The sequence below is a fragment of the Chitinophaga solisilvae genome, assembly GCF_009928525.1.
In the GTDB taxonomy this organism is placed as follows: Bacteria; Bacteroidota; Bacteroidia; order Chitinophagales; family Chitinophagaceae; genus Chitinophaga; species Chitinophaga solisilvae.
In genome coordinates, this window is sequence record NZ_JAABOK010000022.1 from 1 (window position 1) to 57,671 (window position 57,671).

Consider the following 57,671-nt stretch of genomic DNA (forward strand, 5'->3'; position numbering starts at 1 on the left):
CGCTCTTCCGATCTGCTAAACGTAGATTAAAGGTGATATACAATAGTTATCTCTTTTAATCTACGTTTAGCTCTTCGCTTCTACATTCGTAATTCGCAATTCGTAATTCGTAATTTAATTTTATAATTTCCTCTTAATGTTGCATCCCAGGCTATTCGAACTCACCACTCCCACCTGTTTTCCTGCCAGCAGTTCATTCATGGCATTTTGCAGCCAGCGTACTTTGGCGGCTTCGGGGTTGCCCGGGCTGTCGTCTATAGCGCCTTTGTAGGCTAGGAGGCTTTTTTTATCAAAGAGGTAGCATTCCGGTGTGTGGTTGGCATCGAAGGCAATTGCCATTTCCGCATTTTTATCGAGTACGTAATAGCAGTTGAAGGATTGCGCGCCGGCATACGCTTTCATGGCACTGTAGGAGTCTTCTTCGCTGCGGTTGGCTTCATTGGAGTTGATCATGATGACGCCAATGCTGTTGCTGCGTGCGAAGGAACATATGGAACGCAGCCTGTCCTGGTTGCGGAGCATATAAGGACATTTGTTGCCGGCAAATATTACCAGCAGGCCATTTGCACCTTTGGCCATGTTCAGGGATATTTCCTTTCCGGAGATATCCAGCATTTTCACTTCAGGTTTAGGAACAGGTGCGCCAGGTTCCAGCGGTTGCTCGCTTCCGGGATGGAAAGAGCTGAACAGCAGTGCACAGGTAAGGTAGAGAGCGGACTTCATCATAGTTGGTGGATTTCTTGTCCAATATAAATATAACAAATGCGACAGTATTCTGCCTACAGGCAGTCATTAAAAGAAAGATATGATAAAAAATGATAAAATAAAAATATTTAAAACCTGTCAGATCTGTTGAGGCTGCGGTCTGGCAGCAGGAAGAGGGCTGATACGGGCATCGCTGAGGGCGCGGATGCTGGCATTAAGTTCAAAACCTACCAGCAGGATAAAGGAATTGAAGAATATCCACAGCATCAGGATGAGGATAGTACCGATAGAGCCGTAGATTTTATTGTAGTTACCGAAATTATTGACAAACCAGGAGAAGCCGATAGTAACTAGAATCATGCAGGTAGTAGCTACTGCTGCACCGGCAGTAATGAATTTCCATTTTTTGGTGGTAGCAGCGCCGATGCGGTATAATACCGCGTTGATGGAATAGAACAGCATAACAATCAGCGCCCATCGTGCAATATCGATGACATTACGCAACCATTCGCTTTTGATACCGGTGACATTGAACAGCCAGCGCAGCGTGGCGCCCTGGGCTATAATCAGCGCAACCGTGATAAGCAGTAACAATACCAGGATAGCAGTGAGTTGCAGCGCTATCAATCTGTTCTGCCACCACTTCCTTTTGCGGAAGCCCGCATTTTCAATTTTGCTGAACGAACGCAGAATACCCATCACCCCGTTGGAGGAATAGAAAAAACCCATGAGGAAAGCGACGGACAGCAATCCGTTCCGGTGTGTGTACAGGAAGTCATGAATCATTTCCCGCACAATCATATAGGTGTTATAGTTAGGTGTAAGATCCTGCGCCAGGTCATATAAGGTAGGCTCAATATTTTTCACCGGTACATAGGGCACCAATGTAAACAGAAAGATGAAAAAGGGCGGTATCGCCAGCAGGAAATTGAAAGAAATGGCCCTGGCCCTGTCTCCCAGCCCACGGCTTTTGGTTTCCTGCCCGAAGTATTTCATTACATCATACAGCGGCAGCCCTTCGAAGCCGGGTAATATCAGGGTTTTACTCCTGTTAACCAGCCACCGGTAAGGGCGTGAACGAAAGATGATGTTTTCAGGTTTGAAAGCCACAAAAAGAGATTTATTTATTTTATTATTTTTTTATTTTATTATTTAGGTGGATACCTTCGGGTTACATCATGAAAAACTGTTTTGAAACTTACGTTTTAAAGGAGGCATCATGATTTTTTTCCTTCTCTTAAAATCAGATGATAAATGAAAATGAAAAACATGGATCAAATCTCAACATCAAAAGCAACAATAAAAAACACCAATCAAATGATGTAAAAAAACACCAATCAATCTTAACTATCAAATGATGCAATGAAAAAACATTGGTCAAATCTCAAATAACCAAATAATAAAATAACAACATAATCAGAAGCCTCTTTTGTTTAGTTCCGCCTGGTATTTTCTGGCGTTTTCCAGGTGTTCTGCATAGGTGGCTGCAAAAGCATGATAGCCTGAAAAGTCTGCCCTGGCGCAAAAATACAAATAATCTGTTTCAGGCGTGTTCAGTACGGCTTTCAGTGTTTTTTCAGAGGGTGTGCAGATCGGACCGGGGGGAAGCCCGGCATAACGGTAAGTGTTATACGGAGAATCGAATTGTGTGTGTCCTTCCCGGATTCTTTTCAGGGCAAAGTCCTGCAGCGCAAACTTTACCGTAGGGTCAGCCTGCAGCCGCATGCCTTTACGGAAGCGGTTGAGATATACGCTGGCGATGATGGGTTTCTCATCCAGTTTATTGCTTTCTTCGTCTACGATAGAGGCCAGGATGGTCACCTGTACAGGGGTAAGTCCCAGTGCTGCTGCTTTTTGTTTACGTTCATCAGTCCAGAATTCTTCCCTTTCCCTGTTAAGTTTTTTGAAGACATTTTCCGCGCTGGTATTCCAGTAGAATTCGTAGGTGTCGGGCACTACTACGCACATGACGGTGCTGGTATCCAGGCCGAACTGGCGGAGATAAACCGGGTCGCGCATCATGGCGCGGAGAGTAACGGAATCGGCTTCCAGGTTCAGGCTTATTTTCCGGACAAAGTCCTCTTTGGTGCGTAACTTGGTGATAACCAGCTCTACGGGCGACTGTTTACCGGAGCGCAGCAGCTTCACGATATCGAAGTTGCTCATGCCGTGGGTAATCTTATAACGACCGGCCTTTACACGGGAGGGATAGTCCAGTTCTTTGGCTACCCAGTTGAAGCTGTTACGGTTACGTACGATGCCTTGTTCTTCCAGGCCGTCCAGTACATTGGCATAGGTGCTGCCGGTGCGGACATAAAAGTACCTGGAATCGCCGAAGGCTTTGGTGTTGGGGCCAAATACCCGGTAGGATATATAGACGAGCGCGCCTGCGGCCAGGCAGCCGGCAATGACGAGGCTGCGTTTGAGCCAGATAGACGTAGGTTTTCGTTTTTTTGCCATTCGTAACCTGTAGTTATTAAAAAAACCTCGCTTTTAACGGCGAGGTTTCAGGAAATATTATTCAGGAAAATTTATTTACCAGGAGTTGCCGGAGCCGGAGCTGGCGTAGTGTTTGGCATTTGCTGTGCAGGAGCAGGAGCAGGGAGTGCTTGTCCGCCGCCGGCTCTTTCAACAGCAGTAGGAGTACCAACGTTGGTTTTGCTGGATTTACCGATGAAGAATGGAGCGGTCAGGCATAAAACAGCGATCACTACAGCGAGGATCCAGGTGCCTTTTTCCAAAACGTCAGTAGTCTGACGTACCCCGATCACCTGATTGCCAATACCACCGAAAGAACCGGACAGGCCGCCTCCTTTAGGGTTTTGGATCAGCACAAAGAAGCCTAACAACACACAGGCTAATATGATCAGGACACCGAAAATGATTAACATAAATATTATTGTTTGTTTTTATCTATTAAAGATTTTAGTTCTTGTATCTTCTGCGCAAAATAAGCGTTTTTGTCGGGATTAAGCAAACTTAATTTTTGATATATCCTGATCGCATGCTGATATTGATGCTGCTTTACCCAGATTTCTGCCAATGTTTCAGAAACAATGTCATTATTGAAGGTAATGGAGTTCATCGCCATCTTTTCTACCGTAGCGGAGATTTCCGGTTCTTCGTCTTCTTCATAGATGCGGTGCAGCTGCTGGTGGTACCAGTCTTTGCTGGTGCGTCCGGCAAAGTTATCCTTGATTTGCCGCAGCCACGAAGTAAAGCTTTTCATTTCTGCCATACCCTGTTCATTTAATTCATCCGCTTCGCCGGGCTCTTTGAGTCTTTTGTAGGCGAAGTAGTCGTCGGTGTATAAAGGTTGAAAGGTAAGGGTCGTTTCTGTTTCTTCCAGCTCTTCCAGTTTCAGCGGGAATATCTTAATCGGAGCGGAGGTTTCGTTTTCCGGTGGCGGTATAACGGCATTCACCTCTTTATCTGCCGCTTCCGGGGCGATAGTTTCCTGTCCGTTGAAGGCGCTGGTATTATGGCGGGCCAGCATTTCCAGGTCTTCCGCGGACAGCGCTTCCGTGTCAGCCGGCTGAGGAATGTCAGCGGGAGCAATGGCAGGTGTGGCTACCGTTGTTATAGCTTCCGGGGTGATTTCCCGTGTGGCCTCTTCCGTTGCTGTAGCTGTCATTACTATTTCATCTGCAACTGCTGTTTCGTCTTTACTCACTGTCTCTGCTGTTATATCTTCTTGTAAGGCTTCTTCATTAATGATGGCATCGTGTACGGCGATGGTTTCTTCCGGAATAACGGGAGCCATGCGGTTTGCTGCTTCCTGGAGTACCGGTTCGTGTGTAACAAACTGGTAGAAATGGTGCTGATGGCTGGTATACAACATGGCTTTTTTGATCAGCGGATGATGCAGATCGGGCGTATGTTCATACACTTTTTTTGCCAGCAGTAAATGCGCAGCAGGAAAATAGGGATGCTCCGTTGCCAGCCGTTCCATAGTGGCCATATCCACCTGTTGCAGGCTGGATTGAAGAAACACATGTGCAATTATCCTGTTTGCGATCATAGTCCGCTAATGTAAATGGAATTTACGGATTTTGAAATCAAAAATCTCCGGCAGCCGTTTTACCAGTTGGCAAAGGCCCTGTTGAAAATATCGTCTGTAATACCCGGAATAATCTGCTCTTCCAGCAATTTGTTGTCTACAGAGCTGGGAAGCTGAGTGGCAGGGAAATCCGCGGAACGGGTAAAGCTCTGCGTAAAGCCTTTTTTATCGCCGATACGTTTGATAAAGATGATATTGATGGTCACATTCAAACGGGAGGTGGCTGCTTTATCCACATCTGTTACAGCGGCGTTGGAAAATGAATAGCCGGTGATGGCGCCTTTGATTTCGTAATCAGCCCTGGTTTCGTTTTCGTTCACCTGGGTGAGGCGGGTCTGTGATGTGATTTTATCGCGCAGCTTCTGCGTGATCCGCTGACTTAAAGTAGGGTTGTTGATGGGCGCCCTGTTTTCAATGAAACGAACATTCACGGTTTCTGCTCCCTGGTCAATACTGGCGCCTGTAGTAGAGTAATGCACGCTGCATCCTGCTGTCAGGGCAATAAAAGCCATAGCGATAAATATTCTGATAGTAGTGGTCATTGTGGTGAAGATATTAAAATTCGTTTATTCGGCGATGTTATACTCCTTCAGTTTGCGATAAAGGGTTCTTTCAGAGATGCCCAGATCGAGCGCGGCATCTTTGCGTTTGCCTTTATGTTTTTTGAGTGCCTTTACAATCAGTTCTTTTTCCTTGTCGGCGATAGAGAGTGTTTCCTCTACTTCTTCATGGTGATCTATTTTGTTGTCCGCCAGGATGATAGGCTGTGCATTGCTGACAGCAGGGGCGGGCACGGTCATTTCGTTGCCGGAAGGGTAGCTGTGAATCACATGGTTATCAGGATGATAATCGTGTGCTGCATGCGCCATATTGGGATTCTGCAGGATATCGAAAAACATTTTTTTCACTTCTGTCACATCTTTTTTCATGTCGAAGAAAAGCTTGTACAGGATATCCCTTTCGCTGGCAAAGTCGCCGCCTGACTGCTGCTGAGGCGCCGCCAGCATCGGCAGGCGGTTTACTTCCGGTACTTCGGGCAGGAAACGTTTCAGGTCATTGGCAGTCACCAGTTTATCGGTAGATAATACAGAAATCTGCTCTGCAATGTTTTTCAGCTCACGTACGTTACCGCGCCAGGTGTAGTTCACCAGCATATTGCGGGCTTCTTCATCCAGCTGTATAGACGGTGTTTTATATTTTTCGGAGAAGTCTACCGAGAATTTGCGGAACAGCAGCGGAATATCTTCTTTCCTGTCACGCAGGGCCGGTACGCGGATAGGTACGGTATTAAGACGGTAATAGAGATCTTCCCGGAATTTGCCCTGTTGGGTGCGTTCCAGCAGATCGCGGTTGGTAGCGGCTATTACGCGTACATCTGTTTTCTGTACTTTGGAAGAACCTACGCGGATATATTCACCGGTTTCAAGTACGCGCAGCAGGCGGGCCTGTGTGCCGAGCGGCATTTCACCGATTTCGTCCAGGAAAATGGTGCCGCCGTTTACCGTTTCAAAATAGCCTTTACGGCTGTCTACCGCACCGGTGAAGGAGCCTTTTTCATGGCCGAAGAGTTCAGAGTCGATGGTACCTTCCGGAATAGCTCCGCAGTTCACCGCAATGAAAGGATTATGTTTCCGGGCGCTGAGCGCGTGGATGATCTGTGAAAATACTTCTTTACCAACGCCACTTTCCCCGTTAATCAGTACTGTCAGATCCGTATTGGCCACCTGTGCGGCCACCTGCAGTGCGTAATTCAGCGCGGGGCTGTTTCCGATAATGCCAAATCTGTTTTTAATAGCCTGTATGTCCATAAGCGGTAACCCGTTTATTAAATAGTTTACAATTGGGTATAGCAGCTGCTATACCACTTTTCCGATAAGCGTTCCGGCGGTACAGCTTTCTACTTTAACCATAACATATTCTCCCTTGCTGTAGTTTTCACGGGGGAATACAATGACTTTATTCTGATCGTTACGACCGAAGAGCTGTTCCTGGGAGCGTTTGGAGGTGCCTTCTATCAATACCCGGAAGGTTTTGCCCACCTCTTTTTTCATGCCTGCTTCTGAGTGCCTGCGATGCAGGGCTACGATTTCCGCCAGCCTTTTTTTCTTTATCTCTTCCGGAATATCGTCCTGGTAGCGGCGTTCCGCAAGGGTGCCGGGACGTTCGGAGTAGAAATACATATAGGCCAGTTCGTATTGTACATACCGCATGATGTCCATCGTTTCCTGATGGTCTTCCTCTGTTTCCGTACAGAAGCCCGCGATAATGTCGGTAGACAGGCCACAGTCGGGCAGTATCTCCCGGATGCGGTCTACCTTTTTCATATACCATTCGCGGGTATAAGTACGGTTCATCAGCTGAAGAATGCGGTTGCTGCCGCTTTGTACGGGCAGGTGTATATAATTGCAGATGTTATCATATTTCGCCATGACGAACAATACATCATCTGTAATATCTTTCGGGTGAGAGGTGCTGAAGCGCACGCGCAGCAGTGGATGAACGAGTGCTACCTTTTCCAGTAGCTGAGCAAAGGTGACGGTTTCTTCGCCGTTGCTGCTGGTCCAGTAGTAGGAGTCTACGTTCTGGCCCAGGAGGGTCACTTCGCGGTAGCCGTTGTCAAACAGCTCGGCGGCTTCACGTACCACAGAGTAGGCGTCCCGGCTGCGTTCACGGCCGCGCGTAAAGGGCACCACGCAGAAGGTACACATATTGTTGCAGCCTCTCATGATAGATACGAAAGAGGTAACCCCGTTGTTGTCCAGTCGTACCGGACTGATATCTCCGTAAGTTTCCTCCCTGCTGAGCAGCACATTCACGGACTTCATCCCGGTACCGGCTTCGGCGATCAGGGCAGGCAGACTGCGATAGGCATCAGGTCCTACTACGAGATCCACCAGCTTCTCTTCTTCCAGCAGCTTTCCTTTGATACGTTCCGCCATACAGCCCAATATGCCCACCAGGAGGCCGGGTGTACTTCTCTTTATCTGCCGGAACTCCGTCAGCCGCTTACGCACGGTCTGCTCCGCCTTCTCCCTGATAGAGCAGGTATTGAGCAGAATCAGGCTGGCTTCTTCCACATTACGTGTTGCGCCATACCCCTCCTTATTGAGGATAGACGCAACAATTTCGCTATCGTTGAAATTCATCGCACAACCATAGCTTTCTATATAAAATTTTTTACTATATGTCTGAGCATCAGCCATCTGCGGAGCAAATGCTTCTCCCTGGCGGCTTTCATCATGCACTTTGGTAACCTGATCCAGCATTTCCTTATCTAAAATTTTGGATGGCAAAAATAAGCAAATAAAACTAAAAAAATGACAGAATGACAGGGGGGATGGAGTTAAGTAGGGCCACTTCTCAAATAATTACGAATTACAAATTGCGAATTACGAATGAAGAGCGAAGATCTAAGCGGATAAAGAATTTACTTTTTCGCTTAGATCTTCGCTCTTCATTCGTAATTCGCAATTCGTAATTCGCAATTATTGAGCTGGTGTTTTCACCAGCTTAGCCGCCAACCAGCTGTCTTTCAGCGGAATCAGCCATTGGCTGTCCAGTTCCGCTCTGGTGAGGACGGTATTGTTGAGATAAAGGGTGTTTTCGTCGATAAAGCCTTTTTCCAGGGCATAAGGCAGCTGGGCCATAGGGAGGAGCTGTACTTTATCTTTCACGATAAAGCCTAGCAGCAGGCGGTCGAACATATTCACATTGTATTGTCTTTCAATACTTTTGATCACTCTCACGGAGCTGTCGGTGCTGCAGCCGCTTACAGTGGTCTGGGTTTCATCGGCGATCAGCACGATGACCTGGTTCAGTACCAGTGCGCCCCAGCCTTTTACGGGATCGCCATGGGCGTTCCACTGGGCTGTAAACTGGTGCAGCTGTTCATTGATTTCTATTGTCTCCTGGTCATTGAATGGCCTGTTGCTCTGATATATCCAAACCCTGGAGGCCGGAGAAAAGCCGGAAGGGAGATTTATATTGTTCATCATGGTACAAAATTACGGGTTATTTGATTATTTGAGATTTGGTCATTTGAGATTTGTTGCTGATAGCGGTTGCATCATTACTTCAGCAATAGCTAATGATGTGTGGCAAATGACCCAATCTCAAATGACCAAATCTCAAATAAATCTATTTCATGTTGGCCGCTATCATCTCTGCTATATCCAGCACTTTTACCTCGTCTTCCCTGCCGGTTTCCTTGACGCCGTCGGTGAGCATGGTCATGCAGAACGGGCAGTTGGAGGCGATGACGGAGGCGCCGGTAGCTACGGCTTCGTGGCCTCTTTCTATGTTGATGCGGGTAGTACCCTTTTCTTCTTCCTTAAACATCTGGGCGCCGCCGGCGCCGCAACACAGTCCGTTGCTGCGGCAGCGTTTCATTTCTACCAGTTCGGCATCCAGCAGTTCCAGCACTTTGCGGGGCGCTTCATAGATGTTGTTGGCGCGGCCCAGGTAGCAGGAATCGTGATAGGTGATCTTTTTGCCTTTGAAAGTGCCGCCTTCCTGCATGGTGATTTTGCCCTGATCGATGAGGGACTGCAGGAAAGTGGTATGGTGAATGACTTCGTAGTTGCCTCCCAGTGCGGGATATTCGTTTTTCAGTGTATTAAAGCAGTGAGGGCAGGCGGTCACAATTTTTTTGACGCCGTACATATTGAGCACCTGTATATTGTTCTGCGCCATCATCTGAAAGATGAATTCATTGCCGGCCCTGCGGGCAGGATCTCCGGTACAGGTTTCTTCCTTTCCTAAAATCGCAAACTGTACGCCCACTTTTTCCAGAATGGTGGCGAAAGCCCGGGTGATCTTTTGTGCGCGCTGGTCAAAGCTGCCTGCACAGCCAACCCAGAAAAGCACTTCAGGGGTTTCTCCGTTTGCGGCATATTCTGCCATCGTCTTTATCATAGCTTGTAGCTTTAGGTCCTTTAGATTGTTGTTGTATGCTTACATGTTTTCTGTCCACTTGTCACGGTCGTCCATGCTGAACTTCCAGGGAGCCATATTATTTTCTATGTTGCTGAACATCCCTGTCCATTCTGCCGGCGCGCTGGATTCTTCCATTACCAGGTGGCGGCGCAGCTGTAATATAATATCGAGGGGGCTGATGCTCACCGGGCATTCCTGTACGCAGGCGTTGCAGGTGGTGCAGGCGCGCAGCTCTTCTTCAGAGATATAGTCGCGGAGCAGCGTTTTGCCGTCGTCCGTGAAAGTCTTGTTGGCATTGATGTTACGGCCTACCTCTTCCAGGCGGTCGCGGGTATCCATCATAATTTTGCGCGGCGATAACAGTTTGCCGGTGATATTGGCCGGGCAGGCAGCGCTGCAGCGGCCGCATTCTGTGCAGCTGTAGGCGTCGAGCAGGTTTTTCCAGGTGAGATCAAATACATCCTTTGCGCCGAATTTAGGCATCGTATCGGAAGCTGGTGCGGAGGCAGCCAGTTCCGGTTGCAGCATCAGCTGTACTTCATGCTGTACGGCCGGCATATTTTCCATTTCACCGGCAGGCTCCAGGCTTGCATAGTAAGCGTTCGGGAACGCCAGTACAATATGCAGGTGCTTGGAGTAGGGGAGATAGTTCAGGAAGGCAAGTATACCCAGGATGTGCAGCCACCAGCAGGCACGCTCTACAGCCATCACGCTGCTGTCTGACATGCCATGGAATAAGGAAGTGAACATACCGGAGATCCAGAAGTGGCCGGTAGCAATGTAATGCTCCGAACCGCGGGACTGCATCTCCTGATCGGCGGCATTCATCGTCAGGAATAACAGCATCAGCACAATTTCCGTGATAAGGATATAATTGGCGTCTGAACGCGGCCACCCGTTCAGATCTTTGCTGAGAAAGCGTTTCAGCTTCAGGATGTTTCTGCGTACGAGAAAGATGGCGCATCCGGAAAGTACCAGCACCGCCAGTACTTCAAATAAACTGATTAATACGGGGTAAAGGCTCCCTAATACGGGAACGAATAAACGATGTGTGCCCAGGATACCATCCAGGATGATTTCAAGGATTTCCAGGTTGATAATCAGGAAGCCGGCGTACACAAAGAAGTGCAGTACAGCTACCAGCGGGTTACGAAACATTTTTTTCTGACCGAAGGCCAGCAGTAACAGATTTTTCCAACGCAGATCGGGGTGGTCATTGAGGTCCTTATCGCGCCCCAGCAGGATGTTACGCCTGATCTGGCGTACCTTCGTGGAAAACAGGAACACCGCCATCCCAAAGGCGATAATAAATAACAACTCTTGTACAATTCGCATTATATCTTAGATTTGACTCCCTAATTTAGGGCTTTTTTAGCTTCCACCTTTTAGCGGCAACATTTAGTTTTTCTTTATCTTAATGTTACAGGCTGAAAGCTAAATCTTATTTTTGCTGATATGGAAAGCAGGAACATTATACTGACACAGGATATTATTCAGAAAAAAATAGAACGCATTGCGTACGAAATATACGAGCATAACAGCGATGGCAGCGAGATCATACTGGCCGGCATCTGGGACAGGGGCGTGATCATTGCACACAAGATTGCTGCCATACTCCGGCAGATCTCCCCGCTGACGATCCGTATTATTGAACTGCGGCTGGATAAGCAGCATCCGGGTGAGGTAACTGTTTCCGAACAAATTGATTTCAATGATAAAGTAGTAGTAGTGGTAGATGATGTGGCCAACTCCGGCCGTACCATGCTGTATGCCCTGAAACCCCTGCTGGCATACCTGCCTCAGAAAATCCAGACAGCAGTGCTGGTAGACAGAAGGCATAAGTCCTTCCCGTTGTCCGTGGACTTTGTAGGCTATTCCCTTGCCACTACCCTGCAGGATATGGTACTGGTGGAAATGAACGGGGAAGAAATTGTGGCTGCCTACTTCGAATAACCTTCTCAGAAATAAATGGCGTGCAGGCGCATCTCGCCCTGCGTATTGATTTCCAGGGCCGGTGCCGGAAATTTCAGCATATTCAATACCTGGAACAGCACTTTCACTCCTTTTTTGCGGGTGGGTATCCTTGTAAAATCCACATCGGGCGACAGATAAAACTGCCTGATGCGGCGCGTCTGGCTGTAATCCTGTGCCCCGCCGCGTTTATCTTTCCAGGTGTTATCCGTACCACCGTACATACCGTCAGCACCATAGCCTACGGCAATATTGAGCCACTTCGGCAGCCAGGTGTTTTTGTGGAAGGAATAGGGATTTACGGAAAGCCAGTAGGTCTGGCCGTTGTAGTCCTTGAGTGTTCTCTCCCAGAAGGTATGTCCGAATAGCTGGTCTGCCTTTTCCTGGAGTACGGGGCCTTCATATTTTTTGGGGTGTGCGGAAAATTTCAGTTGTATGCGTTGCTCGTTCCATAGCAGCTCCTGGCTGATGAGCAGAGCGGAGCCTGCTGCATTGGCGGCCATATCGCTCCAGGAAAAGCCCCATTCCGCGGAGTAGCCGTCGAGCGCTTCAATGACGGATTGATACGCGAACCCGCTCATTCCGCCGATCCATATCTGTTGTTTGCGTGGTAATCCGCTCCAGCGCCACATTTCACGGCTGTACTTCCCTTCAAAGTATGCGGCAAAAATATGTCCGGCTTTGTCCATCTGGTTCCATTCATCAGCATCATTGAAAAAGTGGAAGGAGGATCTGGGGTAATCCCGGTACCAGGTGTGGTTAAGCACCAGCAGGCCGCCGGCATATACGGCAGCGGTAACAGCGCCCAGTTCCCATACCCTGCTGTTTATGGTGGAGTCGGGGAGCGCAAAGAGGGGTACCTTTTTCTGTGCGGGTACGGATATGGTCAGTAAGAGGAGCAGTATAGCTGCTACCATGGCCCTCCCCGCCGGGGGGAGGGTTACCAGGGCAGTATGCTCTTTGTTATGGCAGATAAAATAAAATTTTATTACTTCAGATGAAGATCACTGATGATGCCATCAATTTTTTTATCCAGTTCGGCTGTTACTTTATCGAAGTTTTCAACGCTGTCCAGCGGGGCGTTAACGCTGAAATAGAATTTAATTTTAGGTTCTGTTCCGGAAGGGCGGGCAGATATTTTATCGCCGCTGGCCAGCACGAACTGCAGTACATTGGATTTGGGCAGGTCGAGGGCTTTGATTTCGCCGGTACGGATATCTTTCACCTGCTGCAGCTGGTAATCGTACAGCGTGACCACTGCTGATCCGTTGATGGATGCTGGCGGGTTTTCGCGGTATCCGCGCATCATTTCAGCGATTTCTTCCGCACCGCGCATACCTTTCTTGGTGATCGATATCAGGTGTTCCTTGTAATATCCGTAACGGAGGTATATATTGATCAGCAGTTCAAACAGGGATTTGCCCTGGCTGCGGGCAAAGGCGGCCATTTCGCAGATCATGGCTACGGAGGAAACGGCGTCTTTATCCCGGATGTTGTTACCGATCATATAGCCGTAAGATTCTTCCCCGCCGCATATAAATCTTTCCTGTGGCTCTTTACGGCGGATCAGGTCAGCGATCCATTTGAAGCCGGTGAGCGTATTATAGCAGCTGATATTATTTTTCGCCGCGAAAACGTCTATCAGGTCGGAGGTCACCACTGTTTTGGCGATGAAATCGTTCGGCTGCTGCAAGCCTTTCTGCTTGCGGCCTTCCACGATGTAGTTGAACAGCAGTACGCCGGTCTGGTTACCATTGAGCAGTACCCAGTTACCTTTCAGGTCTTTAACGGCGATGCCTACACGATCAGCATCCGGGTCAGTACCCAGGAGTATGTCTGCATCCAGTTCCTTGGCCTTTTTGAGGCCCAGGCTCATGGCTTCGGACTCTTCCGGGTTAGGATACACTACGGTAGGGAAGTTGCCGTTGGGAGTGGCCTGTTCTTCCACGATGGTTACGTTGGTAAAGCCGAAACGCTTCAGTATTTCGGGCACCATGGTGATACCTGTGCCATGGATGGGCGTATATACTATTTTCAGGTCGTGCTGCTCTCTGTTGATCTCAGGGTTGATAGACAGGCTTTGCAGTTCGCTGAGGTAGGCTTCGTCTATCTCTTTACCGATGAGGGTGATATTGGATTCGCCGCCGCTCCACTTTACCTCATCCGGAGAGGAGATGTTTTCCACCTCGCGGATCACGTTTTTATCATGCGGGGGCACCAGCTGGGCGCCGTCGTTCCAGTAGGCTTTGTAGCCGTTGTATTCCTTCGGGTTGTGGGAGGCGGTCAGCACCACACCGCCGTGGCAGTGCAGGTGGCGGATCGTGAAAGACAGCTCCGGCGTAGGGCGCAGGCTTTCGAACAGAAATACCTTGATGCCGTTGGCTGCGAACACATTGGCAGCTGTTTCTGCAAAGAAGCGGGAATTGTTGCGGCTGTCGTGTGCCAGCGCCACTTTTATCTCTTCCTTGGGGAAAGCCTGTTTAAGATAATTGGCAAAGCCCTGTGTGGCCATGCCTACAGTATATTTATTCATGCGGTTGGTACCCACACCCATAATACCTCTCAGACCTCCGGTACCAAATTCAAGGTTACGGTAAAAAGCGTCGTTCAGCTCATCGGGGTTACCTTCCTGCAGTTTCCTGACCGCGGCAATGGTGTCGGCGTCATAGTTACCGTTGAGCCACTGCGCTACTTTGTTTTGAATAGTAGTATCCATATTTGGTGTACATTTTTGTGAGCACTGCCGCTCAAATGGATTGTAAAGTAAAAATAAAAAAACGAATGTGGGAAATTCCACCAGTTCAAATTCATTGAAAATCGTCCGTAATGGTTAATTTTGCAATATGAGGCGGTATGAAGATACTTATAAACAAAAAGGATTACGCAGACAGCTAGTTGATAGTATCCGTCAGAAAGGCATTACAGATGAAAACGTACTGGCGGCCATCAACAACATCCCCCGGCATTTTTTCCTGGATACAGCTTTTGAAAGTATAGCCTACGACGACCGGGCATTCCCTATCGGGGAAGGCCAAACGATTTCGCAGCCATACACGGTAGCTTATCAGACCCAGTTACTGGAAGTAAAACCCTACGAGAAAGTACTGGAAATAGGTACCGGCAGTGCCTATCAGGCCTGCGTGCTGGCAGAGCTGAAAGCTAACGTATTCACCATCGAAAGGCAGAAACGGCTTTTCGACCAGGTAAAGCTGTTCCCTTTCAAGAGCAAATATCCCAATCTGCGCTTCTTCTACGGCGATGGCTATGAAGGGTTATCTTCCTATGCTCCCTTCGATAAGGTGCTGGTCACTGCCGCAGCGCCGCATATCCCCGAAAAGCTTCTCCAGCAGATGAAAATCGGCGGAAAAATGGTCATCCCCGTAGGTGGCCAGGAAGTACAACGTATGTTGCGCATCACCAAAGTCAGCGATACGGAAACAGACCAGGAGCTGTTTGATAATTTTTCGTTTGTGCCGATGCTGGCAGGGAAAAAATAAATTAATTACGAATTACGAATTGCGAATTACGAATGAGGAGCGAAGATTTAAGCGGATACACATTTAATCTTCGCTTTTCATTCGTAATTCGCAATTCGTAATTCGTAATTTCTCACAACCTTCCTCTTTCCTTCGGCTTCTCTTCCTCTTCTCCTTCTTCTTCCCCGTGTTTTTTCTTTTTAAACAGGTTAGGATCCATCTTGCCGAAGCGGTAGCGTATATTGATACGAACGAAGCGGGTAGGCCGTTTACGGTCGTAGTCCTGTATGAATACGGGTGTTTCGTAGTGGGAGCTGAACTGCTGGGTGTTCAGCAGGTCGGAAACGTTGAGGGCAATGACCAGGGCTTTATTTTTCAGCAGTTCCTTACGCAGGCCGAGGTCCATGCCGTTCATGGCGCGGAAGGTGCCCTGCGGCTGGATGCGCGGGGAGCGGTAATGGCCGCTCAGCTCTATACTGAACCTGGCGGGCAGGCGGAACTGGGTGTTGGCGTTGATACCGTAGCTGAAGTTTTCATTGCTGACGGCTATGCTGGTCAGCTTATTATATTCCAGGTTCAGGTTGGCATTGGCCTTCCACCACTTGAAGAGATGAATGCTGTAGGAGATGTTACCGCCCATATTCTGCTGGGTGGCCAGGTTCATTGGTCTGGTGGTGGTGACGCCGGTAATGGTGTCCAGGGTGCTGATGCGGTCAATGTTGTCATTGGTTTGCGCATAGTAGGTGCTGGTGCTGAAATAGTTATTGGTTTTAGGGTAATATACGGAATAGCTGACCTCAAACTTATGGGAGAGGGCGGGCTGCAGCTCCGGATTGCCGGTGCGGATATTCTGCGGATCAGCATTGTTGACGTAAGGTAGCAGCTGATCAAAGTTAGGACGGTCTATACGGGTGGAATAGTTGAATACCAGGCTCTGGTGCTGGTTTTTAGGCATGTTGTATTTCAGGAATACACTGGGAAAAAGGTTGAAAAAGCGGTTGTCCACGGTAGTATCACGGGAGAAGGAATAGCCCTTCAGAAAGGATTGTTCCGCCCGGACGCCCACCTGGTAGCCCAGATTGCCGATGGCGCCGGCATAGTTGATATAGCCGGCGTGAATATCTTCTTCATAATCGTATTTGTTGGACAGCTGCGGGCTTTTCTCAAACTGCTGCAGGTCTGCACGGAAGAGCATGGCCGTATAGTCGTTGCCGATATGCCGGAAGGTACTCTTGACGCCCGCCTCCAGTTTGGATTTGCGGCCCAGCGGAGTGGTGTAGTCTGACTGCAGGTTCCAGAACCGGTTGCGGTTATCGCCGGTGTTCTGCTGCCAGGTGGAATCTGACGGAGCGGCCAGTTTGCGGTACCGGGTGCGGTAATCGCTGTTGCTGTTGCTCCGGTTGCCGCTGTAGCTGATGTAGGCAGTCAGTTCCTCGTTGGGCTTTTTGAAGGTATGCTTGTAGTTCAGGCTGGTATTGTTGTTGACGCTGCTGCCATGGCTGGTATTATAGCGGTTGCCGTCGCGGATGGTTTCCCGCGCGGCATTCTGATAATGAAGGAAGATATGATCGTCATTATCATTATTGTTGCGGTTGACGCCCTGAGCGATGGTAAAGGTGTTGTGATCATCCAGGAAGTAATCGAATCCGAAACGTCCGCCATGATTGCCGTTGCTGTTATTATTGCTGCTGGTCTGGGAGAAGTAGGAGGTCTGCCCGCTGTCGGGGATCAGGTTCTGACGGTTGCTGAAGCCGCTGCCGCCGAGCGATTCATAGCGGCCCTGGTAGTTGCCGAAGAAGTTAAACCGGCGTAGCCGCAGGCTGGCATTGGCGCTGCCGTTTACCTGTCCGAGGGTGGCTGCGCCGGCATTGAACATGACGTTATACCCGATGGCTTTATCTTTTTTGAGTACGATATTGATGATACCGCCGCCGCCCTGGGCTTCAAATTTGGCGGAAGGGTTATTGATAACTTCCACGCGCTCTATGCTTTCTGCGGGAATCATCTGCAGCGCTGTTTTGGCGTCTCCGAAGGGAGAGGGCTTGCCGTCTACATAAATGGTCACACTTTTCCCGCGCAGCGTTATATTATCATCGATGTCTACATCCACGCTGGGGATGTTTTTCAGTATATCCGTTCCCGTACCGCCTTCAGCGTTAATCATGCTGCCGGCATCAAATACCTGGCGGTCTATCTGCATGGAAAACCCGGGTTTCTCTGCCTTGATTTCCACTGCGTTCAGCACTTTGCCGGCTGTCTGCAGGCGGAGGGTGCCTGCCAGCGTATTTTTTCCGGCTATTACCCTGACGGCTTTCTCCAGTTTGTCATATCCCATGAAGGTGATACGCAGCACGTAGATGCCGGGTGTTACCCTGTCAAAACTGAACATACCGGCCGGCGTGGTGTACATGCCGGATACCATGGAGGAATCGGACTGCTGCAGCAATACCACAGAAGCGTATTCCACAGGTCTGGAGGTGGCCGCATCCACAATTTTACCGGAAATTTTCCAGGTGGTAGTCAATGGCGTTTGTGCGTTAACGTTAGATACGGCAATGAATAGCAACAACAATAATAGCAGATGTGTTCGCATGCTTGATTCTGGAAGATAGATAGTACGAGTTACGTTATAAAAGTAACAGGCAGGCGTTTAAACGTTGACTAATTATGATGAATGGTACATTAAAAAAGATAGCCGGCAGTGCGCATCAGCGCTGACTCTGCCGGCTTCTTGGGTTGCATTCACCTTCTTCTGATGTTAAAAGCTCTGCATCTGGTCGCCCATCTGCATATCATTGCCTTGTGATCTTTTCTTTTTAAAGAGGGAGGCGTCGAATTTTCCGAAACGGTAGCTGAAGTTCAGCTTCAGTATGCGGGATTCGCGCTTCCGGATGTAATCCTGTGCAAAGGCCGGTGTGAGCTGGTTCAGCTCATACTGCCGCGTATTGAAAACATCTGAGAGGGAGAGGGTTACCGAAGCTGCCTTACTTTTCAGGAAATCCTTTCTGATGGCCAGGTCTACGGTACTAAAGCCTTTGATGGTGCCCTGCGAAGAGGTTGGGATCATCATGAAGCCTCCACCGCCACCGCCGCGTCCGCCACCACCGCCGGAAGAAGGCAGTGCAATGGCCGGCGCCTGGTAGGTAGCGCTCACCTGCACGGTGAAATTGGCCGGCAATTTTGTTTCGGAGTTAATTTTTGCCAGCCAGCTGAATCCGCTGTTGGTGAAGTGCTGATCGCCGGTATTCACCTGCATATCTGTCTGGTACAGGTTCACATTACTGGTTACATCCCAGCCTTTGAGCACCTGGTTTTTCATAGTGATCTCTGCTCCGTAGGAATTACTCCTGTTGGCGTTGATAAATTGCGTGAGCAGTGTATCTGCACCAATGGGCGTACTGATGGTGGAAATCATGTTGTTGGTATTCCTGAAGTAAATACTTCCAATCAGGTTGCTGTTCTTCCAGTTTTTTGCATACGAGAATTCCAGGCTGTTGGTGAATTCTGGTTTCAGGTTTGGATTACCTTCCCGCTGGTTCTGCGGATCGGTGTAATCCCGGTAGGGTATCAGCTGGAAGAAGTTAGGCCGGTTTACCCGGCGGGAATAATTCAGCTGCAGTTCCTGGTCATGTTTGAACTTCTGAGAGAGGTATACGCTGGGAAAGAAGCCCGGCACAGCTTTGGTGGGTTTGTATTTGGTGCCCTGATTCTCGCCGGCATATACATACTGCTCTACGCGTAATCCTGCCTGATAACCGAAATTGCCGATGGTGCTGGAAAAATTCGCGTATCCTGCATATATTTCCTCGTTGTATTTGTAGCTGGTAGACAACTGCGCATTCGGCAGCATATGACCGGTAAGCGTATCTTTATCGAATACATTGTAGGCGCTGGAATAGTCTCTGAGTGTGACTTTAGCGCCTGCTTCCAGTTTTCCGTTCTTGCCTACAGGGTTGACATAATCTGTTTGTATGGTGATGAAGGTAGTTTTGCCGGCGGAGTTGTTGGTCTGGAATAATGACTGTCCAAGTGGCTGCCCCAGGGGATTCCTGGCCTGTGTAACATATTCTCCGTTACGGTCATTATTGCTTTTGTTGAAGTTCAGATCAGCGGACCATTCCTTGTTGGGTTTAGCGTAGGTATGCTTGAAACCCAGCGCTGTAGTATAGTTGCGGAAACTGAATTCATTGTTGTTGAGCCGGTCACTGATACCGGTAATGATATGGTTCCTGTCAGCAAAAGTGCTGATAAGGTCTTCATTATTTTTGAAATTTCCTGCAACAATATTCTGTGATAGGGAGATGGTGTTGCGGTTGTCGATGGCATAATCTGCACCGAAGCGGCCAAACTGGAACAACGGTTTACTGTTGCTGTTACTGTTCTGGAGCAGGTAATTGGTATCGGCGCCTTTATTGCTGAAATTGGTGCGGCTGGTGGTTCCGTCGCCCCAGCTCTGGTTGGCGTTGATATTGTAATTGGCGAACACATTGAATTTCCCCTGACGTATATTGATATTGCCGCCGCCGTTGTATTTGTTGCCGGTGCCTATACCTGCGTTGACAGAGCCGTTGAAGCCGGCCTTCCTGTTTTTCTTCAGTACTATGTTGAGAATGCCGGACATCCCTTCTGCATCATAACGTGCAGATGGATTGGTGACCAGTTCTACGCTTTCAATAGCATCGGCAGGAATCTGATCGAGGGTGAGTGTGGATGGTTTGCCGTCTACAAAAATATTCGGCGCCGCATTGCGGACCGTTACATTCCCGTCCAGGTCTACGTTTACGGAAGGTACATTTTTCAGTACATCCGTGGCTGTACCTCCGACGCTGGTGAGGTTCCTGTCTACATTAAAGACCTTTTTATCGATGCCCATGGTGAAGGCGCTCTTCTGTCCGGTCACTTCCACGCCCTGAAGGGTTTTCACGTTTGCCTGCATTTTGATATTGCCGAGATCCTGTTCAGTGGCCTGCGGGGTAATCATCACTTTTTTCTGCAGACCGGTATAGCCCATGAAGTTGATCCTGATAATGAAAGGTCCGAACGGCAGGTTTTCCAGGTTGAACTCACCGTTTGGTTTGGTGAGCATACCGGTAACCACGGACGAGTCCCGCTGGCGTAAAAGGGCTACAGACGCGTATGGTATCGGTTTGCCGTTGCCGGCATCGAGCAGTTTGCCGTAAAGCCTGCCGATCTGCGGCATGTCAGGACGCCCTGTGCCTCCGGGCCGCTGCTGTGCAGCGGGCTTGCCGGGAGCGGCGGAAGGCGTCTGCGCCAGGGCATGTATCTGCCACATTAATATTCCTGCGATGACTGCGTAACACTTTTTCATCCTTATGATTTTTATCCGGACTGCTTGTCAGATGACAACAAAAATATCCGGCCACCGGGGCGGATGGTCAGATATTGTGATGAACGGATAGAATACCGCAGGAAACCGGCAAAAGCAGCGCTAAAAGGTCTTAACAGTAGTTAACAAAGACCTTGTCTTAACACTAGTTAACACTGGTGTTTACAGGAAATAATGAAAGAGGAGAGCTGCCGTACCGCTGATAAAACCGGTGAGTGCGCCCAGCCATTTAAAGCTGCGTAGTTCACGGTGCAGCAGTTGCGTGGTAGTGGCTTCCAGCTGGGTGGCTGAAATGCCGGCTATCTTATCTGACACAATTTTTTTCAGGTCCAGTTCCTGTTCAATATTATCGAGGTATTGACTGATCATCACCGGGAACAATGTGTCCAGTTCTGCTACCAGCAAGGTTTTGATCTGGTTCACAATACTGTCGCCGATAAACATGGAAAGTACGGGCATGGCTTTCGGGAGTTTCTCCCGGAGGAAGGTATCCAGGTGAGCTTCCACCACCGGAATAATAGCTTTTACTTTTTCAGGGTCTGTGAGTTTTGTTCTGATGGCCGCGAAAGAGAATAGCTGCTCTCCGGCAAAAGTACCAATCTGTTGGGCGAGGGCCTGTTGTCTTTTAGGGAATACGCCCTGCAGGGTTATGAATCCCAGTTTTACCGGTTGTACCGGACGGAAAAGCATTTTAACCGCCAGACTGTTCAGGAGCCAACCGATACATGCAGTAATAACAGGAAGAAGATATATCATGAAAAGTGATCGTTAATAGTGAAATAGCACAAGCGCAAAACTAAGATAAATAATTAAACACAGTAGTTACGGCTGAACCGGTTCTGTAGTTGAACTGATACGGGGTACCCAAAACAACGGATTATTTTCTGCTGTGCAAAACAATTAAGTATAGGCGTTACCGTTATTAGTATGCGGATGCATATATTATCTGTGAAAAAAAATGAAAACCGGAGAAAAACAACCGGAAAGGAGAGAGGAGAAATACAGAGAAAAGGGCTTCCTCTGCAATAATAAAAAAAGCCCGGAATCTAATGACTCCGGGCTTTTCAGGGTGACTGAGGGGTCTCGAACCCCCGACCCTCAGAACCACAATCTGATGCTCTAACCAACTGAGCTACAGCCACCGTTTTTGTCCCTTCAGCGTGTGTTATTCCGTTGTTGGGAGTGCAAAGATAACACAAACCATTTTTAATTTCCAAATACTTTCTGAAAATTTTTTTCAAAATCTTACATATAGTAATAAGTTGTTGGCGGCGAAAGGCAATAGGGACTTATGCTTGAGGTATTTTTATAATTGGAAAAATTAATCAGAATTACGAATTACGAATTACGAATTGCGAATGAGGAGCGAAGATGAAAGCGAAGAAGTATATTCTTTATCCGCTTTCATCTTCGCTCCTCATTCGCAATTCGTAATTCGTAATTCGTAATTCAATTCCACATATCTTGTATATCCCCTCAAAATCCGTATCTTTGCGCACTTCCCATTACAATTCCCATTTTAATAAGTTATTGAGAATCAGCAGGATGTTAGTGTGCTGGCATCAGAAAGAACCTCATTGGAGGCTTTTTTTGACCCAGGGGGCGTGATATGTTATCCCGGATAAGAAAAAAATGACAATCCCCTTAATATGCCAGACTTTTATAAAGTGATTAATTATTAATTGTATATATATTATGGATCAGCTTAAACTGAAGTTACAGGAGTACTATCAGCGTTACCAGCAATTGGATCAACGGGTGAAACCTGGAAAAGAGGAGCCTGGGAGTGAGGACGTGCTGGACCTGGAGAATGATATTCTCACACAGTTTGGATTACCTACATCACGCCGCTTTGTGCAGATTCTGCATGATTTTGTGCATCATAGTCATGTAAGTGACCAGCTGCTGGATTATGTTAGTAAAAAACTTCGGTCGGCCGCCCGGAAGTATCTGTTAGCCCCTGTCATGTCTGATATAGACCTGCTGGAACAGGCACGTGAACAAAAGCGCAGCCCTTACGATGTACTGCCGGAACTGGGCTATCCCCCACAGGATTATGCCCTGTTCCTGGTAGGAGAATTGTATTACCGCCGTAATATGGCTGCCACAGATATCCTGGAAGAACTGAAGAAGATGCAGCATTTTCACAGCTGGGATGACCTCTCGCTGCTGAGCAAAATTAATAACTATTCTACGCATGAATTATATGTGAAACTCAAAAAGCACGAGCTGCGTTTTATAGATGATTATATACAGCACAGCCGCCGCCAGGAAACATCCAGACTGGTGAACAAACGCGCTACACCGGCAGAAATCGGCTATAAACCGGATTATAAAACCATCACGAAAGTGCAGGTAGAAGATATCATCTTCGATGAACAAACAGCCCCCAGCCTGTTCGGCAAAATCAGAAGCGGCCGGGGATACAGCCGTATCACCATCAGCCTGGAATTTTCTGAGCTGAACCAGATACTGATGAGCAGCGATGAACTCGGCGTGGAAATCAGCAACCATATTAAGAAGCGCCTGGCTAACCCGTCTGCAGAAAAACCAACGGTGATAGATATACGCGCGGAATTCGGAGATGTACTGAAACTGGATAACTGTTACCTGGAAGTGTATAAGCCACAGCATCGCGAAGGTAACAAGTGGGTGGAAGACAAGGATAACTTCTACTTCGTGGATAAGATCCTTACTAAAAAGGAATTTGAAAAACGCAGCAAGGAAGCGGAAGTACAGCGCAAAATACAGGAATGCCTGGAACTGATCGGAGGCTCTTACGTATACTACCAGCGGCTTCGCCGCCTCGGTATTACAGACGATGAAGCCAAACTCCGTGCAGGATTGCAGGACGAGCTGTTATTCAAGCTGTCTTTCTTTCTGAATAAAGTTAAAATGTAGTTTGTTTTAGTGTGTAAATGTTAAGCAGCCACGCCTTGCGCGTGGCTGCTTTTTTTATGCCAGCTTCTGTGTGAAGTGATGGGCTGAAATATAAAATCCCTGCTGATGATACAGCTTGTGCGCCGGCCATAACGCATGCCCGGAATCCAGCTGCAGGATGGTCAGTCCTTCGGCCAGCGTCAGTTCACGGATATGCTGCAGCAGGAGGGAGGCGTATCCTTTTCCGCGGTATTCCGGCAAGGTGGCCAGGTCGTCTATATAAATAAACTTCCCGCTGTGCAGGGTTTGCTTTTGTCTGAAGCCTGCGAAGGCAACTGCTTTTGAAGGATCTTCGTCGGCGGTAAGGTATACCAGCCGGTATCCGGATGCCTGCATTTCCTTCACCTGCGGCAGCACATCTTCCGGAAGAATATGAGGCCGCAGGGTGCGGATAACGTCGGTGCAGGCCAGTATAGCAGCGTCGCTGACAGCGTTTAATACGGTACGCATAGGTGATATTTTTTAGTGATGTTGACCTGGTATTCTACGGGAGGAAATACCGATACGGTTCCACGCATTGATGGTAACAACCGCCATAATCAGCTGCGTGGTAGTTTCCTGCCCGAACTGCGCCAGCGCTTTTGCATAGGTGCCATCTGTCAGCCCTGCTTTACTGATATGCGTAATTTCTTCTACCATCGTGAGTATGATTCTTTCTGCTTCGCTGAACTGTGGTGACTCTTTCCATACCGGCAACAGATAAAGCCGCTGCGCTGTTTCTCCTGCAGTGAGCGCATCCTGCGAATGCTTGTCCAGGCAATAGGCGCAGCCATTCAGCTGAGAAGCCCGTACCCGTATCATTTCCATATGTAAGGGAGATATATCTGTCGCAGCCAGGTATTCCTCCAGTGCCAGCATCGCTTTGAATGCTGCGGGTTGTACCTGTTTGAGTAGAAATCTTTCTTCCATCCGTTTATTTTTTGTAAAAGTATTCCTCTACTGGACTATCTTAGTAGTCCACATTTAAATTGACAGATAGTCCAGATGCTGCCTTACGAAACATTGATACAGATTGATAAAACACTGCGCCTGCCGGTGTATCAGCAGATTGCTAACCGCTTTGTTGCCCTGATACAGGAAGGCATCCTGAAGCCCGGGCTGGTGCTACCCGGCAGCCGTGTGCTGGCGGAGCAATTGCAGCTGCACCGCAGAACCGTGGTGGCGGCTTATGAAGAGCTGATCAGCCAGGACTGGATCGTTTCGATGCCGCGCAAAGGCGTGATGGTAGCCACTAATCTGCCGGTTATCAGACCGCGTTCTTTTCAGGCGCAGGCCTCTCCGTACCAGCAGGGGCCGGGATTTTCCTTTGCTGCCGTGCCTTCGCTGCCCATGTATCCCGGCCCGGGACCCAAAGCAGGTACTATCATTGTCAATGACGGGTTCCCGGATGTGCGGGAAGCGCCGCTGGAAGCCTGGATAAAGGAGTGCAGATCGGTGGTGCAAAGTCCGCGGTACGGCAGAATGCTTACTCACGGCGGGCCGGAAGGTAGCCTGACTTTACGGTCGGAGATGGTGAAATACCTCGGTGGCACCCGTGGCCTTTCTATCAGTACTGGTAATGTGATGATTACCCGCGGCGCGCAGATGGCGATATATCTGGCCGCGGCCATGCTGATAAAAAAAGGAGACTACGTGATTGTAGGCAAACCGGATTATTTTTTTGCAGACATGTGTTTTGAACAGCTGGGAGCCCGACTGCTGCACGTGCCTGTAGATCAGGATGGTATTGATATTGACGCCGTAGAAACGCTGTGCCGCACCAGAAAAATACGTATGCTGTATGTTATCTCCCATCATCATCATCCGACAACGGTTACCCTGAGTGCGGAACGCCGCATGAAACTACTGAAGATCATCCGGCAATACCGCCTGGCGGTAATAGAAGATGATTATGATTACGACTTCCACTACAACTCTTCTCCCATTGTACCGCTGGCGAGTGCGGACCATGGCGGAAATGTGATCTACATCGGCTCTTTCACCAAATCGCTGGGCCTGTCTGTACGCATAGGCTTTATGGTAGCGCCGCCGGCTTTTATCCATGGCGCCGGCGCCTTGCGGCGGCTGATGGATCTGCGGGGTGATAACCTTACGGAAGAAGCACTGGCCCGCCTGCTGGCGGATGGCACAATAGAAAGACATCTGAAGAAGTCCAACAAGCTGTATCATGAGCGGCGTGATCTGCTGAGCGATCTGCTGACAACAGAGCTGAGTCATGCAGCCAGCTTTGCCGTGCCTTCCGGTGGAATGGCCATCTGGCTGAAGTTTGCGAAGAAGTATCCGTTGCCTGCATTGTCTGAAAAGGCAGCGCGGCTGGGATTGCGCATTACATCAGGTGAGCAGTATGCCTATGGCAGCAAGCCGCTGAATGCGCTGCGCTTTGGCTTTGCCTCGCTGAACAAAAAAGAACTGACACAGGCAGTAGCTATCCTGAAGCAGCTTACCGGGAAATAAATTTTATTAAGTTTGAAGAAAAAACCAACACATGGAAGAACTGACACTAGGCACCGGATCAAGGGTACAGCATGCGCATTACGGCCCAGGCGTGATTGTAGGCGTTAAGTACGCACAGTACCGGGTTACCTTTATGGATCATGGTATCAAGATGATTGATAAAACAGACCCGCTCTTTGAAGTGCTGGTAGCGGAGAATGCTACGCCGGAAGTAGAAACGGCTTCCGATATGGAAACTTCCCTGCTGAAAATATTACGGCTCTGGGGGGGTATTACAGAAGTGGTGCCGCTGGGCGACCGCTGGCGCAATGGCACACTGGTACTGCAACCCGCCGATGCTTCCATGAAAGCCAAGGAAGTGCCTATAGAAACCTTCTTCCATAAAATAGTTATGCTGCGCGACCGCCTGCGGGTGCTGGAACAAAATATCAACAGCCATAAAGTACTTACAGATGAAGAGAAGGTGAACATGCAGCAGTATATTACGCGTATATACGGATCACTGACTACTTTCAACGTATTGTTCCGAGATAAGGAACATTGGTTCACCGGAGAAAAGGGGAGTAACGACTAATGGCTGATGCTCTTCGGGTAGATCTTCTCCAGTGCCCACCTGTAGGCTGTGAGAGAATGGTGCACGAAGATATTTTTACCATCAAAGGGAAACGCTTCATCATAGCCGGTAACCGGATAGAGAATTACCGGAGCGCCTGCCGGCGTGTAGTGGTGGCTGTTGATGAACGGCGGCCTGCTATACGCCGGCAGTAGTTTTTTTACACGGGAGTAGGCGATTTTACCAAGTACGCGTTGCAGGCGCCGGCTGCTTCGTTTCATCGGGCGGCTGAGGCGGCCGTAGGTATAGCTCAGCGCCAGGTTCACGGGAAACTTTTGTTTGCGGATGGTTTTCCTGATATTCATAAAGGGGTTAACCGGAGAGAAGTCATGCGGCGTCTGTACAGAAAAAGGCGTTTCCGGTACCCAGTCACGGCCGTTGACCACGCGTAATCCCCATCCGTCGCGGGTGATGAAATCATAATCATAGGCGTAGGCCTGGTTGCCCGGTTTAGGTGCTGCGCTGCAGTAGGTTTTAAGTACCAGGTCTTTGGGAAGATCTTCGCGGTAATAGAGACAGGACCTTACCAGGAAAGCGATGGCGCCGCCCTGGCTATGGCCGGCAATAATAAATTCGTGTATGCCCTGCCGGTAGTATTCCAGTATGTGTTCCACCATATCCGGGACCATGGCAGCTGTTGCCAGCATCCAGCCGGCATGAACGCCCGCCTGCGGATCGGCGGCAACCTGGTAGTTAAAGCGGGTACTGTTATTCAGCTGAAGAACGCCTTTCGCCGGAATCATGCCCGCATAGAGGTTTTCCAGCCAGGAGGCAGCTGTGCCGTTGGTACCCCTGATCGCAATAACTCCTGTGCCCTTCTTTGTATTCAGCCAGAAATCCCAGCGGTTTACCAGCCCTGTTTCGGGGGAGCGGTAAGTCATTTCATAGTCTGCCGGCGCTTTCTGCCGCAGGCTTTCCGCCGAAGTATCCCGTTGCAGGGAAAACATCTTCAGCAGATCGCTGTATTCTTCCGGATCAAAATATGGGTGTAAATGTTGGGCAAATGCGATTTCTCTTCCAAAAAATAAAAATAGAAAACTGATCAGTGAAAGACGGAACATCATTGGAAATTACGAATTACGAATTGAGAATGGCGAACAAAATTACAATGAATGTAAAAATCTTTGGATGAAACTACAACAATTACCGGGATCAGGTTGTTCTAAAAGCTATTAACTTCCGGCCCTAAATTAAAATTGTATGTCTAAGAGAATAGAGCATGATTTTCTGGGGGAGAAAGAAATACCGCAAGATGTGTATTATGGCATCCAGACCCTCCGCGCACTGGAGAATTTTCATATCACGGGCATCCCGCTGAAGGTGGAACCGCTCTTTGTGCAGAGCCTGGGGTATGTGAAGAAAGCCGCAGCTATGGCTAACCGTGACCTGGGGGTGCTGGACAAAAACATTGCGGAGTACATTATCAAGGCGAGCGACAGGGTGATAAAAGGAGAATTCAATGATCAGTTTCTTAGTGATCTGATCCAGGGAGGCGCCGGTACTTCTGTTAATATGAATGCCAATGAAGTGATTGCCAATGTTGCGCTGGAGATGATGGGTAAGGAAAAAGGGCAGTATGAATTCTGCCATCCGAACAATCACGTCAACTGTTCACAGTCTACCAACGACGCATATCCTACTGCTTTTCGTATAGCTCTTATTCTGAAGCTGGCTGTGTATAAGGATATACTGGGCAAGCTGGCAGATGCTTTTGATACTAAGGGAGATGAATTCCAGAATGTGCTGAAGATGGGCCGTACACAACTGCAGGATGCGGTGCCGATGAGCCTCGGCGATGAGTTCAAGGCTTTTGCCACCAACCTGAAAGAAGAGTTGTCCCGCATAGAAGACAGCAAGCGGCTGATCGCTGAAATCAATATGGGGGCTACTGCCATCGGTACGCGCGTGAATGCGCCGGATGGTTATGCGGAGCTGGTGACCCGCTACCTGTGCGAGGTAACCGGTCTGGAACTGAAGCTGGCAGAAAACCTGATAGAAGCTACCAACGATACCGGCGCTTACGTACAGCTGTCCGGCGTATTGAAACGTACTGCTGTAAAAGTTTCAAAAATATGCAATGACCTCCGTTTGTTATCATCCGGACCACGGGCAGGGCTAAACGAAATTAACCTGCCGCCGATGCAGCCGGGATCTTCCATTATGCCGGGTAAGGTCAATCCTGTTATTCCGGAGGTGGTGAATCAGACAGCCTACTATGTGATCGGGGCAGACCTGACGGTAACGATGGCCGCAGAAGCAGGACAGTTGCAGCTCAACGTAATGGAGCCGGTTATTTCCTTTGCGTTGTTTACTGCCATCACCTATATGGGTAATGCATGCCGTACGCTGCGTGAGAAATGTGTACTGGGCATTACTGCCAATGCAGAACACACCAAACAGATGGTGATGAACAGCATCGGTATCGTAACGCAGCTCAACCCTATCCTGGGTTATGAGAAATCTGCGGGTATTGCCAGGGAGGCCCTGGAAACAGGTAAATCTGTACATGATATTGTTGTTAAAGAGAAGAAATATATTACACAGGAGAAGTGGGACGAGATATTCACGTTCGATAATATGATCAGACCTCAGTTTATTCAATAACCATAGCAGCCGTGCCGGTGTGATGGTATGGCTGATATATTGCTGCAGCCGGCGCGTATGCCTGCGGTGTGAGCGCCGGCTGTAATTTTCCCCGGAATCACTATCTTCAGAGATATACTATTCATATGATCTGGTTAGAATTCGCAATCCTGTTGGCCGCCATATTAGTTGGCGCGCGTATGAAAGGCATCGGTCTGGGAGTAATGGGTATGGTGGCCTTAGCCGTTTACATTTTCCTGTTCCGGATGCGTCCTGCGGATCCGCCTATTGATGTGATGCTGATTATTCTGGCGGTGGTTACCACAGCCGCCACCCTGCAGGCAGCGGGAGGCATGGATTACCTGGTGCGGCTGGCCGAAAAGATATTGCGCAGCAAACCTTCCCTGATCGTATTAATGGGCCCCCTGGTTACTTATTTCTTCACGTTGTTTGCCGGTACGGCGCATATTACCTATTCCCTGTTACCCATTATTGCGGAGGTATCTACCAAGAAGCGGATCAGACCGGAACGCTCGTTGAGCATCTCTGTGATATCTGCGCACCTGGCTATTACCGCCAGCCCCATATCTGCTGCCACAGCGGCGCTGCTGACCATTCTCAGTGGAAAAATGGAGCTGCTTGACATCATGAAGGTATGTATCCCTGCCACCATTATCGGTACATTGGCCGGCGTAGCGGTATGCTGGAAGAAGGGGAAGGACCTGGATAAAGACCCCGTATTCCTGGAGCAGATGAAGGATCCTGCCTTTGCTGCCAGCATCAATGCGGATGTAGAAGAAAGCCGGGAGCCGCTGAAGCCGGGCGCTAAAACCTCTGTTATCATCTTTGCGCTGGCAGTACTGCTGATTGTACTGGTAGGCGCATTCCCCAATATGCTGCCTTCTTTCGGGGAAGGAGCGGGCAACCTGTCTGTAGATGCAAAAGGGCATGTGAAAATGGCTGCTGTCATTGAGCTGGTGATGCTGGCTTCTGCCGCCGTCATGATGCTGATTACCCGTACCTCTGCTGCGCAGGTGGCCAAGGCCAGCCTGTTTAACTCCGGTGCTCAGGCAGTGGTGTCTATCTTTGGCGTGGTGTGGATGAGCGCTACCTTCATGCAGACCAATGCCGCCGTTATTGAAGCAACACTGGGCGATATGGTAAGGGCCGCCCCCTGGACCTTTGCCATTGCGCTGTTTATACTCAGTATCTTATTATTCAGCCAGGCGGCTACCACCAAGGCGCTGATGCCGTTGGGTATGTCGCTGGGCATCGCGCCGGCGCATCTTATCGCGATGTTCCCGGCTGTAAACGGCGATTTCTTTTTACCAGGCTATCCTACGCTGCTGGCAGCTATTAACTTCGACCGCACCGGCAGTACCCATATCGGAAAATTCCTGGTGAACCATAGCTTTATGATACCCGGATTAGTCAGTGTAGCCGTTTCTGTTGCCGCCGGATTTTTCCTGGCCGGTATACTGGTGTAGGAAACGCTTTCTATCGATACGATATTTATTTAAACTCCAAACCTAACCGTTATGCATACACGCAATTGGCTGGTAGCCTGCATGCTGTTATTTTCCGCCACTGCGACAGGGCAGCACCAGGAATCACGGCAGGATTCGGCGTATAAACCGCTTATTCCTATTAACAAGGTGGCGCTGCTGAATAATATCGATGTGATTGCAAATATGAGGTTCGCTTTCCGCAATGACTTCCAGGAAGGGACCTACACCGGCTCCCGGTTTGTGAATGAACAGTTCCGCCTGGAAATAAAAGGAAAGGTATTGGATAAGTTATATTTCCGGTTCAGAGACCGATACACCCGTGATCCCATGACCCAGTCCGTTGATAATCTCAGCCGTTCCACAGACCTGGCCTACCTACGCTTTGATCCTAACGAACACTGGAAAATATATGCAGGTAAACTTTGTGCAGACTGGGGAGGTATTGAGTTTGATGATAACCCGATAGAAATTTATGAGTATACGGATATGATAGAGTTTGCAGATAACTTTCTCTCCGGCGCCGGCGTTGGCTATCTGCCCAACAAAAATCATGAATTCACATTCCAGCTGCTGAACAGCAGAACCAAAACCTTTAAGGAACTGTATGATTCCATTCCCGGTATCACAGAAGCTAAATTCCCTTTCGCAGCGGTGATCAACTGGAGAGGTAACCTGTTCAACGGGAAGGTACATACGATCTGGTCCTACAGTATTTTCAAGGAAGCGACCAGTCAGTATATGAACTACATCGCACTGGGTAACTCCCTGATACTGCCCAACTTCAAACTGGACTACGATTTTAAGCTCAGCCTGGAAAACCTGGACCGGAAAACCATTGTCAGCGATTTTATTCCCAATGTGAAGGCAGCGCAAGGCGTTACTTACCTGACGCACTGGATGCGCGCGGATGTGCGGCTCAGCAAGATTGTACATCTGACTGCCACCGGCTTTGTTGATTTTGCCTATTGGAATGGTAACCCTGACCCGGACAAGGATAAGAAACTGCGCACTGCCTGGGGATATATACCGGCAATAGAAGTATACCCTTTTCATAAATATGATCTGAAAGTATATGCCAATATGATTGGCAGAATCTACCGGTATACAGATTACGCACAGGCAAAATTCGGATTGAGGAATACGGATAACTACCGGTTTTCCGTAGGTATTATTACGCCTTTACTGATATTATAATGCAGTAGTGCGCATGGTAATGGTAATGCTGTGCGCGTTGTGCTGTTTTGCCATTCATGTAATAGATGTACATTTTTCGCGTATCCTGAAATGCTTTGCTGTTAAGCATTGTAAGGGGATGTGTGTTGAAAAATGCGCTATTGTTGCAACAAGAATTTTGGTCATCTCATCTTTATTTACTTATTTTATATTCAGTTATTTTTTTACGCGCGGAAAGAAAATTCTACTTTTTGACAAACTATGGTTGACCCAAATGGAAGTTGTTATTCCAGACCCTATTAACTAATTGTTTGTCAGTTTTTACCAGAAGATAGTCATGTTAGAACCAGGAGCAGGGTCGGAAGTACAATGCAGCAGCATTTACCTCTGAGCCTGAATACGTTTTAATATTGACCTGTGATATCGGAAGAGCTGTTTTTTAATATTAGTAATCGATGATTGAAGAAATTGTTTGTACGAAAGGTATGTTTACAATATCTCTCAGTGTCCTGTGCCCGGTACCCCGGAATAAGCAGAATTGCATGTTACTGTCCATTTTTAATTATTTACTAACCGTCTAAAATTCACAACGGTAAACCTGCTGAAAGCGTACCTGTCATGTGTTTCATGACGTATTCCCTTTTCAGTGGTTTTGATCATAATAATGATGATCAATATGCCAGACTTTGATGCACAATCCATATTTATGTCAAACTATTTTTAAAAATTAACGGAAACTAAGCATACACCGCTTACTTTTTATCACATGTAAACATATTTACGTATGCCACGCGCAGACGGAATGGTAACCTGAAACAGGCTGCCAGCAGCATATTTCCAATGAATGTCAATAGCATAACAGGCCGGCGCCCGCAAACGGTCCTGCAGCATTCATGATTCATCAGCACCTGTATATTCCCGGACAATTAACCGATTGCCCGGCACGGACTTGTCATGTCTGTATTGATATAACGTGAACGGATATATGAAAAAAACAGGTGTATAAATTCCATCAACGCCTTTCAGGCGCTATTTCTCTATTGGTATAAACTATGTAAAGACGAGTATATGAAAAGATCAACGTTCCCTCAGACTTTGACGGCTATGCTGACAGCACAGAAGGATAACCGGCAGCATGGCGTTACTTTTATCTCCGGTGCTGCAAAAGAAGAGTTTTTGTCTTACCGGCAACTATATACAGATGCATTAGCCATACTGGCCTATCTGCAGCACAATGGCGTGCAGCCCGGTAATGAGGTGATACTTCAGGTAGATGACAATAAAACATTTGTGCAGTTTTTCTGGGGCTGCATCATGGGAGGCTTCATACCGGTGCCGGTAGCAGTAACCTACCAGGGTGAAAACGCACAGAAGCTGTTCAGAATATGGCAGTTGCTGGATCATCCCTATTTGCTGACCAGTAAAACCGTGGCCGCCAAATTAAAGACAACCGGTACTGCCTTTGAAGAACGTACCTTATTTACAGAGGACGCATTGCAGGACGCTGAAACCCTTCAGGGGAAGGTGTTTGAAGCTGCTGCGGATGATATTGCCTTCCTGCAGTTTTCTTCCGGATCTACAGGCAATCCCAAAGGAGTGGTATTGCAGCATAGTAATGTGCTGGCTAATATCATTGCCGGACTGGCGACTCATGATACCGTCAGCGAAGACCGCCGCCTGAGCTGGATGCCGCTCACGCATGATCTCGGCCTGATATTCTTTCACCTGTATCCGGTAGCTGCAGGGGCCAGCCACTTCCTGATGCCCACGGACCTGTTTATCAGAAATCCGATGCTGTGGATGCAGAAAATTTCAGCGCATCGTGCTACTATTACAGGTTCTCCCAACTTCGGCTATAAATATTATCTCAACCAGTTTTCAGATGAGAAAGCTGCAGACCTGGATCTGTCCTCCCTGCAGGTAATCATCAACGGAGCAGAGCCTATCTCCGGTACGCTATGCCGCCGTTTTATGGAAACACTGGCGCCCTATCACCTGCCGCCCACTGCTATGCGCCCGGCATACGGACTGGCAGAAAGCACGCTGCTGGTGACGTTTTCACCGCCGGATAAGCCTGTAGAAAGCCTGTTTGTACATCGTGACGCACTGACAACCGGTCGTTACGTAACCGCTCCCGGTATGCTGAGCGGCGAACAGGGCACGGCCTTTATGGAACTGGTGAATACCGGCGTAGTGGTAAACGGATCAAAAGTGAGGATTACTGACGAAAAGGGGAAGCAGCTGAAAGAAGGCGGCGTAGGCGTTATCCGCGTGAAGGGCGGCAGCGTTACCCGCCGTTATTATAACAATGAGGCCGCCAGCAAGGCTGTCATCAGTGAAGACGGGTGGCTGAATACCGGCGATACCGGTTTCCTGCTGCATGGTTCCCTCTATATCGCGGGCCGTGTGAAGGATATCATCATCGTAAACGGGATGAATGTTTATCCGCATGATATTGAACAAACCATTGAAACACTGGATGAAGTAGATACCGGTAAAGTAGTGGCCTGTGGCGTACCTGATGAAGAAGAGTCCTCGGAAGCCATTGTCGTGTTTGTATTATTCAAGTTGTCTGCCGACAAATTTGCGCCGCTGGCACGTACCATTAAGCGCCTGATAGCGGCACAGCTGGGGCTGGAAGTGAAGCATGTACTGCCGGTGCGGAAGATTGAAAAAACTACCAGCGGAAAAGTGAAACGATACCTTTTCTCTGAACAATACCGCAACGGTGCATTTAATGAGGCTATCAGCGCGCTTGCGGCGGCAGAAGCAGCTATCCTGCGTGATGCAGAACCGGTATCTTCCGCACAGCCGCAGCTGCCGGTACGTACGCAGACTGAAGTCCGCCGCTGGCTGGAACACTGGCTGCTGGAACATCTGCAGCTGACACCGGCGGAACTCGGCGGCGATAAAACATTTACCTCTTATGGCCTTACTTCCATGCAGGCGGTACAGCTGGCCAATGCGCTGGAAACCTTCCTGGGAGTAACGGTAGATAATACCATTATCTACAATTATCCTACAGTGAACAGCCTGGTGGCGCATGTTGGCGGTGCGGCGCCGGCACAGCAAGTACCGATACAACGTGTAACCGGTAACGTTAGTGAGAAGATTGCCATTGTTGGTATGGGCTGCCGTTTTCCCGGAAATGTAAATTCTCCGGAGGCCTTCTGGAAGCTGTTGCTCTCCGGCCGTAATACCGTTACCACGGTGCCTGCTGACCGTTGGGAAGTGAACGGTTGGTATGACGGAGCAACCGGCACCAAAGGGAAAATGTATACAAAGGAAGGTAGTTTCATTCAGGATGCGGACAAATTTGACCCGCTGTTCTTTGGCATTTCTCCCAGAGAAGCTATTGCCATGGACCCGCAGCAGCGCCTGCTGCTGGAAGTGTGCCAGGAAGCGCTGGAACATGCCGGTATACGTCCTGCTGACCTGCGGGGCAGCAATAGCGGCGTGTTTATCGGTATGGGAGCAGACGACTACCGGGAGCTGATTGCAGCGCGGCAGGACGCCTCCTATTTTGAAGACGTGTTTACCGGGCTGGGAACAGAAAGAAGTGTAGCTGCAGGAAGAATTGCCTACCTCTTCGATTTCCACGGGCCGGTAGTACAGCTGGATACCGCTTGTTCTTCCTCCCTCGTAACCATACACCAGGCCTGCCAGAGTTTATTGTATGATAATTGCTCACTGGCACTTGCAGGAGGCGTGAACCTGTTATTATCTCCTGAGGCTACTGTTAAGCTCTGCCAGATGCAGGCCCTTTCTCCCACAGGTTCCTGCAAAACTTTTGACGATAACGCTGACGGCTATGTGAGGGGAGAAGGAGCCGGTATCGTTGTTTTAAAACGCCTGAGCGATGCGCTGGCTGACGGCGATCGTGTGCTGGCGGTTATCAGTGCGGCAGTCATTAATCATGACGGGCTAAGCAATGGCATTTCCGCACCCAACGGAGTGGCGCAGCAGCAGTTGATTCATAAAGCGCTGCATCAGGCGGGTATTTCCGCTGCTGAGGTGCAGTATATAGAAACACATGGGACCGGTACGCGCCTCGGCGACCCGGTGGAAGTACAGGCGCTGAATGCCGTTTACGGCCGTTCGCGCAGTAAGGAACAGCCATTGCTGCTGGGGGCAGTGAAAAGTAATATCGGACACCTGGAAGCAGCGGCAGGTATCGCCGGGCTGATGAAGACCGTGTTATGTCTGCAACACAGGCAAATACCCGCCAATATTCATTTTCAGACACCTAACCGCTTCATCCCCTGGGATGATATGCCCGTACAGGTGGTGAACAGATTAACGCCCTGGCAGCCTGCCAGTGGCATCAGGAGAGGAGCTGTCAGCGCATTCGGACTCAGTGGTACCAATGCGCATGTCATCCTGGAAGAAGCGCCGGCTGTGCAGGCAGTACGCAAAGCTGAACCTCCGGCACTTCCGTTGCTGCTGTCTGCCAGGAGCCAGCCTGCCCTGAATGAACTGGCGTTACGTACTGCCGGGCTGCTGAAAACACCAGGTGTTAACCTGGGTGATATTGCCTACACCAGTGCCACCGGAAGAGATCATTATCAATATCGTATAGCCGTTGAAGTTAATAATCCGGAAGAAGCGGCCACCTGGCTGGAGGATTATGCCGCAGGTAAAGTCCGCAAAAATATTTTATCCGGAGATGCTGCCGTTGCACCTGCCGCGCCGGCATGGCTGTTTACGGGGCAAGGATCCCAGTACTATGGCATGGGCCGCGAATTATATGCGCATAATGGTGTTTTCCGCCGGGTGATCGATCATTGTGATGCCTGGCTGAAGACGAAGTGGGATATTTCGCTGGTAACGCTGTTGTACGATATGGATGCTGCTGCAGCGAATGTCTTGCTGCGCGAAACGCGGTATACACAACCGGCGTTGTTTGCCATTGGCTGCGCGCTGGCGGAAGTATGGAAGTCATGGGGCCTGCAACCGGCCATGGTAGCCGGCCACAGCGTAGGCGAATATGCCGCGGCTTATGTAGCCGGCGTATTCAGTCTGGATGATGGTCTGCAGCTGATTACTGCGCGCGCTGCCTATATGCATGCCGTGACGGAACCCGGCGGCATGGCGATGGTGTTTGCGCCGGAGCAGGAAGTGAGAACAGCTATTGCTTCCTATGGCGATGCATTGTCGGTCGCCGCTGTGAACGGTCCGGCGCTGACGGTCATCTCCGGCAGGAAAGCCGCGCTGGCAGAAGTACTAACCACACTGAAACAACAGGGTGCCGGCAGCCGGGAGCTGGCGGTATCGCATGCATTTCATTCTCCGCTGATGCAGTCCGCCGCCGCTGCCTTTGAAAAGGTGGCAGCAGGAATACAGCTGCATATGCCTGCTGTTCCGCTGGTATCCAATGTTACCGGCGATATTGCCGGAAGTGAAATCGCTTCGGCCGCCTACTGGCGCCGTCATATACTGGCGCCTGTGCTGTTTTCAAAAAGCATCATCACCATTAAAGATGCCGGTGTGAACAGTCTGCTTGAACTGGGGGCACAATCCAGTCTGCTGGCGATGGCGCAGCTCACCCTTTCCTATGATGACGGCGCACTGCTGCCATCCATGCGGGAGGGACAGTCTTCCTGGAGCACGATGATCCAGGCGCTGGCAGCATTGCATGTCAAAGGACTGCCGGTGAACTGGCCATCATTTTATAACGCTGACAGCTATACGAAAGTTATGCTTCCTTCCTATCCGTTCCAGCGCCGCCGCTACTGGATAGAAGAAAAGCAGCAGCCGGCGGGAGTGCAGCAGATATTACAGGTGGTGCAGCCCCCCATCGTGGCGGAGACAGTAAAGCCGGTGGTAACTGCAACGGTTACACGCGCAGCTGTTACGGCTAATATCGTGGCATTGCTGAGCAGGCTGCTGAAGACATCTCCCGAAGAAATTAATATACATACGCCGTTCCTTTCTCAGGGTGCAGATTCCCTGATACTGGCCAGTGTGGTGAGGAAAATAGAAAGCGAATATGGCCTGCAGTTTACTATGCGCCTGTTGTTTGAAAAACTGACTACCGTAGCGCTGATGGCTGATTATATAGCAGAACATACTACCGTTGCCGTTAGTGAGGCAGCCGTTACTGCACCGGTTGAAAAGGAAACGCCTGTTGTTGCTGCGGAAGCCTGCGCCGTACAGGCTGTTCAGCAATATACGCCGGAACCAGCTCCTGTCGCGGCGACGCAGCAGGTGATGGCATCTCCTGCCGCATTGTCTGTACAACAGACACAACTGAACCTGATAACACAGCAGTTCCAGTTACTGACACAGCAGCTGCAGCTGGTGAGCGATCAGCTACAGGCCGGCGCTGTTATTCATACTGCACCAGTGGCTGCTTCTGCACCGCCACCGGCCGCAAAACCGCCGCGGGCAGCAACCGCCGGCAAACGCCCGTCTATCTTCCCGAAAGTGGATACCTCGCGTAGCAGTCAGCCGCTTACTCCGCAGCAGCAGGCTTACCTGGATGCGTTCATTGCCAGGTATACCAGCAGGACAAAAACATCCAAAGCTGTTACACGGCAATACCGGCCTGTAATGGCCGATATACGGGCTTCGGCAGGCTTCCGCTTCCTGACGAAAGAGCTGGTGTATCCTATTGTGGCAGCATCTTCCAGGGACGGACGGATCACGGACGTTGACGGTAATGAGTACATTGACCTGACGATGGGCTTTGGGGTAAACCTGTTGGGGCATCGTCCGGAAGTAGTGATGCAGGCAGTATCTGCGCAGCTGGAGAAAGGCTGTCAGCTTGGCCCACAGACGCAGCTCGCCGGCGAAGTTGCCACTAAAATTACAGCGCTCACCGGGATGGACCGGGTGAGCTTCCATAACTCCGGCACAGAAGCCGTAATGGCGGCTATGCGCATAGCGCGCACCCTCAGCGGAAAACCTAAAATTGCCATCTTCCAGGGCTCATACCATGGCTATTTTGACGGTACGCTCGCACTCGCGGAAGATATAGATACAGATCACAGCGGCGTGCCGGTAGCGCCGGGCATTCTGCCTAACATGGTGGCAGATGTGCTGGTGTTCGATTATCATCATCCGGATGTAGTGGAACAGATACGTGCACATGCGCATGAACTGGCGGCAGTACTGGTAGAACCTGTACAGAGCCGCCGTCCGGACTATCAGCCGAAAGCCCTGTTACAGGCGCTGCGTGCCATGACAACCGAAGAACAGATCATCCTGATATTTGATGAGATGATTACCGGCTTCCGTATTCATCCGGGAGGAGTACAGGCTCATTTCGGTATTGCGGCAGATATGGTTACCTACGGTAAGATTATTGGCGGCGGCTTTCCGATAGGAGTTGTAGCAGGCCGCGAATGGTGCATGCGCGCAGTTGACGGCGGACAGTGGGAATACGGAGATGATTCCTACCCGCAGGCGGAAACAACTTTCCTCGCCGGCACTTTCTGTAAACATCCGGTGAGCATGGCTGCTGCACTGGCGGTACTTACAGAACTGGAACACCGCGGACCTTCGCTGCAGCAACAGCTTTCAGCGAGGGCGGATAAATTTGTACAAACAGTTTCCGCACTGTTTAAAACACACCAGGTGCCTGTACAGGTACAGCATTTCGGCTCCCTCATTTATTTTACTGTTACCGGTAACATGGATCTTTTCTTCTATCACCTGATAGAAAAAGGGGTCTATATCTGGGAAGGAAGAAGTTGTTTTATTGCTACGGCGCATACAGCAGAAGATTTAAAATTTGTAGAAGAAGCATTTGCAGCCACCATTGCAGATCTGCAATCCGGTGGATTTCTGCCGGGGGGTGAGAGTAGCCCGTCCGGCCGCAAACCTGCGACAGCAACGGAGACTGGGAAGGAATCCGCATTGACGATCGGGCATGAGCCTATGCCGGCGCATATTCCTTTATCATACAGCCAGGAACGTTTGTGGTTCATAGATCAGCTGGAAGGCAGCGTCCAGTATGCTGTTCCGCTGATACTGCGTCTGAAGGGGCCATTGAACCGGGAGGCGCTGGCTGCGTCACTGCATGCTATTGTAGAAAGACATGAAGTATTGCGCACCGTTATAGATCAGGAAGACGGACAACCATTCCAGCGCGTATTGTCTGCCTTGCTATGGGATATGGAAGTAGTCTCGGATACAGCGCTGCAGCATGATCCGGCTGCCTTGTATGATTATATCGCGGCACAGGTGTATGCGCCGTTTGATCTTGCGAAAGACAGTATGCTGCGCGCACAGTTGATCTGTTTATCTGAGGAAGAACATGTGCTGGCGCTGACAGCGCATCACATCGTATTTGATGACTGGTCGGCCCGCGTATTGATTGAAGAACTGACTATCTGCTATCATGCCTTTGCCGGCAACCGCCTGCCTGCATTACCGCCGCTGGCTATTCAGTATAAGGACTATGCCGTGTGGCAGCGGAATTACCTGCAAGGATCCCTGCTGGAAGAAAAGCTCGCCTACTGGAAAAAGCAGTTGGAGCACTTTACGCCTCTGCTGTTACCTACTGATTTTGAAAGACCGGTGGTGAGAAGTACGCGGGGGGCAGTAGCAGAGGTGATCCTGGATAAGGGTATAACAGAGAAAGTAATGCAGCTGGCCCGCCGTCATGGAGTAACCTTGTTTGCTACGCTGCTGTCCGCATTCAAAGTATTGTTATCCCGTTACAGCGGGCTGGAAGATATAAGCGTAGCGGCAGCGCTTTCCGGCCGTACCCGTCCTGAAACAGAGCCGCTGCTCGGCTTTTTTGCCAACACGTTGGTGCTGAGAACAGATCTCAGCGGTCAGCCTACCTTTGAAACGTTACTGAAGCGGGTGACCGGCACCGTGCTGGATGCACATGAATACCAGGAAGTGCCGCTGAATAAAATCATGGAGGCAGTGGTGCCTGAAAGAAGCACCGGCGATAATCCTTTGCTGCATGTGATCTTTACGCTGCAGCAGGTACCGGAGTTGCTGGATATGAAACTTGGAGAGGCGAAGGTGACCGTAGAACCTGTGGCACGCCCTACCAGCATGGCTGATATGACGTGGAAAATGGAAGAACGTGCCGATGGCCTTTCCATTGAAGCGGAATACGCTACCGACCTGTTTACTGCAGCTACCATACAACGTATGTTACAGCATTATGCTGCCCTGCTGCAACAGGTAACAACAAATGCTGCCGTTCAGATCAGCGCCCTGTCACTGCTGCACGCGGCGGAACAGGAAGAACAGCTGGTTTCGTTTAATGATACCCGTTATGCCTATCCGGCGGATAAATCAATGGTAACGCTGTTTGCAGAACAGGCAACCGCTACTCCTGATGCAGCGGCTGTTTCTTTCGGAGAAGAAAAGCTGACCTACCGCAGCCTGCATGAAAAATCCGCTCAGGTGGCGCAGTACCTCATTGCCGCCGGCGTACAGCCGGGAGAGCATGTAGGCTTACTATCGCTGCGCGGGCCTGATATGATCATTGCCCTCTGGGGTATCCTGAAAAGCGGCGCTGCCTATGTGCCTTTCCATACAGGGTTTCCGGCAGACCGTATTGAAATAATGATGGAAGATGCCGGCATCTCCCGTATTCTTTTTACAGATAAGCAACTGTTTGACAGCATCGGGCTGCCGGAAGGAGCAGGAGTGTCACTGGACGGCGCCTGGCAGTATCCGGCAACGGACCCCGGCATCGTTATCAGCGCTGATGCCTGTGCGAACGTTATGTATACCTCCGGTACTACCGGCCGGCCTAAAGGCATTGCTGTCAGTCACCGCAATATTGTGAACATGGTATATGAGCCGGGAACCATTACCATACAGCAGGATGATAAAGTACTGCAATGGTCCAATTACGCATTTGACGGATCTACCTGGGATATTTTCAGCAGCCTCCTTCGCGGGGCGCAGCTGTGCATGATACCGGAGAGCGCCGCTTCCGATGCACTGGAACTGGCTGAAATCATGCATACACAGCAGGTGTCCGTCTGCTTAATGACTACCTCGCTTTTCAATACGTTTGTAGACAGCGATGTTCATGCGCTGCGCGGCTTACGTAAAATATTATTCGGCGGGGAGAAAGCATCGCCGGCCCACGTGGAAAGGGCATTTGCCGTAGTGGGGGCTGGTAAGCTGGTGAATCTGTACGGCCCGACCGAAACCACTGTATATGCTACCAGCTATGCCATTGATGCGGTTAAACCAGGAGATACCACCGTGCCGATTGGGCGCCCGGTGGCGAATACCCGCACACTGATACTGGACCGTTATGGTAATATCGTGCCTATGGGGATAGACGGAGAGCTGTATATCGGCGGGGATGGTGTAGCTATAGGTTACCTGAATAATAAAGCGCTGAACGAAGAAAAATTTGTGCACCTGAAAGCTGCTGCCGGCCGCTGGTACCGCACCGGCGACCTTTGTCACCGGCAACCGGACGGTAATATAGTATACACCGGCAGGGTAGATGACCAGGTGAAAATCCGCGGATACAGGATAGAGCCTGCTGAAATAGAAAGGGTGATGAATCAGCTGGAAGACATAACCGCCAGTACCGTTATGGTGAAGCAGCGGGCTACCGGTGACAAGCTGCTGGTGGGTTATTATACCCCTGCTACCGCTGTTATCCGCTCCTATGAACGGGAAGGGCTGTACGAAGAAGAGCTGCTGCAACAGATCAGTGAATCGCTGGAGAAGCCGTTGCGGCAAATCCTGCAGGCGAAACTGCCCGACTATATGGTGCCGTCGGTACTGATAGCATTAAGGCATATGCCATTAACCGGTAATGGAAAAACAGACCGGCAGCAGCTGGGCAGAAGAGATGATATCAACGGGCGGCAGACCGGCTACGTAGCGCCGGTAACGCATACAGAGCAGCAGCTGGCGGCTATCTGGCAACGCCTGCTGGGGATGCCGCAAATAGGAACGCGGCACAGCTTCTTTGCGCTCGGTGGCCATTCCCTGCTGGCAACACGCGTAGTATCCGCCGTAAGAAAGGAACTGGGTGTTGAATTATCTGTCCGCGATCTCTTTAATCATGTGACCATAGAAGCACTTGCTGCCTGGCTGGAACAGCAGCAGCATACCTCCCTGCTGCCACCGGTAACTGCCGGTGAACGCCCTGCGCATATGCCATTATCGTATAGCCAGGAACGTTTGTGGTTTATTGACCAGCTGGAAGGAAGCGTGCAGTATCATATGTCTGCCGCCTTTCAGTTACGCGGTGCATTAAACCCGGCAGCGCTGGAATATGCCCTGAGAAATGCAGTGAACCGGCATGAAGTACTGAGAACTGTCATCGTGCAGGAAGACGGAGCCGCTTACCAGCAGGTGCTGGACAAAGACCAGTGGCAGCTGCAGCATGTGGATGGCGCTGCTTTCCATGATAGTGATACCGCATTACGTACATGTATACACGATCTGACACATATTCCTTTCGATCTTTCTAAAGATCACATGCTGCGTGCCTACCTGATAACGCAGGCATCTGAAGAAAATATACTCTTACTGAGTATACACCATATTGCAGCAGACGGCTGGTCATTATCTGTGCTGATGAATGAACTGGCAGAGTTGTACAGCGCCTTTACGGCCAACCGCACGCCTGTACTGGAAGCAGTGCCGGTGCAATATGCAGATTTCGCCATCTGGCAACGGAAACATATTGCCGGAGAAGTACTGGAAAGTAAAATAGCTTACTGGAAACAACAGCTGAAAGCGTTGCCGGTACTGAAATTACCAACGGATTTTGAACGCCCTTCCGTGAGCAGTACCAACGGAGCCATGCAGGTATTCTATATAGAAGAAGGGCTTACACGCCGCTTGCAGCAGCTTTCCAGGGAGCAGGACAGCACATTGTACATGACGTTGCTGGCAGTGTTTAAAGTGTTGCTGTATAAGTATACCGGTGAGGAAGATATTGCAGTAGGCAGTGGCATCGCCGGCAGGCAGCAGTCAGAGATAGAATCACTGATAGGATTTTTTGTCAACACACTGGTTATCCGCAATAACATCGGCCAGAACCCCGTATTCACCGACTTCCTGCAGCAGGTGCGTAAAAACACGCTGGATGCCTACGAACATCAGGATGTGCCTTTTGAAAAGGTAGTAGAAGCGGTGGCCGGCGAACGCGACAGGAACCGTAATCCGTTATTCCAGGTGATGTTTGCGGTACAGAATATGTCCGCCATTCCTGAGCTGAAACTGGATAGTATTGCGCTGACACAGTACCAGCTGGAACGTACCACCAGTATGTTCGATATTTTCCTGTCCGTCAGTGAAAAGAATGACCTCATTGAGATAGAAGCAGAATACTGCACGGATATCTTCACGGAGGCGACTATACGAAAAATGATGCAGCATTACCTGACGCTGCTGGAAGCCGTAGTGCAGCAGCCTATGGCTACCGTGAACAGCCTGGATATGATCAGCAGGGAAGAAACCGTACAACTGCTGGCCTTCAATAATGCTGCGATAGCATATCCGGCAGATAAACCGGTGGTAGCGCTTTTTGAGGCACAGGTAGCAGCTACACCGGAAGCCACGGCTGTTTCTTTCGGAGAAGAGAAGCTGACCTACCGCAGCCTGCATGAAAAATCAGACCAGGTGGCACAATACCTCATTGCTGCCGGCGTACAGCCGGGAGAACATGTAGGCTTACTATCGTTGCGCGGGCCTGATATGATCATTGCCCTTTGGGGTATCCTGAAAAGCGGTGCTGCCTATGTGCCCATTCATACAGGGTTCCCGGCCGATCGTGTGCAGCTGATGATGGAAGATGCCGGCATGACCCGCATACTTTATACGGATAAAAAAGTGTATGACAATATCGGATTACCGGAAGCAGCAGGGCTGCCGTTGCATGATGCATGGCATTATCCGGCTACGGGCACTGGCATCAGTATGAGTCCGGAGGCGATCGTCAATATCATGTATACTTCCGGCACTACCGGCCGTCCTAAAGGCATTGCGGTAAATCACCGGAATATTGTGAAGCTGGTATATGAACCGGGCGCTATTGCCGTTCAACCTGCAGATAAAGTTCTGCAATGGTCCAATTATGCATTCGACGGATCTACCTGGGATATTTTCAGCAGCCTCCTGCGCGGGGCACAGCTGTGCCTGATTCCGGAAAGTGCTGCTTCAGATGCGCTGGAACTGGCCGGTATCATACATGCACAGCAGGTAACTACCTGCTTTATGACGACCGCTTTATTCAACACGTTTGTGGACAGTGATATAGATGCCCTGCGCTGCCTGCGTAAAGTATTGTTTGGCGGGGAAAAGGTGTCGCTGACGCACGTGGAAAAAGCACTGGCCGTATTAGGTGCAGGTAAACTGGTACATGTATACGGGCCGACAGAAACAACTGTTTATGCCACAAGCTATGAGGTGGACAGTATTAAGCCCGGAGACACCACGGTGCCGATTGGCCGTCCGCTGGCCAATACCCGCGCACTGATACTGGACCGGTACGGTAATATTGTGCCGGTGGGTGTTGACGGCGAGCTGTATATTGGCGGTGATGGCGTAACAGCCGGGTACCTGCATAATGAAACGCTGAACGAAGAAAAATTTGTAGCGCTGAAAACAGCTGCCGGCCGCTGGTACCGTACCGGCGATCTTTGCCGCTGGCAGCAGGATGGTAATATCATCTATACCGGCAGAACAGATGATCAGGTAAAAATCCGCGGATACAGACTAGAGCCTGCTGAAATAGAAAGGACGATGAACCAGCTGGAACAGATCACCGCGGGCGCCGTTATTGTGAAACAAAGAGCATCCGGAGAAAAACTGCTGGTAGCCTATTACATACCTGATGCCGCTGTTATCCGCTCTTACGAACGGGAAGGGCTGCACGAAGATGAACTGTTGCAGCTGGTCACAGAATCGCTGGAACAGCCGTTGCGGCTGGCCTTACAGGCTAAGCTGCCGGATTATATGGTGCCATCGGTACTGATAGCGCTCAGACAGCTGCCGCTGACCAGTAACGGAAAAACTGACAGAAAACAGCTGGGCAGAAGAGATGACATTAACGGACGGCAGACCGGTTATGTAGCGCCGGTAACGCATACTGAGCAGCAGCTGGCAGCTATCTGGCAACGCCTGCTGGGTATAACGCAGGTGGGAACACAGCACAGCTTCTTTGAACTGGGCGGCCATTCCCTGCTGGCAACACGCGTAGTATCTGCCGTGAGAAAGGAACTGGGTATGGAACTGTCTGTCCGCGATCTCTTTAACCATGTAACCATTGCCCGGCTTGCCGCCTGGCTGGAGCAGCAACAGCAGACATTACTGCTGCCGCTGGTAACAGCCGGTGAACGGCCTGCGCATACGCCATTGTCGTATAGCCAGGAACGTTTGTGGTTTATTGACCAGCTGGAAGGAAGCGTGCAGTATCATATGTCTGCCGCCTTTCACCTGCGTGGTATATTGAATCCGGCAGCGCTGGAATATGCCCTGAGAAATGTAGTGAACCGCCATGAAGTACTGAGAACCGTAATGATACAGGAAGGTGGAACCGCTTACCAGCAGGTGCTGGACAAAGACCAGTGGCAGCTGCGGTATGTAGACGGTACTGCTTTTCATGGTAATGACGCCGCCTTACGTACATGTATACACGATCTGACACATATTCCTTTTGATCTTTCTACAGATCATATGCTCCGCGCTTATCTGATAACGCAGGCATCTGAAGAAAATATACTGGTACTGTATTTACACCATATTGCTTCAGACGGATGGTCATTATCCGTGCTGATGAATGAGCTGGCGGAGTTATACAGTGCCTTTACTGCCAACCGCGCGCCTGTACTGGAAACGTTGCCGGTACAATATGCAGATTTTGCCCTCTGGCAACGGAAACATATTGCCGGAGAAGTGCTGGAACGCAAAACGGCTTACTGGAAACAACAGCTGGAAGGTTTGCCGGCATTGAAATTACCGACAGATTTTGAACGCCCTTCGGTAAACAGTACCAACGGAGCTATGCAGGTATTCCATATAGAAGAAGGACTGACACAGCGCCTGCAGCAACTTTCCAGGGAACATGACAGCACGTTGTATATGACGCTGCTGGCAGTGTTTAAAGTGTTGCTGTATAAATATACCGGTCAGGAAGATATTGCTGTAGGTAGCGGTATTGCCGGCAGACTGCAATCAGAGATTGAATCACTGATAGGATTTTTTGTCAACACACTGGTTATCCGCAATAACATCGGCCAGAATCCCGTGTTCACCGACTTCCTGCAGCAGGTGCGTAAAAATACGCTGGATGCCTACGAACACCAGGAAGTACCTTTTGAAAAGGTAGTGGAAACAATGGTCGGCGAACGTGATACGAGCCGCAATCCGTTATTCCAGGTGATGTTTGCGGTACAGAATATGCCTGACATTCCTCAGCTGAAGCTGGGTGGCGTTACGCTGACACAGTACCAGCTGGAACATACTACCAGCATGTTCGACATTTTCCTGTCTGTCAGCGAAAAAAATAACCGGATTGAGATAGAAGCAGAATACTGCACGGATATCTTCACGGAAGCGACTATACGAAAAATGATGCGGCATTACGTGGCGCTGCTGGAAGCCGTGGTGCAGCAGCCTGTGGCTACTGTGAACAGCCTGGGTATGATCAGCAGGGAAGAAACGGCGCAGCTGCTGGCATTCAATGATACGGCCATTGCATATCCTGCGGATAAAACAATTACAGCATTGTTTACCTCGCAGGCAGTGTTGACACCGGATGCCGCTGCGCTGAAGTTCGATGCAACAATACTGACTTACGCGCAACTGGATACCGCATCTACGCAGCTGGCGCATTATCTGCTGCTGCAGGGCGTAACTGCTGGTTCGCTGGTACCGCTCTGTATTGGCCGGTCACCGGAACTGATGATCAGCATCCTTGCGATCCTGAAAGCCGGCGCGGCCTACGTACCGGTTGATCCATCCTATCCTGCCGACCGTATAGCGTTTATGCTGCAGGATACTGCAGGCGCTCTGGTAATTACTACGACTGAACATACGGCCTTGCTGCATACAGCATTGCCGGGTGTGCCGCTGCTACAGGCGGATATGCCGGAAGTGTGGAGCGGCCAGCCGCTGACGCAGCTTACCGGTGCGGCCGGTGCAGATGCGGTAGCATATGTTATTTATACTTCCGGTTCTACTGGTAAGCCCAAAGGCGTGATGGTCAGCCACCGTAATGTGGTCAGCCTGGTGAAGGGCGGTGACTTCGTATCGCTGTCTTCCGCAGATGTGATCCTGTCTACCGGCTCGCCTTCCTTTGATGCTACCACCTTTGAATACTGGGGCGCATTGCTGAACGGCGGTACGCTGGTGCTCTGTGAAGAGAAGCGTTTGCTGGATAATATGTTGCTGAAGCAGGAAATACGCCGGCACCAGGTCACTAAAATGTGGTTTACCGCCAGCTGGTTCAATCAGCTGGTAGATGATGATATTGATATCTTTGAAGGGCTGACGGCAGTACTGGCGGGCGGTGAGAAGCTGTCCGACAACCACGTGGCACGATTCCTCGCCGCGCATCCGGGTATTACCATGATTAACGGTTACGGCCCTACGGAAAATACTACTTTCTCACTCACGCATACGATAGCAGCCGTAGAAACCGGTAAGAGCATTCCGGTAGGAAGACCATTGCGGAACCGCCAGGCCTATGTGCTGGATCAGCAGCTGCAGCTTACGCCGGCAGGTGTGCCCGGTGAATTATATACCGGCGGAGCGGGCGTATCGCTGGGATACCTCAACCAGCCGGCACTGACAGCGGAACGTTTTATCGACAATCCATTCCTGCCGGGTACTAAATTATACCGTACCGGCGACAAGGCCAGGTGGCTGGATGATGGTACCGTAGCATATCTCGGCAGAACGGATGACCAGGTGAAAATCCGTGGTTACCGTATCGAACCGGGTGAAATAGAACGTACCATCAATGAACTGAACGGCGTTACCACCAGCTGTGTGGTTGTGAAAGAACCTGTCTCCGGTGATAAAAGACTGGCAGGATATTATATCCCTGATCCGGCACAGGTGCTGCTGCAGGAACAGCAGCTGTACCGCCTGCACGTGGAAAACTGGAAAGAGTTGTATGAAATGGCATTCACCAAACCGGCAGATTATACGCCGGAGGATCCTGAATTTGATATTACCGGCTGGAACGACAGCTTCACCGGTGGCGCTATTCCGGCGGATCAGATGCGGTCCTGGCTGCAGGATATTTCTTCCCTGATACTGTCACTGAAGCCGCAGCATGTACTGGAAATCGGCTGTGGAACAGGGCTGATCTATTACCAGCTGGCTGCGCATATAAGCCGGTATATCGGTACAGACTTCTCTCCGGTATCAACCGGACAGTTACAGGCGCATATCAGCAGGCAACTGCGGTCTTATCCGGATACTACGCTGCAAGTCTGCGCTGCGCATGAGATCAGCATAGATGATGCGGAAAGTATAGACCTCGTGGTACTCAACTCGGTAGTACAGTATTTTCCCGGAGCACAGTACATGACAGAGGTGATAGCAAAAGCGATCCGTATGCTCAAAGGTAATGGTCATATCGTGATCGGGGATGTGCGCGATCTGCGCCTGCTGCCGGCTTTCAAACGCAGGCTGCAGTTGGATAAAATGCAGGACCGCACCGTGATGAAAGACTTTGCCTGGTTCTCCGATCAGGAAGTGCTGAAAGAAGAAGAACTGTGTTTTTCACCGGCGTATTTCTACCGGCTGCAAACACTGTTCCCTGAAATTACCCATGTAGAGATACAATGGAAACAGGCCGATTACAGTAATGAATTATCATTATATCGTTACACCGTTGTGCTGTATGTTGGTATAGCAAAAGAAACAGCAGCAGTACAGTGGCTGCCGTACCAGGAAGCAACGGAGCAGCTGCGGCTGCAGACGCCGGTGATTGCCCTGAAAGATATGCCCAATCCCAGGTTATGGAAAGAACAGCAGCTGGCACAGGCGCTGCACGATAAATCTGTTATACATGTGCGGGATCTGCAGGATCGTATCACCGCTCCTGACAGCAGTTATACAGCGCTGCAGGCATTGCTGGAATCTGCTGTGGCAGCAGGCTACAGTGCGCGCTATCTCCTGCATGACGATCCGCTGAAAATGAATGTGCTGCTGGAACGTATACCGGTAAATGGTTTTGTAAAGTTGCCGGCAGTATGGAATACCACTGGTACCACCCATACTAATATTCCATTGTTCCCGGATATCTGCGCCGCCATTGAAAAGGATATGTACGCGCAGCTGGAAGACAGACTGCCCGACTACATGATACCATCAGAATTTACGGCGTTGCAGTATTTCCCGCTGACGAACAACGGTAAGACAGACCGGAAGTTTTTAGCTGACTGGGAAGATGTCAGACAGCAGGACAGGACTAACTATCATGCACCAACGACGCCGCAGGAAATTATTGTGGCGGAAATCTGGCAGCGGCTGCTGGGTGTGGAGCGTATCGGTACAGAAGACAATTTCTTTGAACTCGGCGGTCACTCGCTGCTGGCTACCCGTGTGGTATCTGCCATCCGTAAGAAACTGGAAGTGGAACTGACGGTAAGAGACTTCTTTGTATATCCCACCATCTCTACGTTGGTAGCCTATTTGCAGGGATTGCAGGAAGGCGTGGTATTACCTGCTGTTACCGCTGCTGTACGGCCGGCGCGCATACCGTTATCGTTTGGTCAGGAACGCCTCTGGTTTATTGACCGCCTGCAGGGTAGCGTACACTATCATATGCAGGTGACGCTGCGCTTACGCGGCGAACTGGATAAGGCTGCACTGGAAGCCGCTTTGCAGATGATTATACACCGGCATGAAGCGCTACGTACTGTTATCCGGGTGAACGAAGCTACCGGAGAGGGTTATCAGCACATACTGGATATCGGTGCATGGCACCTGCAATACGTGCATAATCAGGCGTTCAGCCATAATGAGAAAGTATTGCGGACAACCATCAATACGCTGATGGCGCAGCCATTCGACCTGTCAGCAGATTACATGCTGCGGGCACATCTGGTACCGGTACATGCCACAGAACATATACTGCTGGCTACCATTCACCATATATCTTCTGATGGCTGGTCGCTCGCTAATTTCATCAGGGAGCTGGTAACGCTGTATCATGATTATACCACACATCAGCCTCTCCGCTTGATGCCATTGCCATTGCAATATGCTGACTATGCGATCTGGCAGCGTACCTATCTCTCCGGAGAAGTGCAGCGCCGTCAGCTGGCCTACTGGAAAACACAGTTGCAGGGCGCTCCGCAACTCCTGTTGCCGGCAGATTATGAAAGGCCGGTGGTGCAAAGTACCAATGGCGCTGCCACCGTCTTCAATGTGGATGCTGCCCTGGCGGCACAGCTGCAGCAATTCTCCCGTCAGCAGGGCGTTACCTTGTTTATGACGCTGCTGGCTGCATTTAAGGTGTTGCTGTACCGTTACAGCGGTCAGGAAGATATTTCCGTAGGCAGCGGAGTAGCGGGGCGCACGCAGGAAGAGACGGAAGATATGATCGGGTTCTTTGTGAATACACTGGTGATGAGAAGCCAGCTGCACCAGGACCAGACCTTCACTGACTTTCTGCAGCAGGTGAAAACCACTACCTTGAACGCCTATGCGAACCAGGATGCGCCGTTTGAAAGCGTGGTGGAAGCTGTGGCGGACAAACGCGATATCAGTATGAACCCGTTGTTCCAGGTGGTTTTCCTGTTACAGAACGCGCCTAAAACACCGATGCTGAAACTCGGTGATATTACACTGGAAGAAACATCTTTCGGTCATACTACCAGCCTGTTTGATATGAGCTTCTTTGTCACAGAACATGAAGATGGCTTACGGCTGGATGTGGAATATTGCACAGACCTGTTTAAAGAAACCACTATTCAGCGGCTGCTGAACTGCTACTATCACCTGCTGCAGGCGGTAGTACAAACACCGCAGGAGAAAATTACCGGACTGCGTATGATGGATGAAGCATCACAGCAGCAGCTGCTGACAGATTTCGGCGCCATCCATCGTGATTACAGCGCTTACGCAGATAAAACCGTTATCGATCAGTTTACGGCACAGGTAGCAGCTTATCCGCAGGCTACAGCGCTGATTTATGGAGAAGTGCAGCTGACCTATCAGCAGCTGGACGAGCAGAGTGGCCGCCTGGCGGACTATCTGGCCGCTGCCGGCATAACTGCAGAGATGCTGGTGCCGGTATGTCTGGAACGTTCTCCGGAGATGATTATTGCCATATTGGGTATCCTGAAGGCTGGCGGTGCTTACGTGCCGGTAGATATGGAGTATCCTGCAGAAAGGATGGCATATATTTTTGATGATACCGCCGCAAAATTAATCATCAGCAGCGCAGATAGCCTGAAACTCCTGCCGCTGCAGGAAATGCACAAGGTAGTAGATATTCATGAAGCCCTGAAAGCAGGGGCTGCTCCGCGGAAACATGTCTTATCCGCACAGCAGCTGGCCTATCTGATCTATACCTCCGGTTCTACCGGAACACCTAAGGGGGTAATGATTGCGCATGAAAGTGTAGTGAACCTGACGCTGGCCATGAAAGAAGCGTTAAGGCTGGAGCCGGGTATGAAAACCCTGCAGTTTGCCTCTATCGGTTTTGATGCTGCCTGCTATGAAATTTTCAATACCCTGCTCAGTGGCGGCTGCCTGGTGCTGGCTGATAAAGAACAGCTGCTTTCCGGCGCTACGCTGGAGGCACTGATCAACAGGCATGGCATATCTGTGGCAGTGTTGCCACCGTCTTACCTGCAGGCAATGAAAGATACGCTGGGCAGCCTGACAACCATCGTTTCTGCGGGCGAAGCACTGAACAGCAGTCTGGCAGCCCATATTCAATCCAGGGGTATCCGGCTTATTAACGCTTACGGGCCTACGGAGAGCACTGTTTGTGCGAGCCTGACCGATACGCCGCTGTTACCGGATAATTCGGTATCCATCGGGCGGCCGGTGGCCAACGTGCCCCTGTATGTGCTAGGGCCGGGCAACAGCCTGTGTCCCGTGGGAGCTGTCGGTGAATTATGCATCGGTGGTATACAGGTAGCCCGCGGTTACCTGAACCGTATAACGTTAACGGATGAACGATTTATTAAGGATCCTTTCTCTGCCAACGGCCGCCTGTATAAAACCGGTGACCTGGTACGCTGGCTGCCGGATGGCAACCTGATATACCTGGGCAGGAGAGATGAACAGGTGAAGATCAGAGGCCACCGTATAGAATTAGGCGAAATAGAAAATGTGATAAGCAATCTGCAGCTGGTGAATGGCAGCTGCGTGGTCATGAAAAAACAAGAGTATAATAACAGGCTGATTTGTTACTATGTGCCTGATGAGGCCGGAGCAGACATGCGCCAGCAGCTGCGCACAGCGCTGCAGCAACAGTTGCCGGACTATATGGTGCCGGCAGACTTTATCGCGCTGGCGGAATTACCACTGACCAGCAGCGGTAAAGCTGACCGTAAACTGCTCAGCGCAAGAGTAGAAGAGGTGAGCCTGAAAGATATCACTTTCCAGGCGCCATCAACTGTAACGGAACGCCACCTGGCCGCCATCTGGCAGGAACTGTTAGGAGTATCACAGGTAAGCGTCAACGATAATTTCTTTGAGCTGGGCGGCGATTCTATCATCATTATCCAGGTGGTAAACAGAGCCAAGCACTATGGCTATATATTGCAGCCACGTGAGTTATTCATGCACCAGACAATTGCGGAACTGGCCGCATTGCTGCAGCACAGCCAGGCGCAGCAAATCAACGGAGAGCAGGGATACCTCAGCGGCAGCAGCGGCCTGCTGCCGGTACAGCAATGGTACCTGGAAGATGAAAGCAACGTTTCGGATCACTTCATTCAGAGCGTACCTTTTGAATTGCATAAAGCTATCAGCCAGGAGATGCTGACTACCGCCATTGAACATATTGTATCCTTCCACGACAGCCTTCGGTTTGCCTATAGTCAGGAAAACGGGCAGTGGCGGCAGTGGTACGGAGATGATAAAGGAACAGTAGTAGTAGTAGACCTGCGTAACACACCGGCAGATGATCTGCATGCAGCCATCACCGCCTGGGAAAATAAATACAGGCATAGCCTGGATATGCGCGCGGGTAAACTGCTATGCGCTGTATTATTCCTGACCCCGGCCTCTGTGCGCGCCAACAGGCTGCTCATCGTCATTCACCACCTCGGTGTGGATGTAGTGTCCTGGCGTATTCTCCTGGAAGATCTGGGACATATCTTCCAGCATCTGCAGGATGGTAAAAGTATTCCGCTGACAGCAAAAAGCAGTTCTTACAGGGAATGGTATAATGCATTGAACCGTTACGCGAAGAGCGACAGGCTGCTGGCGCAGCGCCCTTACTGGCTGAATATGGCCGCGCAGTACCTGCCGCTGAAAACGGACAAGTCATACGATGGCCTGGTACGTATCAGCGAAATGACGGCACACCGTGTCATCCTTGATGCCGGTTACACCCGTCAGCTGCTGCTGGAAGTATCGCCGGCCTACCGCACTGATGTAAAAGACCTTTTACTGACGGCCTTCGCGCTGACAATGACAGAATGGACAGGTAATACGGCTGTGGCAGTAGGATTCGAGAAGCATGGCCGGGAAGATATTGATGCCACCATCGATACCAGCCATACTACCGGATGGTTTACCACACTTTCTCCCGTATTGCTGGAAACTGCCGCTACCAGAGAGCCTGGCGCACTGCTGCAGCAAATCCGCGAACAGATGAAAGCCGTACCGGATAAGGGACTGGGATTCGGGGTGCTTAAATATATGACTAAAGAACCTGGTCTGCAGGGCAAAGATCCCTGGGATGTGATCTTCAATTATCACGGACAGATAGATAATGTCAGCAACCAGAAATGGATTTCTCTGACAGATACACAGGGAGAACTGCGGATGATCGGAGAATATACCATGCGTTTCAGAATTTTTGTGGACAGCGTAGTGACTGATAATGAACTGGTGATTGATTGGCTGTACAGCACGCTGCATTACGATGCTGCTACCATGAAGACGCTGGGTGCAGCTTATATCAGGTATCTGCAATCGCTGATATCCCATTGTATGACACGGGTCCGCGAGGAACAACTATCTGCCGTTTAAAATACGGATGGCTGTACCGTCAGAGATGGTACAGCCATCATCTTACATCTATTAAATATCCGTTACAGTTATGAATTTACATCCATTTATCCAGGCTCTTCATAAACAACAGATCGGGATCAGCGTAACAGCCGATGCCGTTAACGTCAGCGGCGAAACAGAGAAGATTACCACCGAGATACTGAACACGATAGAAGTACATAAAGCAGCACTGATAAAACACCTGCAGCCGGATATCGTACCATCCGGCAATATAGCGGTGAATGTGCTGGGAGCCATTACCCGGGCTGCTACCCGGCAGCTTGATTTCAGCCTGTTTTATTTCGGCAATGCAGATATGTATGAAGATGCGAATGAAAAATATAAATTATTGCTGGCAGGCGCCCGCTATGGCGATGAAAATGGTTACACCGCCATCTGGACGCCGGAGCGGCATTTCAATGAATTCGCCGGTCTGTATCCCAGTCCGGGTGTCATGGGGGGCGCTATCGCTACTGCCACCAAAAGGATAGGCATCAGGGCGGGCAGTGTGGTGATACCTTTACACAGTCCGCTCCAGGTGGCGGAAGAGTGGTCTGTCATTGATAATCTCTCCGGAGGCCGTGCAGGTATTGCCTGCGCTTCCGGCTGGCAGGCCAACGATTTTGTGCTTGCACCGGATCATTATACCAACCGGCATGCCGTGATGTATAAGCATATTGAGCAGATTCAGCACCTGTGGAAAGGTGGTTCCATCGCGCTGAAAGATGGCAACGGCCATATGAAGGAAACAAAAATATTCCCCCGGCCTATTCAGCCGCATTTACCCATGTGGATCACCACCAACGGTAACCTGGATACGTTTTTGTCTGCCGGCCGCCTCGGACTTAACATCCTCACCAACTTCTGGGGCAGTTCCCCGGAAGAGCTGAAAACCAGGATAGCGGCCTACCGCAATGCCCTCCGGGAAAATGGTTTTGCGGAAAATCACGGTAAAGTGGTATTGATGCTGCACACCTATATTGCAGAAACCCGCGAAGCTGCCTACGAAAAGGCCCGGGCACCACTCATACAGTACCTGCGTTCTTCCTTCGGACTGTTCAAAAGCAGCGGCAACCGCACAGAAGCAGACAACCTCAGTGCAAAGGAAATTGAAGATATGCTGGACTATTCCTTTTACCGCTACGTTTCAGGTTCCAGCCTGGTAGGTTCCCCGGAAGACGCCATCGGGGTATTGGGTAACATCAGTGCGCTCGGTGTAGATGAAATCGCCTGCCTGATTGATTTCGGAGTAGACACCCCCGCTGTTATGAAAGGACTTGAACACCTCACTGCGGTGAAGAAAAGATTTACGGATTTACAGATTTTCTGATTTTGAGATTTTTAATGCAGCGGAGACATACGCGAAAATCTCCGCTGCATTAAAAATCTCAAAATCAAAAAATCCCTAAATAATAAAATAACTAAAACTCCTGCTCCAGTCTTCCCGGACTTCCTTCATCGGTTATACCTTCAACGACTAAACGAAAACGTTTGGAGAAGTCGTTGTTGTAGAACTGTACGGTAGCGGTGTGGGTGAGGGTATCTACGGCTACGTTCGGGTTCCAGTAGAGGGTCAGGCGTTTGTCAGGTAATGCGTGTACTTCTTTTTTAACGGAGTAGTCCGGAGAATAGAATTGTTTCACGACAGTATAGCCAGCCTTTTTATACAGCTGGAATCCCCTGATGCTCGGATCCGGTGTGCTCTGGTTATCGCCGCCTTTTTTGGTGTATACTGCGATAGCGCCGTTGGCTCCGCCGAAGCCGCCCATGAATGGCGGACGGAATACTTTGATCAGCGCCACATCGTTGATGGAGAGGGTGCTGAGCATGCTTACGTCTGACTGCATTTCGTTCAGGTATAAGCCGGGTTTACCACCACGCCAGGAGAGAGACGGGTTATTCATATCGCCGGTGATCTGCAGCCCTGCCACTTTGGATTGCAGGTATTGGAAGATGTTGAAGGCAGTAGGTGTTTCTTTGGTAAGATCGAACGTATAGCCGTCGCCTCCGGAGAACATGCCGGAAGTGTAACGTTTTTCGGTTGTTTCTTCCGGTTTCACTTTTTTAGCGTTCACATTTACTTCCTGGAGATATACGGTTTTGTTGTTGATGGCACGGTTTACCTTGTTGCCTTCAGAAACACCGGTGAGGAACAGCTTCAGGGAGTTGTTGTCTACAGCCGGCGGTACGCGCAGCGGATAGGGTATTTTAATCTGTGTCGGTCTTTCAAAGAAGTGATTATCGATTTTCACGCTCACGTTCTTATCTTTTTTTACGAGATCATTTCCCTGGTAGTAGATAAATGCGGTATCCGGGAACACCATGCTGGTCAGGTTGAACTGTCCTTTATCATCGATAGGGGCGGAGGCGAACATAGAGCTGCTGTCTGCCGGTATTTTGATAATCATATCCAGTTTACCGTTCTGCAGGGGGCGCCCGTTGGGGGTGGTAGCCAGTCCTTTCATGGAGAGCCCTTGTTCGTACGGGAATTTTATCTCCGGAAATTCATTGTTTACCAGTTTCTCCCAGCTGAACCTACGCCATCCGTTGGTGAGCATTACGAGGTCCAGTGCCTGCAGGGTGGCCGGTTCTGTATTCCGGAAGTACCAGTTGGGATTATATACATATCCTTTAATGTCGGAGGTGAGGAGGAGCGTAGAAACGATGTTGGCGGCATTTTTATCTACCGGTACCGCGTCTGCATCTGTCACGGCTACGGAGAGGTTGGTGAGCAGGGTATCGGGGAGGCGCAGCA

31 protein-coding genes and 1 tRNA gene (1 of these 32 running past the window's edge) are annotated in these 57,671 nt (G+C 50.0%); 10 read left to right on the forward strand and 22 right to left on the reverse strand.

Annotation, left to right across the window (positions count from 1 at the left end):
* Positions 1–120: 120 nt before the first annotated feature.
* From GWG06_RS28095 to GWG06_RS28145, 11 genes are all read right to left on the reverse strand, one after another.
* Positions 121–726: a redoxin domain-containing protein gene (locus tag GWG06_RS28095; protein ID WP_235938580.1), complete on the reverse strand. Its 606-nt coding sequence runs from the start codon at positions 724–726 to the stop codon at positions 121–123.
* Positions 727–843: 117 nt separating this feature from the next.
* On the reverse strand, positions 844–1,815 hold the full coding sequence (locus GWG06_RS28100; RefSeq protein ID WP_160717738.1) for a YihY/virulence factor BrkB family protein: 972 nt from the start codon (positions 1,813–1,815) through the stop codon (positions 844–846).
* A 306-nt stretch (positions 1,816–2,121) separates the two neighbouring features.
* Positions 2,122–3,165, reverse strand: coding sequence for an endolytic transglycosylase MltG (gene mltG / locus GWG06_RS28105; protein ID WP_127035644.1), 1,044 nt, complete (start codon positions 3,163–3,165; stop codon positions 2,122–2,124).
* A 71-nt stretch (positions 3,166–3,236) separates the two neighbouring features.
* Positions 3,237–3,596, reverse strand: coding sequence for a preprotein translocase subunit SecG (gene secG / locus GWG06_RS28110; RefSeq protein WP_127035646.1), 360 nt, complete (start codon positions 3,594–3,596; stop codon positions 3,237–3,239).
* Positions 3,597–3,601: 5 nt separating this feature from the next.
* Entirely contained in the window at positions 3,602–4,726 is a 1,125-nt protein-coding gene (locus tag GWG06_RS28115) for a hypothetical protein (RefSeq protein WP_160717740.1), read from the reverse strand.
* Between the two features lie 59 nt (positions 4,727–4,785).
* Entirely contained in the window at positions 4,786–5,307 is a 522-nt protein-coding gene (gene lptE / locus GWG06_RS28120; protein WP_127035650.1) for an LPS assembly lipoprotein LptE, read from the reverse strand.
* 24 nt (positions 5,308–5,331) lie between these two features.
* The gene (locus tag GWG06_RS28125) at positions 5,332–6,573 is read right to left on the reverse strand and encodes a sigma-54 interaction domain-containing protein (protein ID WP_127035652.1); all 1,242 of its coding nucleotides are present in this window, start codon (positions 6,571–6,573) and stop codon (positions 5,332–5,334) included.
* 48 nt (positions 6,574–6,621) lie between these two features.
* Positions 6,622–8,031, reverse strand: a complete 1,410-nt coding sequence (gene miaB, locus GWG06_RS28130; protein WP_160717742.1) for a tRNA (N6-isopentenyl adenosine(37)-C2)-methylthiotransferase MiaB — start codon at positions 8,029–8,031, stop codon at positions 6,622–6,624.
* 219 nt (positions 8,032–8,250) lie between these two features.
* Positions 8,251–8,760: a hypothetical protein gene (locus GWG06_RS28135; protein ID WP_127035654.1), complete on the reverse strand. Its 510-nt coding sequence runs from the start codon at positions 8,758–8,760 to the stop codon at positions 8,251–8,253.
* A 142-nt stretch (positions 8,761–8,902) separates the two neighbouring features.
* Positions 8,903–9,679: a (Fe-S)-binding protein gene (locus GWG06_RS28140; RefSeq protein WP_127035656.1), complete on the reverse strand. Its 777-nt coding sequence runs from the start codon at positions 9,677–9,679 to the stop codon at positions 8,903–8,905.
* A 39-nt stretch (positions 9,680–9,718) separates the two neighbouring features.
* Entirely contained in the window at positions 9,719–11,035 is a 1,317-nt protein-coding gene (locus GWG06_RS28145; RefSeq protein WP_127035658.1) for a 4Fe-4S dicluster domain-containing protein, read from the reverse strand.
* 120 nt (positions 11,036–11,155) lie between these two features.
* Between GWG06_RS28145 and GWG06_RS28150 the strand changes: the two genes are divergently transcribed.
* On the forward strand, positions 11,156–11,653 hold the full coding sequence (locus GWG06_RS28150; protein WP_127035660.1) for a phosphoribosyltransferase family protein: 498 nt from the start codon (positions 11,156–11,158) through the stop codon (positions 11,651–11,653).
* Positions 11,654–11,658: 5 nt separating this feature from the next.
* Here the strand turns inward: GWG06_RS28150 and GWG06_RS28155 are convergent, their stop codons facing one another.
* A complete protein-coding gene (locus tag GWG06_RS28155) occupies positions 11,659–12,588 on the reverse strand; it encodes a DUF2279 domain-containing protein (protein WP_160717744.1) in 930 nt (309 codons plus the stop codon).
* A gap of 71 nt (positions 12,589–12,659) precedes the next feature.
* The gene (locus GWG06_RS28160) at positions 12,660–14,387 is read right to left on the reverse strand and encodes a phospho-sugar mutase (RefSeq protein WP_160717746.1); all 1,728 of its coding nucleotides are present in this window, start codon (positions 14,385–14,387) and stop codon (positions 12,660–12,662) included.
* Positions 14,388–14,514: 127 nt separating this feature from the next.
* Here GWG06_RS28160 and GWG06_RS28165 point away from each other — a divergent pair, with 127 nt between their 5' ends.
* Positions 14,515–15,168, forward strand: coding sequence for a protein-L-isoaspartate(D-aspartate) O-methyltransferase (locus tag GWG06_RS28165; protein WP_127035665.1), 654 nt, complete (start codon positions 14,515–14,517; stop codon positions 15,166–15,168).
* A 112-nt stretch (positions 15,169–15,280) separates the two neighbouring features.
* On the opposite strand, the gene GWG06_RS28170 is transcribed toward GWG06_RS28165, so the two are convergent.
* From GWG06_RS28170 to GWG06_RS28185, 4 genes are all read right to left on the reverse strand, one after another.
* Positions 15,281–17,740 carry a TonB-dependent receptor gene (locus GWG06_RS28170; RefSeq protein ID WP_160717748.1) on the reverse strand — a complete coding sequence of 820 codons (2,460 nt, stop codon included), beginning with the start codon at positions 17,738–17,740 and terminating at the stop codon, positions 15,281–15,283.
* A gap of 165 nt (positions 17,741–17,905) precedes the next feature.
* Entirely contained in the window at positions 17,906–20,476 is a 2,571-nt protein-coding gene (locus GWG06_RS28175) for a TonB-dependent receptor (RefSeq protein ID WP_127035669.1), read from the reverse strand.
* A gap of 180 nt (positions 20,477–20,656) precedes the next feature.
* Entirely contained in the window at positions 20,657–21,250 is a 594-nt protein-coding gene (locus tag GWG06_RS28180; protein WP_127035671.1) for a DUF445 domain-containing protein, read from the reverse strand.
* A gap of 312 nt (positions 21,251–21,562) precedes the next feature.
* A tRNA-His gene (locus tag GWG06_RS28185) sits at positions 21,563–21,636 on the reverse strand.
* Positions 21,637–22,189: 553 nt separating this feature from the next.
* On the opposite strand from GWG06_RS28185, the gene GWG06_RS28190 reads away from it, so the two are divergent.
* On the forward strand, positions 22,190–23,395 hold the full coding sequence (locus tag GWG06_RS28190) for a hypothetical protein (protein ID WP_127035673.1): 1,206 nt from the start codon (positions 22,190–22,192) through the stop codon (positions 23,393–23,395).
* 54 nt (positions 23,396–23,449) lie between these two features.
* On the opposite strand, the gene GWG06_RS28195 is transcribed toward GWG06_RS28190, so the two are convergent.
* Together GWG06_RS28195 and GWG06_RS28200 are read right to left on the reverse strand one after the other, a co-directional pair.
* Positions 23,450–23,884, reverse strand: coding sequence for a GNAT family N-acetyltransferase (locus tag GWG06_RS28195; protein WP_160717750.1), 435 nt, complete (start codon positions 23,882–23,884; stop codon positions 23,450–23,452).
* A gap of 12 nt (positions 23,885–23,896) precedes the next feature.
* Positions 23,897–24,343 (reverse strand): carboxymuconolactone decarboxylase family protein, encoded by a 447-nt coding sequence (locus GWG06_RS28200; protein ID WP_160717752.1) that lies wholly within the window; start codon positions 24,341–24,343, stop codon positions 23,897–23,899.
* 75 nt (positions 24,344–24,418) lie between these two features.
* On the opposite strand from GWG06_RS28200, the gene pdxR reads away from it, so the two are divergent.
* Entirely contained in the window at positions 24,419–25,888 is a 1,470-nt protein-coding gene (gene pdxR / locus GWG06_RS28205) for a MocR-like pyridoxine biosynthesis transcription factor PdxR (protein ID WP_160717754.1), read from the forward strand.
* A gap of 31 nt (positions 25,889–25,919) precedes the next feature.
* Entirely contained in the window at positions 25,920–26,462 is a 543-nt protein-coding gene (locus GWG06_RS28210; RefSeq protein ID WP_160717756.1) for a hypothetical protein, read from the forward strand.
* On the opposite strand, the gene GWG06_RS28215 is transcribed toward GWG06_RS28210, so the two are convergent.
* Complete coding sequence (locus GWG06_RS28215) at positions 26,459–27,565, reverse strand: lipase family protein (protein ID WP_160717758.1); 1,107 nt, start codon at positions 27,563–27,565, stop codon at positions 26,459–26,461. The two genes, GWG06_RS28210 and GWG06_RS28215, sit on opposite strands and share 4 nt — an antisense overlap.
* Before the next feature lie 136 nt (positions 27,566–27,701).
* On the opposite strand from GWG06_RS28215, the gene aspA reads away from it, so the two are divergent.
* Positions 27,702–29,105 (forward strand): aspartate ammonia-lyase, encoded by a 1,404-nt coding sequence (gene aspA / locus GWG06_RS28220; RefSeq protein ID WP_127035685.1) that lies wholly within the window; start codon positions 27,702–27,704, stop codon positions 29,103–29,105.
* Here the strand turns inward: aspA and GWG06_RS30745 are convergent.
* Positions 29,099–29,230, reverse strand: a complete 132-nt coding sequence (locus GWG06_RS30745) for a hypothetical protein (RefSeq protein ID WP_262888744.1) — start codon at positions 29,228–29,230, stop codon at positions 29,099–29,101. The two genes, aspA and GWG06_RS30745, sit on opposite strands and share 7 nt — an antisense overlap.
* Between GWG06_RS30745 and GWG06_RS28225 the strand changes: the two genes are divergently transcribed.
* The 4 genes from GWG06_RS28225 (at position 29,231) to GWG06_RS28240 (ending at position 56,246) form a co-directional block, all read left to right on the forward strand.
* Positions 29,231–30,571 (forward strand): anaerobic C4-dicarboxylate transporter family protein, encoded by a 1,341-nt coding sequence (locus GWG06_RS28225; protein WP_127035687.1) that lies wholly within the window; start codon positions 29,231–29,233, stop codon positions 30,569–30,571.
* 51 nt (positions 30,572–30,622) lie between these two features.
* Positions 30,623–31,786, forward strand: coding sequence for a porin (locus GWG06_RS28230; RefSeq protein WP_127035689.1), 1,164 nt, complete (start codon positions 30,623–30,625; stop codon positions 31,784–31,786).
* A gap of 1,047 nt (positions 31,787–32,833) precedes the next feature.
* A complete protein-coding gene (locus GWG06_RS28235; RefSeq protein WP_160717760.1) occupies positions 32,834–54,895 on the forward strand; it encodes a non-ribosomal peptide synthetase/type I polyketide synthase in 22,062 nt (7,353 codons plus the stop codon).
* Positions 54,896–54,965: 70 nt separating this feature from the next.
* The gene (locus GWG06_RS28240) at positions 54,966–56,246 is read left to right on the forward strand and encodes a MupA/Atu3671 family FMN-dependent luciferase-like monooxygenase (protein ID WP_127035693.1); all 1,281 of its coding nucleotides are present in this window, start codon (positions 54,966–54,968) and stop codon (positions 56,244–56,246) included.
* A 91-nt stretch (positions 56,247–56,337) separates the two neighbouring features.
* Here GWG06_RS28240 and GWG06_RS28245 read toward each other — a convergent pair whose 3' ends face one another.
* Positions 56,338–57,671, reverse strand: the 3' portion of a protein-coding gene (locus GWG06_RS28245; RefSeq protein WP_160717762.1) for a hypothetical protein. The gene runs 1,117 nt beyond the window's last position; the window shows 1,334 of its 2,451 coding nt (coding positions 1,118–2,451); the start codon falls outside the window, past its right edge; the stop codon is at positions 56,338–56,340.

Bases quoted from the DNA above. Each gene is read 5' to 3' on its own strand.
- GWG06_RS28095 (WP_235938580.1), bottom strand. From the start codon at position 726: ATGATGAAGTCCGCTCTCTACCTTACCTGTGCACTGCTGTTCAGCTCT.
- mltG (WP_127035644.1), bottom strand. From the start codon at position 3,165: ATGGCAAAAAAACGAAAACCTACGTCTATCTGGCTCAAACGCAGCCTC.
- secG (WP_127035646.1), bottom strand. From the start codon at position 3,596: ATGTTAATCATTTTCGGTGTCCTGATCATATTAGCCTGTGTGTTGTTA.
- GWG06_RS28115 (WP_160717740.1), bottom strand. From the start codon at position 4,726: ATGATCGCAAACAGGATAATTGCACATGTGTTTCTTCAATCCAGCCTG.
- lptE (WP_127035650.1), bottom strand. From the start codon at position 5,307: ATGACCACTACTATCAGAATATTTATCGCTATGGCTTTTATTGCCCTG.
- GWG06_RS28125 (WP_127035652.1), bottom strand. From the start codon at position 6,573: ATGGACATACAGGCTATTAAAAACAGATTTGGCATTATCGGAAACAGC.
- miaB (WP_160717742.1), bottom strand. From the start codon at position 8,031: ATGCTGGATCAGGTTACCAAAGTGCATGATGAAAGCCGCCAGGGAGAA.
- GWG06_RS28135 (WP_127035654.1), bottom strand. From the start codon at position 8,760: ATGATGAACAATATAAATCTCCCTTCCGGCTTTTCTCCGGCCTCCAGG.
- GWG06_RS28140 (WP_127035656.1), bottom strand. From the start codon at position 9,679: ATGATAAAGACGATGGCAGAATATGCCGCAAACGGAGAAACCCCTGAA.
- GWG06_RS28145 (WP_127035658.1), bottom strand. From the start codon at position 11,035: ATGCGAATTGTACAAGAGTTGTTATTTATTATCGCCTTTGGGATGGCG.
- GWG06_RS28150 (WP_127035660.1), top strand. From the start codon at position 11,156: ATGGAAAGCAGGAACATTATACTGACACAGGATATTATTCAGAAAAAA.
- GWG06_RS28155 (WP_160717744.1), bottom strand. From the start codon at position 12,588: ATGGTAGCAGCTATACTGCTCCTCTTACTGACCATATCCGTACCCGCA.
- GWG06_RS28160 (WP_160717746.1), bottom strand. From the start codon at position 14,387: ATGGATACTACTATTCAAAACAAAGTAGCGCAGTGGCTCAACGGTAAC.
- GWG06_RS28165 (WP_127035665.1), top strand. From the start codon at position 14,515: ATGAGGCGGTATGAAGATACTTATAAACAAAAAGGATTACGCAGACAG.
- GWG06_RS28170 (WP_160717748.1), bottom strand. From the start codon at position 17,740: ATGCGAACACATCTGCTATTATTGTTGTTGCTATTCATTGCCGTATCT.
- GWG06_RS28175 (WP_127035669.1), bottom strand. From the start codon at position 20,476: ATGAAAAAGTGTTACGCAGTCATCGCAGGAATATTAATGTGGCAGATA.
- GWG06_RS28180 (WP_127035671.1), bottom strand. From the start codon at position 21,250: ATGATATATCTTCTTCCTGTTATTACTGCATGTATCGGTTGGCTCCTG.
- GWG06_RS28190 (WP_127035673.1), top strand. From the start codon at position 22,190: ATGGATCAGCTTAAACTGAAGTTACAGGAGTACTATCAGCGTTACCAG.
- GWG06_RS28195 (WP_160717750.1), bottom strand. From the start codon at position 23,884: ATGCGTACCGTATTAAACGCTGTCAGCGACGCTGCTATACTGGCCTGC.
- GWG06_RS28200 (WP_160717752.1), bottom strand. From the start codon at position 24,343: ATGGAAGAAAGATTTCTACTCAAACAGGTACAACCCGCAGCATTCAAA.
- pdxR (WP_160717754.1), top strand. From the start codon at position 24,419: ATGCTGCCTTACGAAACATTGATACAGATTGATAAAACACTGCGCCTG.
- GWG06_RS28210 (WP_160717756.1), top strand. From the start codon at position 25,920: ATGGAAGAACTGACACTAGGCACCGGATCAAGGGTACAGCATGCGCAT.
- GWG06_RS28215 (WP_160717758.1), bottom strand. From the start codon at position 27,565: ATGATGTTCCGTCTTTCACTGATCAGTTTTCTATTTTTATTTTTTGGA.
- aspA (WP_127035685.1), top strand. From the start codon at position 27,702: ATGTCTAAGAGAATAGAGCATGATTTTCTGGGGGAGAAAGAAATACCG.
- GWG06_RS30745 (WP_262888744.1), bottom strand. From the start codon at position 29,230: ATGAATAGTATATCTCTGAAGATAGTGATTCCGGGGAAAATTACAGCC.
- GWG06_RS28225 (WP_127035687.1), top strand. From the start codon at position 29,231: ATGATCTGGTTAGAATTCGCAATCCTGTTGGCCGCCATATTAGTTGGC.
- GWG06_RS28230 (WP_127035689.1), top strand. From the start codon at position 30,623: ATGCATACACGCAATTGGCTGGTAGCCTGCATGCTGTTATTTTCCGCC.
- GWG06_RS28235 (WP_160717760.1), top strand. From the start codon at position 32,834: ATGAAAAGATCAACGTTCCCTCAGACTTTGACGGCTATGCTGACAGCA.
- GWG06_RS28240 (WP_127035693.1), top strand. From the start codon at position 54,966: ATGAATTTACATCCATTTATCCAGGCTCTTCATAAACAACAGATCGGG.